At 69.8% G+C, this 56,922-nt stretch carries 52 protein-coding genes and 2 pseudogenes (1 of these 54 only partly in view); 24 read left to right on the top strand and 30 right to left on the bottom strand.

What is annotated here, in order from left to right:
* A protein-coding gene (locus tag QCN29_RS27355) for an ATP-binding cassette domain-containing protein (protein ID WP_279931479.1) crosses the window boundary here: on the top strand, positions 1-431 show its 3' portion. The gene continues 832 nt to the left of window position 1, outside the view; only the last 431 of its 1,263 coding nucleotides appear in the window; the start codon falls outside the window, past its left edge; the stop codon is at positions 429-431.
* Here the strand turns inward: QCN29_RS27355 and QCN29_RS27350 are convergent.
* The gene (locus QCN29_RS27350) at positions 400-591 is read right to left on the bottom strand and encodes a hypothetical protein (protein WP_279931478.1); all 192 of its coding nucleotides are present in this window, start codon (positions 589-591) and stop codon (positions 400-402) included. The two genes, QCN29_RS27355 and QCN29_RS27350, sit on opposite strands and share 32 nt — an antisense overlap.
* Positions 592-602: 11 nt before the next feature.
* Positions 603-1,454, bottom strand: a complete 852-nt coding sequence (locus tag QCN29_RS27345) for a helix-turn-helix domain-containing protein (protein ID WP_279931477.1) — start codon at positions 1,452-1,454, stop codon at positions 603-605.
* A 283-nt stretch (positions 1,455-1,737) separates the two neighbouring features.
* On the opposite strand from QCN29_RS27345, the gene QCN29_RS27340 reads away from it, so the two are divergent.
* Positions 1,738-2,250 carry an ATP-binding protein gene (locus QCN29_RS27340; RefSeq protein ID WP_279931476.1) on the top strand — a complete coding sequence of 171 codons (513 nt, stop codon included), beginning with the start codon at positions 1,738-1,740 and terminating at the stop codon, positions 2,248-2,250.
* 10 nt (positions 2,251-2,260) lie between these two features.
* On the opposite strand, the gene QCN29_RS27335 is transcribed toward QCN29_RS27340, so the two are convergent.
* Positions 2,261-2,617 carry a DUF192 domain-containing protein gene (locus QCN29_RS27335; RefSeq protein ID WP_279931475.1) on the bottom strand — a complete coding sequence of 119 codons (357 nt, stop codon included), beginning with the start codon at positions 2,615-2,617 and terminating at the stop codon, positions 2,261-2,263.
* Between the two features lie 32 nt (positions 2,618-2,649).
* On the opposite strand from QCN29_RS27335, the gene QCN29_RS27330 reads away from it, so the two are divergent.
* Positions 2,650-3,477, top strand: a complete 828-nt coding sequence (locus QCN29_RS27330; protein WP_279931474.1) for an A24 family peptidase — start codon at positions 2,650-2,652, stop codon at positions 3,475-3,477.
* 173 nt (positions 3,478-3,650) lie between these two features.
* Here the strand turns inward: QCN29_RS27330 and QCN29_RS27325 are convergent, their stop codons facing one another.
* Together QCN29_RS27325 and mgrA are read right to left on the bottom strand one after the other, a co-directional pair.
* Positions 3,651-3,995 carry a hypothetical protein gene (locus QCN29_RS27325; RefSeq protein WP_279931473.1) on the bottom strand — a complete coding sequence of 115 codons (345 nt, stop codon included), beginning with the start codon at positions 3,993-3,995 and terminating at the stop codon, positions 3,651-3,653.
* Positions 3,996-4,398: 403 nt separating this feature from the next.
* Positions 4,399-5,466: an L-glyceraldehyde 3-phosphate reductase gene (gene mgrA / locus QCN29_RS27320; protein WP_279931472.1), complete on the bottom strand. Its 1,068-nt coding sequence runs from the start codon at positions 5,464-5,466 to the stop codon at positions 4,399-4,401.
* Positions 5,467-5,645: 179 nt separating this feature from the next.
* Between mgrA and QCN29_RS27315 the strand changes: the two genes are divergently transcribed.
* From QCN29_RS27315 to QCN29_RS27295, 5 genes are all read left to right on the top strand, one after another.
* Positions 5,646-6,407: an isoprenyl transferase gene (locus QCN29_RS27315; protein WP_240139322.1), complete on the top strand. Its 762-nt coding sequence runs from the start codon at positions 5,646-5,648 to the stop codon at positions 6,405-6,407.
* Positions 6,408-6,815: 408 nt separating this feature from the next.
* Positions 6,816-8,138: a PhoH family protein gene (locus QCN29_RS27310; protein WP_279931471.1), complete on the top strand. Its 1,323-nt coding sequence runs from the start codon at positions 6,816-6,818 to the stop codon at positions 8,136-8,138.
* 444 nt (positions 8,139-8,582) lie between these two features.
* Positions 8,583-9,311 carry an aggregation-promoting factor C-terminal-like domain-containing protein gene (locus tag QCN29_RS27305; RefSeq protein WP_279931470.1) on the top strand — a complete coding sequence of 243 codons (729 nt, stop codon included), beginning with the start codon at positions 8,583-8,585 and terminating at the stop codon, positions 9,309-9,311.
* Positions 9,312-9,435: 124 nt separating this feature from the next.
* Positions 9,436-10,860, top strand: a complete 1,425-nt coding sequence (locus tag QCN29_RS27300; RefSeq protein ID WP_279931469.1) for an AI-2E family transporter — start codon at positions 9,436-9,438, stop codon at positions 10,858-10,860.
* Positions 10,857-11,606 carry a hypothetical protein gene (locus QCN29_RS27295; RefSeq protein ID WP_279931468.1) on the top strand — a complete coding sequence of 250 codons (750 nt, stop codon included), beginning with the start codon at positions 10,857-10,859 and terminating at the stop codon, positions 11,604-11,606. The genes QCN29_RS27300 and QCN29_RS27295 overlap by 4 nt, the downstream gene beginning before the upstream one ends.
* Positions 11,607-11,682: 76 nt before the next feature.
* Here QCN29_RS27295 and QCN29_RS27290 read toward each other — a convergent pair whose 3' ends face one another.
* Together QCN29_RS27290 and QCN29_RS27285 are read right to left on the bottom strand one after the other, a co-directional pair.
* Positions 11,683-12,216 (bottom strand): alkyl hydroperoxide reductase, encoded by a 534-nt coding sequence (locus QCN29_RS27290; protein WP_240139317.1) that lies wholly within the window; start codon positions 12,214-12,216, stop codon positions 11,683-11,685.
* Between the two features lie 2 nt (positions 12,217-12,218).
* On the bottom strand, positions 12,219-12,773 hold the full coding sequence (locus QCN29_RS27285) for a peroxiredoxin (RefSeq protein ID WP_240139316.1): 555 nt from the start codon (positions 12,771-12,773) through the stop codon (positions 12,219-12,221).
* Positions 12,774-12,908: 135 nt separating this feature from the next.
* Between QCN29_RS27285 and QCN29_RS27280 the strand changes: the two genes are divergently transcribed.
* Positions 12,909-13,898: a LysR substrate-binding domain-containing protein gene (locus QCN29_RS27280; protein WP_398860060.1), complete on the top strand. Its 990-nt coding sequence runs from the start codon at positions 12,909-12,911 to the stop codon at positions 13,896-13,898.
* Here the strand turns inward: QCN29_RS27280 and QCN29_RS27275 are convergent.
* From QCN29_RS27275 to QCN29_RS27255, 5 genes are all read right to left on the bottom strand, one after another.
* On the bottom strand, positions 13,843-16,143 hold the full coding sequence (locus QCN29_RS27275) for an ABC transporter permease (protein WP_279931486.1): 2,301 nt from the start codon (positions 16,141-16,143) through the stop codon (positions 13,843-13,845). The genes QCN29_RS27280 and QCN29_RS27275 overlap by 56 nt on opposite strands.
* 23 nt (positions 16,144-16,166) lie before the next feature.
* Complete coding sequence (locus tag QCN29_RS27270; protein ID WP_279931466.1) at positions 16,167-16,859, bottom strand: ABC transporter ATP-binding protein; 693 nt, start codon at positions 16,857-16,859, stop codon at positions 16,167-16,169.
* Entirely contained in the window at positions 16,856-17,380 is a 525-nt protein-coding gene (locus QCN29_RS27265; RefSeq protein WP_279931464.1) for a PadR family transcriptional regulator, read from the bottom strand. Before QCN29_RS27265 ends, QCN29_RS27270 begins: the two co-directional genes overlap by 4 nt.
* Positions 17,381-17,895: 515 nt before the next feature.
* Positions 17,896-18,108 (bottom strand): hypothetical protein, encoded by a 213-nt coding sequence (locus QCN29_RS27260; RefSeq protein WP_279931463.1) that lies wholly within the window; start codon positions 18,106-18,108, stop codon positions 17,896-17,898.
* The gene (locus tag QCN29_RS27255; RefSeq protein ID WP_279931484.1) at positions 18,105-18,998 is read right to left on the bottom strand and encodes an SPFH domain-containing protein; all 894 of its coding nucleotides are present in this window, start codon (positions 18,996-18,998) and stop codon (positions 18,105-18,107) included. Before QCN29_RS27255 ends, QCN29_RS27260 begins: the two co-directional genes overlap by 4 nt.
* 315 nt (positions 18,999-19,313) lie before the next feature.
* Between QCN29_RS27255 and QCN29_RS27250 the strand changes: the two genes are divergently transcribed.
* Positions 19,314-21,587, top strand: coding sequence for a transglycosylase domain-containing protein (locus QCN29_RS27250; protein WP_279931462.1), 2,274 nt, complete (start codon positions 19,314-19,316; stop codon positions 21,585-21,587).
* Positions 21,588-21,856: 269 nt separating this feature from the next.
* On the opposite strand, the gene QCN29_RS27245 is transcribed toward QCN29_RS27250, so the two are convergent.
* The 4 genes from QCN29_RS27245 to QCN29_RS27230 form a co-directional block, all read right to left on the bottom strand.
* Positions 21,857-23,320, bottom strand: a complete 1,464-nt coding sequence (locus QCN29_RS27245; protein WP_279931461.1) for a catalase — start codon at positions 23,318-23,320, stop codon at positions 21,857-21,859.
* Positions 23,321-23,467: 147 nt separating this feature from the next.
* Positions 23,468-25,327 (bottom strand): SpoIIE family protein phosphatase, encoded by a 1,860-nt coding sequence (locus tag QCN29_RS27240; protein ID WP_279931460.1) that lies wholly within the window; start codon positions 25,325-25,327, stop codon positions 23,468-23,470.
* 454 nt (positions 25,328-25,781) lie between these two features.
* Positions 25,782-26,483 carry a cytidylyl-2-hydroxypropylphosphonate hydrolase gene (fomD, locus tag QCN29_RS27235; RefSeq protein ID WP_240139309.1) on the bottom strand — a complete coding sequence of 234 codons (702 nt, stop codon included), beginning with the start codon at positions 26,481-26,483 and terminating at the stop codon, positions 25,782-25,784.
* Between the two features lie 68 nt (positions 26,484-26,551).
* Entirely contained in the window at positions 26,552-27,949 is a 1,398-nt protein-coding gene (locus tag QCN29_RS27230) for a class II fumarate hydratase (protein ID WP_279931458.1), read from the bottom strand.
* A 107-nt stretch (positions 27,950-28,056) separates the two neighbouring features.
* On the opposite strand from QCN29_RS27230, the gene QCN29_RS27225 reads away from it, so the two are divergent.
* Positions 28,057-29,595 carry a ricin-type beta-trefoil lectin domain protein gene (locus tag QCN29_RS27225; RefSeq protein WP_279931457.1) on the top strand — a complete coding sequence of 513 codons (1,539 nt, stop codon included), beginning with the start codon at positions 28,057-28,059 and terminating at the stop codon, positions 29,593-29,595.
* Between the two features lie 228 nt (positions 29,596-29,823).
* Here QCN29_RS27225 and QCN29_RS27220 read toward each other — a convergent pair whose 3' ends face one another.
* Positions 29,824-31,491 (bottom strand): fumarate hydratase, encoded by a 1,668-nt coding sequence (locus QCN29_RS27220; protein ID WP_279931456.1) that lies wholly within the window; start codon positions 31,489-31,491, stop codon positions 29,824-29,826.
* Between the two features lie 162 nt (positions 31,492-31,653).
* On the opposite strand from QCN29_RS27220, the gene QCN29_RS27215 reads away from it, so the two are divergent.
* Positions 31,654-32,319, top strand: a complete 666-nt coding sequence (locus QCN29_RS27215; RefSeq protein WP_279931455.1) for a DUF1707 SHOCT-like domain-containing protein — start codon at positions 31,654-31,656, stop codon at positions 32,317-32,319.
* Between the two features lie 164 nt (positions 32,320-32,483).
* Positions 32,484-32,834: a WhiB family transcriptional regulator gene (locus QCN29_RS27210; RefSeq protein WP_240139299.1), complete on the top strand. Its 351-nt coding sequence runs from the start codon at positions 32,484-32,486 to the stop codon at positions 32,832-32,834.
* Positions 32,835-32,952: 118 nt separating this feature from the next.
* Here the strand turns inward: QCN29_RS27210 and glpX are convergent, their stop codons facing one another.
* A complete protein-coding gene (gene glpX, locus QCN29_RS27205) occupies positions 32,953-33,984 on the bottom strand; it encodes a class II fructose-bisphosphatase (protein ID WP_279931454.1) in 1,032 nt (343 codons plus the stop codon).
* A gap of 145 nt (positions 33,985-34,129) precedes the next feature.
* Here glpX and QCN29_RS27200 point away from each other — a divergent pair, with 145 nt between their 5' ends.
* Complete coding sequence (locus QCN29_RS27200) at positions 34,130-34,648, top strand: DUF4245 domain-containing protein (protein WP_279931453.1); 519 nt, start codon at positions 34,130-34,132, stop codon at positions 34,646-34,648.
* A gap of 85 nt (positions 34,649-34,733) precedes the next feature.
* Here QCN29_RS27200 and QCN29_RS27195 read toward each other — a convergent pair whose 3' ends face one another.
* The 3 genes from QCN29_RS27195 to xseA form a co-directional block, all read right to left on the bottom strand.
* Complete coding sequence (locus tag QCN29_RS27195) at positions 34,734-35,321, bottom strand: malonic semialdehyde reductase (protein WP_279931452.1); 588 nt, start codon at positions 35,319-35,321, stop codon at positions 34,734-34,736.
* A gap of 123 nt (positions 35,322-35,444) precedes the next feature.
* A complete protein-coding gene (locus QCN29_RS27190) occupies positions 35,445-35,726 on the bottom strand; it encodes an exodeoxyribonuclease VII small subunit (RefSeq protein ID WP_279931451.1) in 282 nt (93 codons plus the stop codon).
* 54 nt (positions 35,727-35,780) lie between these two features.
* A complete protein-coding gene (gene xseA / locus QCN29_RS27185) occupies positions 35,781-36,989 on the bottom strand; it encodes an exodeoxyribonuclease VII large subunit (protein ID WP_240139294.1) in 1,209 nt (402 codons plus the stop codon).
* 384 nt (positions 36,990-37,373) lie between these two features.
* On the opposite strand from xseA, the gene QCN29_RS27180 reads away from it, so the two are divergent.
* Positions 37,374-38,360 (top strand): 4-hydroxy-3-methylbut-2-enyl diphosphate reductase, encoded by a 987-nt coding sequence (locus QCN29_RS27180; RefSeq protein ID WP_279931450.1) that lies wholly within the window; start codon positions 37,374-37,376, stop codon positions 38,358-38,360.
* Between the two features lie 30 nt (positions 38,361-38,390).
* Positions 38,391-39,137 (top strand): polyphosphate--glucose phosphotransferase, encoded by a 747-nt coding sequence (gene ppgK / locus QCN29_RS27175; protein WP_279931449.1) that lies wholly within the window; start codon positions 38,391-38,393, stop codon positions 39,135-39,137.
* 150 nt (positions 39,138-39,287) lie between these two features.
* Here the strand turns inward: ppgK and QCN29_RS27170 are convergent, their stop codons facing one another.
* Positions 39,288-39,845 carry a DUF6542 domain-containing protein gene (locus QCN29_RS27170; protein WP_279931448.1) on the bottom strand — a complete coding sequence of 186 codons (558 nt, stop codon included), beginning with the start codon at positions 39,843-39,845 and terminating at the stop codon, positions 39,288-39,290.
* Between the two features lie 206 nt (positions 39,846-40,051).
* On the opposite strand from QCN29_RS27170, the gene ychF reads away from it, so the two are divergent.
* Positions 40,052-41,140, top strand: a complete 1,089-nt coding sequence (gene ychF / locus QCN29_RS27165; RefSeq protein WP_279931447.1) for a redox-regulated ATPase YchF — start codon at positions 40,052-40,054, stop codon at positions 41,138-41,140.
* A gap of 631 nt (positions 41,141-41,771) precedes the next feature.
* A complete protein-coding gene (locus tag QCN29_RS27160) occupies positions 41,772-45,053 on the top strand; it encodes a type ISP restriction/modification enzyme (protein ID WP_279931446.1) in 3,282 nt (1,093 codons plus the stop codon).
* Positions 45,054-45,085: 32 nt separating this feature from the next.
* Here the strand turns inward: QCN29_RS27160 and QCN29_RS27155 are convergent, their stop codons facing one another.
* From QCN29_RS27155 to QCN29_RS27145, 3 genes are all read right to left on the bottom strand, one after another.
* Positions 45,086-45,487, bottom strand: a complete 402-nt coding sequence (locus QCN29_RS27155; protein ID WP_279931445.1) for a hypothetical protein — start codon at positions 45,485-45,487, stop codon at positions 45,086-45,088.
* 400 nt (positions 45,488-45,887) lie between these two features.
* Positions 45,888-46,205 (bottom strand): helix-turn-helix domain-containing protein, encoded by a 318-nt coding sequence (locus QCN29_RS27150; protein WP_279931444.1) that lies wholly within the window; start codon positions 46,203-46,205, stop codon positions 45,888-45,890.
* Entirely contained in the window at positions 46,202-46,570 is a 369-nt protein-coding gene (locus QCN29_RS27145; RefSeq protein ID WP_279931443.1) for a type II toxin-antitoxin system RelE/ParE family toxin, read from the bottom strand. The genes QCN29_RS27150 and QCN29_RS27145 overlap by 4 nt, the downstream gene beginning before the upstream one ends.
* Before the next feature lie 129 nt (positions 46,571-46,699).
* Here QCN29_RS27145 and QCN29_RS27140 point away from each other — a divergent pair, with 129 nt between their 5' ends.
* The 4 genes and pseudogenes from QCN29_RS27140 (at position 46,700) to QCN29_RS27125 (ending at position 49,922) form a co-directional block, all read left to right on the top strand.
* Positions 46,700-46,858, top strand: coding sequence for a hypothetical protein (locus QCN29_RS27140; protein ID WP_279931442.1), 159 nt, complete (start codon positions 46,700-46,702; stop codon positions 46,856-46,858).
* A gap of 914 nt (positions 46,859-47,772) precedes the next feature.
* A pseudogene (locus QCN29_RS27135) lies at positions 47,773-48,712 on the top strand (IS5 family transposase).
* An 8-nt stretch (positions 48,713-48,720) separates the two neighbouring features.
* Positions 48,721-49,509 (top strand): helix-turn-helix domain-containing protein, encoded by a 789-nt coding sequence (locus QCN29_RS27130; protein ID WP_279931483.1) that lies wholly within the window; start codon positions 48,721-48,723, stop codon positions 49,507-49,509.
* Between the two features lie 278 nt (positions 49,510-49,787).
* Positions 49,788-49,922, top strand: a complete 135-nt coding sequence (locus QCN29_RS27125) for a hypothetical protein (protein WP_279931441.1) — start codon at positions 49,788-49,790, stop codon at positions 49,920-49,922.
* A gap of 350 nt (positions 49,923-50,272) precedes the next feature.
* On the opposite strand, the gene QCN29_RS27120 is transcribed toward QCN29_RS27125, so the two are convergent.
* From QCN29_RS27120 to QCN29_RS27110, 3 genes and pseudogenes are all read right to left on the bottom strand, one after another.
* Positions 50,273-50,680, bottom strand: coding sequence for a type II toxin-antitoxin system VapC family toxin (locus QCN29_RS27120; RefSeq protein ID WP_279931440.1), 408 nt, complete (start codon positions 50,678-50,680; stop codon positions 50,273-50,275).
* Positions 50,677-50,952, bottom strand: a complete 276-nt coding sequence (locus tag QCN29_RS27115; RefSeq protein ID WP_279931439.1) for a hypothetical protein — start codon at positions 50,950-50,952, stop codon at positions 50,677-50,679. Before QCN29_RS27115 ends, QCN29_RS27120 begins: the two co-directional genes overlap by 4 nt.
* Positions 50,953-51,250: 298 nt before the next feature.
* Positions 51,251-51,523 (bottom strand): annotated as a pseudogene (locus tag QCN29_RS27110) (Uma2 family endonuclease); the annotation flags it as partial.
* On the opposite strand from QCN29_RS27110, the gene QCN29_RS27105 reads away from it, so the two are divergent.
* Entirely contained in the window at positions 51,524-52,114 is a 591-nt protein-coding gene (locus tag QCN29_RS27105; RefSeq protein WP_318036745.1) for a hypothetical protein, read from the top strand. It begins immediately after the preceding pseudogene.
* Here QCN29_RS27105 and QCN29_RS27100 read toward each other — a convergent pair.
* Together QCN29_RS27100 and QCN29_RS27095 are read right to left on the bottom strand one after the other, a co-directional pair.
* A complete protein-coding gene (locus QCN29_RS27100) occupies positions 52,072-52,281 on the bottom strand; it encodes a hypothetical protein (RefSeq protein ID WP_279931438.1) in 210 nt (69 codons plus the stop codon). The two genes, QCN29_RS27105 and QCN29_RS27100, sit on opposite strands and share 43 nt — an antisense overlap.
* Before the next feature lie 96 nt (positions 52,282-52,377).
* The gene (locus tag QCN29_RS27095; RefSeq protein ID WP_279931437.1) at positions 52,378-55,704 is read right to left on the bottom strand and encodes a right-handed parallel beta-helix repeat-containing protein; all 3,327 of its coding nucleotides are present in this window, start codon (positions 55,702-55,704) and stop codon (positions 52,378-52,380) included.
* A gap of 173 nt (positions 55,705-55,877) precedes the next feature.
* On the opposite strand from QCN29_RS27095, the gene QCN29_RS27090 reads away from it, so the two are divergent.
* The coding region (locus QCN29_RS27090; protein WP_279931436.1) for a S8 family serine peptidase at positions 55,878-56,922 on the top strand (1,045 nt) is incomplete at its 3' end.

The following is a 56,922-nucleotide window of genomic DNA, read 5'->3' as shown; positions in this document are numbered from 1 at the left end:
CGGAGGCGAACTACACGGGCAAGCCGACCGCCATCGCGTTCGGCACGGCCCCGGCCGCGTACGGCAACCGGAGCGGGGCCGTCGACCCCGCCGTCGGGGCGATGCGGTTCGCCGGCTGGTACTACGTGCGCGTCAGCCTCGACGACACCGTGCAGAGCGCGGTCCCGGTGACCCTGCACCTCACGGTCGCGGGCGACCCGCAGCCGGGCCCCGACTACGACGGCGACCCGCGGGCGTCGGGCCTCGGCGCACCGAGCGACGGCCGTGCCGCCGACGGGGCGGCAGGCTCGCCCCTCCTCATGCGCACGCTCGCCGTCGCCGGCATCGGCACGGGCACGGCGCTGCTGCTGTTCCTGGCGGCGTGGACGGCGCTCGCCCGTCGCCGGGGCGCGCGGCGGGTCAGAGCAGGTGGTCCGCCTTGCCGGCCTTGATGTCGCGTATCAGGTTCCGCAGGGCGTCGAGGCTGTCGGTGATGTATCTGTCCTCTGCGCCGAGCACGGCGATGTAGCCGTTGCCGCCGGCGTCCGTCCCCAGACGAAAGCAGGAGTTGCCCTCCCCGCACAGCGGGTCTTCCCAGATGATGTCCGGCATGGATCAGCCCTTCAGAGGTCGCGCGCAATGGTGCGGATGAAGTCGCGTGAATCGCCGGGGGAGAGTGCGATCCGCTCCATCCAGTCCAGGTGGGCACGGTACTTCGCCAACTGTGACTCCCTGTAGAGGAAATCAGGGCCGTGCGAGTTGTCGATCTGTACGGTGTCGAGGACCCGCGTCGGTCCGTCGGCGTAGACGACAGTCTGCCCGGCGCCGGGGAAGCCGCCCGCTGCGAACGGCAGAGCGAGCAGCGTGATGTTGTCCTGCTCGGACTTCTTCAGCAAGTGCTCAAGCTGGGCGCGTGCCACCCCGGGACCGCCGAACTGCATGCGCAGTGCAGCCTCGTGGATGATCGCCGTGTATGACGGAGCGGCCGGCCTCTCAAGGATCTCCTGTCGCTCGACGCGATGCGCGAGCCTCAGCGCGATGTCGGATTCGGGTAGCCGGGGGATCACGATGCGGAAGAGCGCAAGTGCGTGGTCCGAGGTCTGAAGTAGTCCAGGAACGTGTATCAGGTGCGCAGCTCGCATGCCGACCGCCGAGGCCTCGAGTTCGGCGATGTCCAAGAGGGCTTGGGGGAGCATGCCCCGGTACCGGCCCCACCAGCCACGCTTGTTGGGTCGGGCCATGTCCACAAGCGCATCGACGAAGCGCTCGTCTGCACATCCGCACGCGGTGGCAAGCGAGCGCAGCCGCTCTTCGCTGATCGCGCGGATGCCCTGCTCGATGTTGGAGATCTTGGACCGGTCGACGCCGAGGAGAGCTGCGGCGGCCTCGGCCGAGATGTTCGCCGCCATGCGCATCTTGCGCAGTTCGGCTCCCAGTCGCTTCTGACGCTCAGTGGGCGACGTCCTCGCTGCCATGCCGGTCCTCTCTGCACGCGGTCGATTGCAGTCTGCCGTGTGTGCGTGCGATGCACCCACGAAAGGGCTTAAGTTTCCCTGAGGAGGGGCAAATTTGGCCCGTGTGCCCCTACGGTAGGTAATGCGGCGCTCACCGACATGAGACGGAAGCGCATCACGCGGTCCTGCCCGCAGGCTCCTTCCCTGGGAGGGGTCGGCCCGCGTCAGGGAGACAGGCCACCGCTCATCCGCGCCGCGGCGATCGCAGTCGAACGAACCGTCCACCTCCTCCAGGGAGTTCGCCATGCCGCTGATCCGCCCCATCCGCTGCCCCGCCGCGCCCCTTGCCGCGCGGCCGCCCCAGGCGCCCCGGCCCGCCGGGCTGGCGTGCAGCATCACCGTTCCCGGGGAGCCGCACAGCGCCGCGATCGTGCGGAACACGGTCCGGTCGGCGCTCCACGCGCACGGGCTCGCCCCGCACGCGGACCTCGCGCAGCTTGCCGTGACCGAGCTGGTGGCGACCGCAGCGAAGCTCACGCCGGGGGAGGACCTGTACGTATCGGTCCGCTACCGGGCAGGGGCGTTGCGGATCGTGCTGTGGGACCAGCATCCACGGCATCGCGATCCCGACGCGGTGAGCGTCTGCGAGGAGCGGAGGCGCAGGTCGCTGTGGCTGCTGGACGCCATGGCCGAGGAGCACGGCGGCGACTGGGGGACGGAGGAGGCGCAACCGCCGCACCGGGGGACCAAGTCCTGGGCCCTGCTGCCGTGTGAGGGCTTTGCGGTACGCCGTACGAGGAGCAGGCTGTCGCGCTGAGGAGGACGCGTCACTGCTCGATCGAGACGCGTACCCCCACCCGCAGGCCCCACTCCGTCATCGTGCCCGCCTCCGACTCCAGGACGTGGCGGGCGCGCAGGCGGGGGCGGGTGAGGCGGCCCGGCGGCACGGTGTGCAGGGCTGCCACCCGCAACTCGCGGTCCAGATAGGCGACATCGACCGGGAAGCGCATCCGGAAGGTGTGGACGCTGTTGCACGGCGTCAGCAGCATCGCTCCCTCGATGCCGTCGCGGCCCAGCAGGCCTCTCCGCCGACGGGCGTATGTCGCCGCGATCTCCACCGGTATGGGGGAGACGGCGTCCGGGAACCTCAGCAGAGCGGGGGCGTTGTGCCATCTTCGGACCATGGGCATGGAACGTACCGGCTACGCTCACCGCCGTGTACGCCACGCTGATCGCCGTCGCCGCGTGCTGGGGCGCCCTCGCCGGTGCGCTGGTGCCCCGTGTCGCGTACCGGCTGTCCGTGGAGCCGGGAGAGGCATGGCGCGACGGATGCCCTCTCGGACACACGTACACCGGACCGGCCGGCGGCTGGATCGGCGGGTCCGGGTGCGGGAGTTGCGACACGGCCGCCGACACGGCCGACACGGCCGACACGGCCGACACGGCCGACACGGCAGACACGGCAGACACGGCAGACAGGGCAGACACGGCGGCACGGAGCCGATGGCTCGTGCCCTTCCTCACCGCCGCCGTCTGCACGGCCCTGACCGCCGCCACCGGGCCCCGTCCCGAGCTCGCCGTATGGCTGCTGCTCGTCCCGGTCGCCGTGCTGCTCGCCCTCGTCGACCTCGCCGTCCACCGGCTGCCCGATCTGCTGACGCTGCCCCTCGCCGCCGCCGTCGCACTGCTGCTCGGGGCCGCGGCGCTGCTGCCCGGGCACACGGGGACGTGGACCGGCGCGCTGCTGGGCGGGGCGGCTCTCGGGGGCGGCTATCTCGCGCTGTTCCTGCTCCATCCCCGGGGGCTCGGCTTCGGCGACGTCAAGCTCGCGGTCGCCGTGGGGACGGCGCTCGGCTGGTACGGCTGGGCGGTGCTGTTCGCCGGGGCCTTCGCGGGGTTTCTGCTCGGATCGCTCTACGGCCTCGCTCTGATCGCGCTGCGCCGCGCCACCCGCAAGAGCGCGATCCCCTTCGGGCCGTTCATGCTCCTGGGGGCCTTCGGGGGGCTGCTGCTGGGCGCGGTGCCCGCTGCGGCGGCGCCCTGACGGGCTTCCCGGCCGCCGGTCCCGCGCCCAACGGGGCCCGCCCCTCACGGGGGCCCGCGCCCCACGGGGGCCCGCGCCTCACCGGGCCCGCAGCTCACGGGGCCTGCGCCCCACGGGCCTGCACTTCACGGGCCCCGCAGCTCACGGGCCCCGCAGCTCACCGGCCCCGCAGCTCACGGGGTCGGCGCGTCGAAGGGCTCGTCGTGCCAGCGCCAGCCGGCCGTGCCGTCGCCGTGGATGTGCAGCATGAACTCGGCGACCGGGCGGCCGTCGGGGAACGTCATGGTCAGCGCGGCGCGGATCCGGGCGTAGCAGGCGTCGGCCCGCTCCCAGTCCTCCTCGTCCGCGGCCTGCTCCTGCTCGGCGAAGACAGGGCGGAACTCCTCGAAGCCTGGCAGGGTCTCGACGTCGGCATGGACCCACGGCATGTCGGTTCCGGTCACGGTCAGCCGTGCCGTCTCCCGGTCGCCGTGGTGGAGCCGCCAGACGCTGCCGGTGGTCAGGTGCGGATTGGCCATGGCTTCATGATGGCGGTCGCCGCTGACAATCGCGCCAGGTACCGGATCCTGACGGCTGGACACGGAGACGACGGAAACCGCAGCTTGACTGTGCGTCACGGCATCCGGTGGCGCTCCGTCAAGTTCGTGCGCCGTTGACAGGGTCCCCCGTGGGAGCGGCGCCGTGCATGCGGCCGTCTGGCTCCGCCAGTGGCTCAGTGGCTGCGGATTCCGTCGTACTGCGGGGCGAAAGGAGTGCAGGGACCGCTGAATGCCGCATTCGGAGCGTAATTGTGGCGCGCAGTGGCGTGCGTCGGCACTTACGAAGGGTTATGGTGGAAACCCCCCCTCGGGCCGGTCCGTATCCCCCCCACGGACCGGCCCGTTTTTCTTCGCCCGCAGCCGACGCCCGCGGTCTGCTTCCTCAGCCCCGCCGGGCCCAGATGTTCGTGCCCTCGGTGTCGATCGCGAAGACGTCGATCGCCTTGAGCTCCTCCGGGCTCAGCGGCGCCCCGCTCAGCGCCGCGACGTTCTCCTCGAGCTGCTGCACACTGGACGCGCCGATCAGCGCCGACGTCATCCGCGGGTCCCGCAGCACCCATGTCAGCGCCAGCTGCGCCAGGGACTGGCCGCGCGCGGCCGCGATGTCGTTGAGGCCGTGCAGTCGCCGCAGCACGTCCTCCGAGAGCAGGTTCGGGTCCAGGGACTTGCCCTGGGCGGCCCGCGAGCCCTCCGGGATGCCCTTCAGATACTTGCCGGTGAGCAGGCCCTGCGCCAGCGGGGCGAAGGCGATGCAGCCCATGCCCGCGCCCTCCAGCGCGTCGAGCAGCCCGTCGTCCTCGGTCCAGCGGTTGATCATCGAGTAGGAGGGCTGGTGGATCAGTGCGGGGACGCCCATCTCCTTCAGCAGTGCTGCCGCCTGCCCGGTCTGCTCGGCGTTGTACGAGGAGACGCCCGCGTACAGAGCCTTGCCCTGCTGGACGGCGGAGGCCAGCGCCCCCATCGTCTCCTCGAGCGGGGTGTCCGGGTCGAAGCGGTGCGAGTAGAAGATGTCGACGTAGTCCAGGCCCATCCGCTTCAGGGAGGCGTCGAGCGAGGAGAGCAGGTACTTGCGCGAGCCCCACTCCCCGTACGGGCCGGGATGCATGAGATATCCCGCTTTGGTGGAGATAATCAATTCATCACGGTACTGGGTGAAATCCTGAGCAAAGATCTTGCCGAAGTTCAGCTCCGCGGAGCCGGCCGGCGGACCGTAGTTGTTGGCCAGGTCGAAGTGGGTGACACCCAGGTCGAAAGCGCGCCGCAGTATCGCGCGCTGCGAGTCGAGTGCGCGGTCGTCGCCGAAGTTGTGCCACAGCCCGAGCGAGATCGCCGGGAGCCTGAGCCCGGAGCGGCCCGTACGCCGGTATTCCATCGCGTCGTAGCGGTGCTCTGCTCCCCGGTACTGGTGTGCGGGGAGTGAAGGGTGGGAAGAACGAAGAGAATCAGTCACGCATCTCTCCTTATCACGGACTTGTGACAGACCGAGTTGGGCCGCCGTGGGCCGCGCGCAGTACATTGGCGGCCTTGGGCCCCGGCCTCGGCGGGCCCCCGGCCCCGGCCCCGGCCTTGCGACCCCACCCCGTGTCCCGGGGGCGGCGGCCCCCGGACAGGAACCGAGAGGTGGACTCAGTGAACTTGCGCGACCTGGTGTACGGGCTCTACGCACGCCGGGTGGAGGGTCGCCTCGACCACGCCCAGGTGCCCAAGCACATCGGCGTCATCCTGGACGGCAACCGCCGCTGGGCGAAGGCGGCGGGCGGCTCGCCCGAGCAGGGTCACCAGGCCGGCGCCAGCAAGATTCAGGAGCTGCTCGGCTGGTGTGCCGAGACCGACGTCGAGGTCGTCACCCTCTGGATGCTGTCGACCGACAACCTCGACCGCCCCGACGACCAGCTCGTGCCGCTGCTCGGCATCATCGAGCAGGCGGTGCGCGACCTGGCCGCCGACGGCCGCTGGCGTGTGCACCACGTCGGAGGCCTCGATCTGCTGCCCGCCCGGACCCAGTCGGTGCTGAAGGAGGCCGAGCAGGTCACTCTGGGCAATACGGGCATACTCGTCAACGTCGCCGTGGGCTACGGCGGCCGCCAGGAGATCGCCGACGCGGTCCGCTCCCTGCTGCTGGAGCACGCGGCGAAGGGCACCAGCTTCGAGGAGCTCGCCGAGACCGTCGACATCGACCTCATCGCCGAGCACCTCTACACCCGAGGCCAGCCCGACCCCGACCTCGTCATCCGCACCAGCGGCGAGCAGCGGCTGTCCGGATTCATGCTCTGGCAGAGCGCCCACTCCGAGTACTACTTCTGCGAAGTCTTCTGGCCCGCGTTCCGCAAGGTCGACTTCCTGCGGGCCCTGCGCGACTACGCGGCCCGCCACCGCCGCTACGGCACCTGAGACGGCCTTCGGCCCCCGGGCACGTCACGCCTCTCGCCCCGCCTCGCCCCGCCGCACTTCGCTTCGCCCCGTCCGGACGAGTCCGGACCCGTTCGCACCCGTCCGGGTCCGCCTGGCCGAAGGTCATCGGCAGTTCATGCCCGCGTCGGCCTACGCCGGGGCATGCCAGCGCTTGTTCGAGGGAATATCCCTTCCAGGTCGACGTCCGATCCACGGACGTCGTATCTCAGTGAGCGGCCGAGACCGCTCACCCGGGAGGCCCTTTGCACACGAAGGACTGCACCCCATGTGCAGACTGCGCGGAGGGCCGGCGTTCGGCCCGCGCATCGCGGCCTGAGCCCGGCCCACTCGCCCGCGACGCGTCGCACCCCGACCTCATGCGCCTCTATAGAGGGGGTCTGTCCTTCCGTGGTGAACAGCACAAAGCGCCGCCTGCCCGACCGGCGCACCTACGTTCTCGACACCAGCGTCCTGCTGGCCGACCCGAGCGCCCTGACCCGCTTCGATGAGCACGAGGTCGTGCTCCCGATCGTGGTGATCACAGAGCTGGAGGCCAAGAGGCACCATCCCGAACTCGGCTACTTCGCCCGCCAGGCGCTGCGCCTGCTGGACGACTGCCGGGTGCGGTACGGCCGCCTGGACGCCCCCATCCCCATGGGCGACCTGGGCGGCACGCTGCGCGTCGAGCTCAACCACTCCGACCCCGGTGTGCTCCCGGCCGGCTTCAGGCTGGGGGACAACGACTCGCGGATTCTGGCGGTGGCCCGCAATCTGCAGGCCGAGGGGTATGACGTCACGGTCGTCTCGAAGGACCTGCCGCTGCGCATCAAGGCGTCGTCCGTCGGCCTGCTGGCCGAGGAGTACCGCGCGGAGCTGGCCATCACCGACTCCGGCTGGACGGGCATGGCGGAACTGCCCCTGAGCGGCGAGCAGGTCGACCTGCTGTACGCGGAGGAGTCGCTGTACGTCCCCGAGGCGGCGGATCTGCCGGTGCACACCGGTCTGGTCCTGCAGTCCGAGCGGGGCAAGGCCCTCGGGCGCGTCTCACCCGAGGGCAATGTGCGGCTTGTGCGCGGCGACCGCGAGGCCTTCGGCATCCACGGCCGCAGCGCCGAGCAGCGCATCGCCCTCGATCTGCTGCTGGACGACGAGGTGGGCATCGTCTCGCTGGGCGGCCGGGCCGGCACCGGCAAGTCGGCGCTCGCGCTCTGCGCCGGCCTGGAGGCGGTGCTGGAGCGCAGGCAGCACCAGAAGGTGATGGTCTTCCGCCCGCTCTACGCGGTCGGCGGCCAGGAGCTCGGCTATCTGCCGGGCACCGAGGCGGAGAAGATGAGCCCCTGGGCGCAGGCGGTCTTCGACACGCTCTCCGCGGTCGCGGGCCGTGAGGTGATCGAGGAGGTTCTGGGGCGCGGCATGCTCGAGGTCCTGCCGCTCACCCATATCCGGGGCCGCTCCCTCCATGACGCCTTCGTCATCGTCGACGAGGCCCAGTCCCTCGAGCGGAATGTGCTCCTGACCGTTCTGTCCCGTATCGGGGCCGATTCCCGGGTCGTTCTGACCCATGACGTCGCCCAGCGGGACAATCTGAGGGTCGGCAGGTATGACGGAGTCGTCGCCGTCGTCGAGAAGCTGAAGGGGCATCCGCTCTTCGCGCATGTCACCCTCACCCGCTCCGAGCGCTCGCAGATCGCCGCACTGGTGACCGAAATGCTCGAAGACGGAAAGATCTGACAGATCCGGCCCAGGGTCCCGTAGGGTCTGAAAGGGGCGTACGGGGCGCAATAGTTGAAGTCATCGCCAACGCCGCCCGGTAGAGCGCGAAAGCGTAGCCGGGCGGCGTTGAGCTGTCCGGCGTTTCCGCAAAACCCCAGCTGTAAACGGGGTGTGAGCTTTCACACGCAACGAAGAATTGCCTTGCGGTATCTGCTTCCGGCAGAGTCTTGCTTCCGTCAGGCCCCGCATGCGACACATCCGCACCCTCAGAGGTGTACGGCACCACACAACTCAAGAACCTGTTCCGTTGCATGCCGCCCGCGAGTACCATGCGGCACACTCCCATGCGGGAGTTGCCCGCCGGGCCCGTGCCTCCCGTGACCCAAGCAAGGGGAGGCCAGTGCCAGGGGCACGATTGCGCCCGCGAGGTCACTCATGTGGGCGATGCTGGAAGGAAACCGTGTGAGCCGGATCTCGGTTCGGGGATTCGCGGTGGCGTCGGCCACTGCGGTCACCACCGTCGGCGCCGTCGTGGGCGTCGCGTCGGGTAACAGCGCGGCCTCGAACAACGGTGACAACCTCGAGGCGACCGCGGCCGACACGACTCTGCTCGCAGACATCCCGATGGGCGAGCAGGCCCAGGTGCAGGTCTCGTCCCTGACGCAGCAGGCGCAGGCTCAGGCCGCCGCCGCGGAGGCCGCGGCGAAGAAGTCGGCAGAGGAAGCGGCCCGCCTCAAGGCCGCCGAGACCGCCAAGGCGAAGAAGGCCGAAGCCGTCGAAGCGGCGGAGCAGGCCGAACGCGAGCGCAAGGAGAAGGAGGAGGAAGAGGCTGCCGCCACCCAGCGCGCCAGCCGCAGCGCCACGCGTGACGCCTCCAGCTTCACGACGCAGTCCTCCTACACGGTCGCCGAGGTCCAGGCGATGGCGCGCCAGATGATCCCCGGCGACCAGTTCCAGTGCTTCAGCAACATAGTGAGCCGCGAGTCGAGCTGGAACTACACGGCGCAGAACCCCTCCTCGGGCGCGTACGGCCTCGTCCAGGCGCTCCCGGGCTCCAAGATGTCCTCGGCGGGCGCCGACTGGCGCACCAACCCCGCCACCCAGATCAAGTGGGGCCTCAACTACATGAACGAGCGCTACGGCAGCCCTTGCGGCGCCTGGTCGTTCTGGCAGGCCAACCACTGGTACTAGACCGCCGGGGCCAACCCGACGTCCGACCTCATCGAGCCCCCCGCCGCTCTCCGGTGGGGGGCTCGGTGCGTGTACGGTCGGTCCGGATGACCCGGGGGAGTGGTCGGGGGAATGAGGAAAGAGCATGTCGAGAGTGCCAGGCTGGCTCAGCCGGGTGGGCGCGGGGCTGACCCGGGCCGCGGAGCGCTTGGAAGAGCGCCGCAAGCAGGCGACGGGCGACGAACTCCCGGCCGCCCCCGGGGCTGACGCCACCGCCGGGCCCGCCGGCGGAACCCCCGAAGCCCCGGGTGCGGGAGCCGCCGGCGCGGCCGGTCTGCCCGCCGTCCCCGGGAGCGTTCCGCCGCCGCCCTTGTACGCGCCCGCCGTCGCCGCCCGGCGCGATCCGGTCGCGGCCATCCCGTGGGGCATGCGGGTCGCGGCCGAGGCCGGCTGGCGGCTGCTCGTCCTCGCCGGCACGGTCTGGGTGCTGATGCGGGTCATCAGCGCCGTGCAGCTTGTGGTGCTCGCCTTCGTCGCCGCACTCCTGGTGACCGCCCTCCTCCAGCCCACCGTGGCCCGGCTGAAGAAGCTGGGGCTGCCGCGCGGACTCGCCACCGCGGTCACCGCGATCTCCGGCTTCGTGATCATGGGTCTCGTCGGCTGGTTTGTGGTCTGGCAGGTCATGGACAACCTCGACAACCTCTCCGACCGGGTCAGGGACGGCATCGAGGAGCTCAAACGCTGGCTGCTGGACAGCCCTTTCCATGTCACCGAGCAGCAGATCAACGACATCGCGGAGAACCTGAGCCAGACCATCGGCACCAACACCGAGGAGATCACTTCCGCGGGTCTCCAGGGTGTGACCGTCATGGTGGAGATCCTCACCGGCATCCTGCTCGCGATGTTCTCCACGCTCTTCCTGCTCTACGACGGCAGGCGCATCTGGAACTGGACGCTGAAACTGGTGCCCGCACAGGCCAGGGAAGGCGTCGCCGGGGCCGGCCCGCGCGCCTGGCGCACCCTGACCGCCTATGTGCGCGGCACGGTGCTCGTGGCGCTGATCGACGCCATCTTCATCGGCCTCGGCATCTACTTCCTCGACGTCCCGATGGCGGTGCCGCTCGCCGTCTTCATCTTCCTCTTCGCCTTCATCCCGCTCGTCGGCGCAGTGATCTCCGGAGCGCTCGCGGTCGTCGTCGGCCTGGTCACCCAAGGCGTGTTCACCGCGCTGATGGTGCTGGTCGTGGTACTCGCCGTGCAGCAGATCGAAGGTCATGTGCTGCAGCCGTTCATCCTCGGCCGCGCGGTGCGGGTCCATCCGCTCGCCGTCGTCCTCGCCGTCGCCGTGGGCGGCCTCACCGCCGGCATCGGCGGCGCGGTGGTGGCGGTGCCCCTGGTCGCCGTCGCCAACACGGCCGTCGGCTATCTGCGGGCATACAGCAAGGAACAGGCGCTGCGCGTGATGCCGCCCCCGCATGGAGCGACCGCGCTGGCGATCGCTCCGGTCGCCCCGCCGGTGCCCGGCGGGAGAGACCAGGGGGAAGAGGGAGGAGAGGGGGAGCGGAAGTGATATCCGAACCGGAGCTGGTCAGCGAGGACGGGTACGGCCAGGCCGAGCTGCCGGGCGAGCATCGGGAGTCCGCCGGCGCGGACCGCGAGACGATGGACGCGGAACGGCCGGTGCGCCGCATGCCGCCGTGGGTGTGGGCGCTCGCCGGCGCGGTGGGCGCGTCCGCGCTGTGGGCGGGGGGACTGTACGCGTACGACCGGATGGGGCCCGATCTCGGCGGCTACCGGGCGACGGAGAACCTCTGCGAGGAGGCGGAGCTGTCGGCGCTGACCGGCGCGCTGGGGCAGATAGCGGGGGCGTCTCCCCAGTCGGCCGAGCACCGGGTCCTGGACCGTGCGATGTGCCACCTCGAGCTGCGACCTGCGGACTATGAGCCGATGGTGGACGAGGACGGCAACACCTACGACATGACGCCCTCGGCGAGTGTCACCTACGAGCTGCACAAGAAGGCAGATCCGGAAACCGAGTTCGAGGCGACCGTGGCCGCGCCGCTGGACCTGTTCATCGGGGAGAAACCGTCGGCGAAGAAGATCGAGGGGTTGGGCGAACGGGCGCATCTGCTGTCTGACGGAGCGGACGCACGGTCGCTGGTGGTGCTGGATGGTCAGGCCAGGCTCTCGCTCTCGGTCTCTCCCGGCTACGCCGAGAGCGGGGAGATGCGACCCGATCTCTCCACGATCGGGATCGAGAAGCTCCTGGTGGACGATATGAAGGCCCTGATGGAGCGCCTCAAGCGCCCCGCGTAGCCCATGCCGCACGACGGCCCCGCCGACCCGAAGTCGGCGGGGCCATCGTCGTACGCGTCGTGGGCCTACGCGGGTGTCACTCGGCCAGCGTCGCCTCGGCGTCCAGCGTCGTGCCGACCGCCTGGATCACCGCGGCGATCTTCACGGCCTCCTGGATCGTCTCGCGGTCCACGCCCGCCTTGCGCAGCACCTGCTCGTGCGAGTCCAGGCACTGGCCGCAGCCGTTGATCGCGGAGACGGCGAGCGACCACAGCTCGAAGTCGACCTTCTCCACGCCCGGGTTGCCGATGACGTTCATCCGCAGACCGGCGCGCAGGTTCGCGTACTCCGGGTCGGAGAGCAGATGGCGCGTCCGGTAGAAGACGTTGTTCATCGCCATGACCGCGGCGGCGGACTTGGCGGCGGTGTACGCCTCCGGCTTCAGGTTGGCCTTGGCCTCCGGCTCCAGCTCCCGCAGCACCTTCGGCGAGCGCGAGGCGATCGCGCAGGCCAGGACCGTGCCCCAGAGCTGCTGCTGCGGCAGCTCGCTGTTGCCGATCACCGAGCCGAGGTTCAGCTTCAGGTCCTTGGCGAAGTCCGGTATGGCGGCCTTCAGCTCATCGAGGGCCATGCTCACTCACCGGCCAGGAGCTTGACCGCGTCGAGGGTGTCCTCGCCCTTGCTCCAGTTGCAGGGGCACAGCTCGTCGGTCTGCAGGGCGTCGAGGACCCGCAGGACCTCCTTGGGGTTACGGCCGACGGAGCCCGCGGTCACCATGGTGAACTGGATCTCGTTGTTCGGGTCGACGATGAAGACGGCGCGCTGCGCGAAGCCGTCCTCGCCCTCGATGCCCAGGTCGCGCATCAGCTCGTGCTTGGAGTCGGCCATCATCGGGAAGGGCAGGTCACGCAGGTCGGCGTGGTCCTTGCGCCAGGCGTGGTGGACGAACTCGGAGTCGCCGGAGAAGCCGAGGATCTGGGCGTCGCGGTCGGCGAACTCGTCGTTCAGCTTGCCGAAGGCGGCGATCTCGGTCGGGCAGACGAAGGTGAAGTCCTTGGGCCATGCGAAGACGACCTTCCACTTGCCCTCGTAGGACTTGTGGGTGATCTGCTCGAACTCCTTGCCGCTCTCCAGCGAGACGCAGGCGGTCAGCTCGAACGTGGGGAACTGGTCACCGACAGTGAGCACGCGCTCTCCTTGCATACAGGAAGATTCCTTTTGGGGTCTTCCAGTGGGGTTGGACGGATCTTGATGGTGGCACAGAGTGCATTGATCGCGGAAATAGCTAGACTCGGTCATGGCGATCGGAGGTGCTTATCAGTGGTGGTGACAAACAGGGGCAAGCAGCCGAGCCTCGCACAGCTGCGCGCCTTCGCGGCGGTGGCGGAGCATCTGCACTTCCGGGACGCGGCCGCCGCGATCGGGATGAGCCAGCCCGCGCTGTCCGGGGCCGTGTCGGCGCTGGAGGAGGCGCTGGGCGTCCAGCTGCTGGAGCGTACGACGCGCAAGGTGCTGCTGTCCCCTGCGGGGGAGCGGCTCGCGGTGCGGGCCAAGGCCGTCCTCGACGCCGTCGGCGATCTGCTGGAGGAGGCCGAGGCCGTACGAGCCCCGTTCACCGGGGTCCTGCGGCTCGGAGTGATCCCCACCGTTGCCCCGTATCTGCTGCCCACGGTGCTGCGGCTCGTCCACGAGGCCTATCCGGAGCTGGACATCCAGGTCCACGAGGAGCAGACGGCGTCCCTGCTGGACGGCCTTGCGGGCGGACGGCTCGATCTGCTGCTGCTGGCCGTGCCGCTCGGTGTGCCGACCGTCACCGAACTTCCCCTCTTCGAAGAGGACTTCGTGCTGGTCACCGGGCAGGACCACTGGCTGGGCGGGCGCGCCGACATCCCGCGCGACGCCCTCAAGGAGCTGGACCTGCTGCTGCTCGACGAAGGCCACTGCCTGCGCGACCAGGCCCTCGACGTGTGCCGGGAGGCGGGCCGCACCGAAGGGGCGGCCGTCACCACCACGGCCGCCGGGCTGTCCACGCTGGTGCAGCTCGTCGCGGGCGGGCTCGGGGTGACGCTGCTGCCGCGCACCGCCGTCGAAGTGGAGACCGCCCGGTCCGGCCGGCTGCAGACGGGGTACTTCGCAGAGCCCGCCCCCGCACGGCGCATCGCCCTGGCGTGCCGCGCGGGAGCGGCACGCCAGGGCGAGTTCGAGGCGTTCGCCAGGGCGCTGCGGGAGGCGATGAGGGCCCTCCCGGTGCGCGTCCTCACTCCGTACGAAGCCCCTCCGGCCGCATCAGACGCAGCAGCGGCGGCAGACTGAGCGCCGTCACCGCCAGCACGACGGCGATGCCGATCCCGGCCATGGAGGCGACGGACACCCAGTCGATCACCACCGGGGCGTACGCCATCCGCAGCAGCATCGCGCCCAGGGCCAGCCCGACGGCGGTGGACAGGGCGAGGCCCAGCGCCACCGGAACCGCCGTCTGCCACAGCACCGACAGGCTGAGCGTGGAGCGCCGGGTGCCGAACGCCACCAGCGCGGACAGCAGCTTCTTGCGCTCGCGCAACTGCTCCAGCTGGGAGACCAGCAGACTCGCGCCGATCAGCAGCAGGACGCAGGCGGCCCCGACGTACAGGCCGGTGCGGATCGAGGCGAAGCGCTCCGACTCCTTCGTCGCCTGAAGCCCCAAGGGGCTCAGCAGCGGGTCCGCTTGGCGCACCGCCGTGCGGACGTGCTCCAGCGCGTCCGGCACCGAGCCGTCGAGCCGCACATAGAGGGTGGCGAGCTGCTCGTCGCCCAGGCCCTGCGGGGCGGCGGACGGGGTGACGGCGATGCCGTTGCGCTTGGTGCCGTCGGGGTCCTCACGGCTGACGGCCTCCTTCGCGGAGGCGGGCAACGTCCAGGCGACCGGCGGGGGTCCGTCCTCGGTGCCGTACACATTGCCCGAGTACAGCGTCCGGCCGGGCTTGGCGACCGCTTCGGTGTTCGTGTCGTCGAAGCCGCCGCGCAGGATGAAGGCGTCGCCGTCGGCGCAGGAGTCCAGCTGCGCCACCTGGCGCAGTGCCGCGCAGCTGCCGATGGTCAGGGAAGTCGTCTCCTCCAGGCTGTCGGGGGCGGGGGACAGGCCGGTGGTGGTGAGCTGGATGACCTCTGCCACCCCCTTGGCCTCGCGGATCCGCCGGTTGAGGGCGGCCACCTCCTCCGGCGAGCCGGTGCCGGTGTTGGCCCTCACGGACAGCGCCGCCCGTGAAGGGTCCTGGCCGGTCTGCTTGGTGTAGTCGCCCTCGACCCCGGCGAACAGCATCTGCAAGGCGATGGCCCCGGCGACCGCGACCGCGATGCCGTTCACCAGGCGGGCCGCCGTGCCGCTGCTGAGCTGGAGTCTGCGGACCGCGAGCTGCCAGGAGACCGGGCCGCCGCCCAGCCGCGCGACGGCCCGCTCGACCAGCCAGGGCAGCAGCCCGGTGACGCCGACCAGCAGCAGCACCACGCCCGCGCTGACCTGCCACTGGTTGAACTCGCCGCCGTCGTTGCCGCGGCCCGTCATGGGGTAGAGCAGGGCCAGTCCGGCGAGCGGCGGCAGCAGCCGCCACCAGACCCTGCGGCGGGCGGACTTGGCGGTGCGTACGACGCCGAGCGGTTCGATCACCACGCCGCGCAGGGTGAACAGGGTCACCGCGACCGCGGCGGCCGGCACGGCGAGGGCGACCAGCGCGGCGAGGGCGGGTGAGGGGTTGAGGTCGGCGGGGAAGACGCTGATGCGGAACAGGTCCACCGCGCCGGCCGCCTGGCGTGCCACCAGGAAGAAGCCCGTGCCGAGGACGAGCCCGACCAGCGAGCCGGCGAGCGCCTCGCCCGCGGCGATCCTGCGGGTCATCCGGCTGTCCGCGCCGACCAGGCGCAGCGCGGCGAGCCTGCGGTCGCGACGCTCGCCGCCGAAGCGGACGGCGGCGGCGATGAAGACCGCGACGGGCGTCAGCAGGGCTGTGAAGACCAACACGATCAGCAGTGCCAGCACCGGGTCCAGGGGCTCCGGCTCCGCCGAGTTGTCGAAGCCGGTGACCCGCGGGACCTTGCCCCCGATCTGCTTGAGCGTGTCGCTGCCCGCGTAGTAGGCGAGTTCGGCCGGGCCGATCAGCCCCTCGTCTCCGATGACCGCGGTCTGCCGGTACGGCAGCCGCTCACGCAGCAGTTCGCTCTCCGAGGAGGCCAGCAGTTCCTTCAGCGCAGGCGACACGGCCATCTCCCCGGGGCCGGGGAAGGCGGTGAGGCCGGGCGGGACGGGGGCGTCCGGGCCCTCCGGCTTGAGCAGCCTGCCGTGGACGTCGGCGCCGTGGAAGCGGGTGTCCGCCTCACCGATCAGCAGGGTGTCGCGGCCCGGCTGCGCGGCCTGGGGCGCGGTGTGCTCGCTGCGGGCGTCGGCGCGGGCGTCCCGGGCGGCGAGGGCGCTGGGGATGGCCGTGGTGACCAGCAACAGCGCCACGCCGAGACCGACGCCGACACCGGTGAGCAGGGTGCGCGTCCAGCCCTCACGGCCGCCGCCGAACGCGAACCTGACACCCATGCGCAGGTCCTGGATCCAGGCGTTCACGCGGGAAGCTCCTGCATCATGTCGCGGGACTTTCCGTCGCGTACGACGATCTCCCGGTCCGAGTAGGCGGCGACCCGCGCCTCGTGGGTGACCAGCACCACGGCGGCGTTGGCCGACCTGGCGGCCTCGGTGAAGAGTTGCATCACACGCTCGCCGTTGAGGGAGTCCAGCGCGCCGGTCGGCTCGTCGGCGAACAGCACACGGGGGCGGGTGACCAGGGAGCGGGCCACGGCGACCCGCTGGCCCTGGCCGCCGGAGACCTCGCCGGGGCGCTTGGCCCGCAGACCGTCGACCTCCAGGCGCTCCATCCAGCCCAGGGCGGCCCGCTCGGCCTCCCTGCGCTTGACGCCCGCCAGGCGGAGCGGGAGGGCGACGTTCTCCACGCAGGTCAGCTCGGGCACCAGCTGGCCGAACTGGAAGACGAAGCCGAAGTCCGTACGGCGCAGGGCGCTGCGCTCCGCGTCGCTCATGGCCGACAGGACGCGGCCGTCGTAGGTGATCGTGCCCGTGTCGGGCGTCACGATCCCGGCCAGACAGTGCAGCAGAGTCGACTTGCCCGAACCGGACGGGCCCATGACGGCGACGACCTCGCCGGGGTGTATGGAGAAGTCCGCCCCGTCCAGGGCGGTCGTCGGGCCGTACGCCTTGCACAGCCCGGATGCGATGAGAAGGGAGCCGGCGGGGGTCATGCGCGCACCTCGCCGGCCAACTGGGTGAGCCGTGCGCCGGTCAGCTCCAGCCAGCGCAGATCCGCCTCCAGGTGGAACAGCGCGTGGTCGCAGATGAGCTGGTCGGCGAGGTCGCCGCGGCGCTTGCGGTCGGTGAGGACGCGCATCAGGCGCAGATGCTCCGCGCGCTGCGAGTCCAGGAGGTCGGCCGCGCTGCGGCCGGTGAGCAGTGCGAGCACGACCTTGGTGTACAGCGTGGACTGGAGATACGGCTCCGGCTTCTCCGGCTGCGTCAGCCACCGCTCGACGTCGGTGACCCCGGCGTCGGTGATGGCGTACCGCTTCCGCTCCGGTCCGCCGCCGGTCTCTACCCCGTCGACCTCGACGAGGCCGTTCTTGAGCAGCCGGGACATCGTCGAGTAGACCTGCCCGTAGTGCAGCGGCCGGTCGTGGCCGAATTTCTCGTCGAAGGCCCGCTTGAGGTCGTAGCCGTGGCGGGGGCCGGACTCGAGGAGCCCGAGCAGTGTGTGACCAATGGACATACGAGCCACTGTACATGGTGTGTATACATGAGGTGTATACGTGCGGTGCATAGCAGCGCGGCGCGGTGCGCGGTGCGATGCCGGCGGCCGGGTCCGGGGTCCGCGCGGCCCGGTGGCCGGGTGCGCCCCGCCTGGCGGCGGGCCGCCGTTCCCCTTCCGCGGCCACCCGTACAACTCGGCGGCCGGGGGCGGGTTCTCCCGTGGCCGGTCGCCTGCCGTCGGCGGCTCCTCCGTGTGTACGGCCGGGTGTCACGGCAGACCGGCCGCCTGCTGGGTCGGGGACGGTTCTGCGGCGGGTTCCGGCTTGGTTCCGGGGCGGCCGAGGCTGCTTGGTGGGGCCGGGGACGGCCCTGCGACCGGTCACGGCCTCGTGCCGCGGCGCGAAGCCGCCGTGTGGGGCGTGCGGGGCGAAGTCCCCCACCAGCACAAACGACCGGACCCGCGCCTTCGGCGCGGGTCCGGAAAAGGGGGCGGCGCGAGCTCCGGTCCGGGGGCGGCGGGGGCGACGGCCCCCGTCATTCAGGGGGCCGCGGCTTGGGCGGGCGGCCGCGCCTCGGCAGCGGGCCCGCCGCATCCGGCAGACGGCCCGCCTCCGCCAGCGCCCTCCGCAGGAGGAACTCGATCTGCGCGTTCGCGCTGCGCAGCTCGTCCGACGCCCATCGCGCCAGCGCCTCGTGCACCGCCGGATCCAGCCGCAACAGCACCTGTTTCCGCTCGGCGCCGCTCACTGGTACAGCGTGCCCGTGTTCAGCACGGGCTGCGCGGACCGGTCCCCGCACAGCACCACCATCAGGTTCGACACCATCGCGGCCTTGCGCTCCGGGTCAAGCTCCACGATGTCCTCCTCCTGGATGCGGGCCAGCGCCTGCTCGACCATGCCGACCGCGCCGTCCACGATCTGCCGCCGCGCGGCGACCACCGCGCCCGCCTGCTGGCGCTGGAGCATCGCGGACGCGATCTCCGGTGCGTACGCGAGGTGTGTGAAGCGGGACTCGATGATGTGCACGCCGGCCGCCTCGACCCGCGCGTGCAGTTCCAGTGCGAGCTTCTCGGTGATCTCCTCGGCGTTGCCGCGCAGTGACAGGCCGTCCTCGTCATGGGCGTCGTAGGGGTACTCGATGGCGATGTGCCGGACCGCCGCCTCGGTCTGAGTGGAGACGAACTCCAGGAAGTCGTCCACCTCGAACATCGCCTGTGCGGTGTCCTCGACCTTCCATACGACCACCGCGGCCAGCTCGATCGGGTTTCCGTACGCGTCGTTGACCTTCAGCACCGCGGTCTCGTGGTTCCGCACCCGGGTTGAGATCTTCTCCCGTGTGGTGAGCGGGTTGACCCAGCGCAGGCCGTCCGTGCGGATCGTGCCCCGGTAGCGGCCGAAGAGCTGCACCACCCGCGCCTCGCCGGGCGCGACCATGTTCAGCCCGCTCATCGCGAGCAGCGCGGCGATGGCGATCACCACACCGCCGCAGATCAGGGCGGTTTTGACGCCGGCCGGGTCCGCGGTCGCACCCAGGGCGATCAGGCCCGCGGCCGCCAGCACTCCCACGAGTCCGAGCAGCAGCGCGAGACCGCCGCCGATGCTGCGTGCCGGGAACTCGCTCACCCGCGGCCGGGGCATCTCCGGTCCCTCACCCCTGACTTCCGCGCCTATGGCCCTGTCGGCCGTGTCGCCGGTGACAGCAGTCATGGTCACTCCCCGTGTCGGTGCTTCTGGTCCCATTTAGCGTTGTGAGATCTAACTGCTAGCAGATTAATCCATCTCGCAACCCTGCGCACCTCCCGGGAGTCGGATCTGTTGGGGGGCGCCTCAGTGGGGTGCTGAACCTCACGCACGGAAAAGACGGATCGATGAGCCTTTGTCCCAGGAAGCAGTGTTAGCTTGCCTAGCTGATTCCCGACAGAACGGCACAACAGAGAGCGGAGCGAACCACCGATGGGCCGAGCCGAAGCGCGACCAGCCGCCCGGAAGCGCTCGCCGCGCCGGGCCACGAAAGCCGAGCCCACCGGCATACGGCGCTTCTTCACCTGGCGGAAGGTGCTGGGCGCGTTCTTCACCCTGGCCCTGCTCGGGATGGGCGCGCTGTATGTGATCTACCTGCTGGTGCCGGTTCCGGAGGCGAACGCCCAGGCGGAGCTGCAGAGCAACACGTACAAATACGCCGACGGCACCGTCCTCGCCCGCGACGGCGAGGTCAACCGGGAGATCGTCGGTCTTGAGAAGGTGCCCAAGGACGTCCAGAACGCCTTCGTCGCCGCCGAGAACAAGACCTTCTGGAAGGACTCGGGAGTCGACTTCAAGGGCACGGCCCGCGGAGTGCTCAACACCCTCACCGGCAAGGGCAAGCAGGGCGGCTCCACCATCACCCAGCAGTACGTCAAGAACTACTACCTGAACCAGGACCAGACGGTCAGCCGCAAGCTCAAGGAACTGGTGATCTCGCTCAAGGTCGACCAGCGCAAGGAGAAGAGCGACATCCTGGCCGGGTATCTGAACACCAGTTACTTCGGCCGCAACGCCTACGGCATCCAGGCCGCGGCCCAGGCCTACTACGGGGTCGACGTCTCCGAGCTGAACGTCGAGCAGGGCGCGTACCTCGCCTCACTGCTCCAGGCCCCGAGCCAGTACGACTGGGCCGTCGCCGGCGAGACCGGCAAGAAGCTGGTCACCGAGCGCTGGAACTACACGCTGAACAACATGGTCGAGGAGGGCTGGCTCGACCAGTCCAAGCGAGCCGGGATGAAGTTCCCCACGCCCAAGGAGCCCAAGCCCGCCCCCGGCATGGAGGGCCAGACCGGCTATATCGTCGAGGCCGCCAACCGCGAACTGCGCGAGCAGGGCGTGAGCGACCAGGAGCTCAGGGCGGGCGGCTGGTCCATCACGCTGAACATCGACCCCAAGCGGCAGAAGGCGCTGGAGCAGGCGGTCGGCGACCAGTTGGAGAGCGAGCTGGACCGCAAGGGCAACAAGACCGACGCGACCGTGCAGGCCGGCGCCACCTCCGTCGACCCGAAGACCGGGAAGGTCGTCGCCCTGTACGGGGGCGTGGACGCCACCAAGCACTGGGTCTCCAACGCCACCCGCCAGGACTACACCCCGGCGTCCACCTTCAAGCCCCTGGTCTTCGCCGCGGCCCTGGAGCACGGCTCCAAGACGCAGGACGGCCGCCCGATCGGCCCCAAGACCATCTACGACGGCACCAGCAAGCGCCCGGTCGTCGGCAGCGACACCCCGTACGCGCCGCAGAACCAGGACGGCAGGAGCTACGGCCCGGTCACCGTGCAGAAGGCCACGGACAGCTCGATCAACTCCGCCTATGCGCAGATGGCCGTGGACGTCGGCCTCGACAAGGTGAAGGAGACGGCGCTCAAGCTCGGCGTCCCGGACAAGAACTACCCGGTGAGGCCGTCGACGGCGCTCGGCAGCATGAACGCCTCCACCTGGGACATGGCCGGGGTGTACGCCACCCTCGACAACCACGGCAAGAAGGTCACCCCGGCGATCGTCGCCTCCGCGGAGCGCAAGGACCGCACCGTCGAGTTCGACGATCCGATCGGCCGCCAGGTGATCAGCCGGGAGTCCGCGGACACCGTCACCTCCGTGCTCAAGGGCGTGGTGGACAACGGCTCCGGCTTCAACGCCAGGTCGAGCGCGTACCAGGCGGCCGGCAAGACCGGAACCTCGGAGAACAACAACGCCGCCTGGTTCGCGGGCTACACCCCGGAGCTGACGACCGTCGTCGCGCTGTTCGGCGAGAAGCCGACCGAGGGCGGCGGCCAGGTGACGCTCACCGGCACCGCCAACTCCGGGCGCGCAAGCGGCAGCGGCTTCCCCGCCAAGATCTGGGCCGACTACACGCGCAGCGCGCTGGGCGGAGACTCGAACGAGAAGTTCGATCTTGAACTCGCCGACATCGCGACCGCACTTCCGTCCCCGACCTGGACGCAGGAGGAGTCGCAGGAACCCGAGCCGGATGCCACGCCCAGCCGGACCGAGGAGGAGACGCAGGAGCCGGAGCCGGACCCGGATCCCAAGCCGACGCACACGCAGACCACCGAGCCGGGCCCGGACCCCTCGCCCACGGACACCGAGACGCAGAAGCCGGACCCGCGGCCGACGGGGCCCACCGAGCCGGCGCCGACGGAGTCCGGGACGGGCGATCCGGACGACGGCACCCTCCCCGACGGAGAGCGGCCCAGCAGGCCGTGACCGCCGCGGGATGTCACGGCGCGGGCGTGACTGCCGCGGGATGTCACGGCGGGGGCGTGACTGCCGCGGGATGTCACCGGCGGGGGCGTGACCCCCGCAGGCCGTGCCTGGCAGGCTGTCACCGGGCGGGCCGCGACCGCCGCAGACCGTGAGCCGTATGCGGTGAAGCCGCAGGCTGTCACCGCCGCCGGCCGTGATTCCATGCGTGTGCCCGCCGCCCTGTTCCCGGGCGGCGGGCACACGCGCGTGCATTGCGCGCCCCGGCGGCCTCAGCTGCCGTTGACCTCCTTGGCGATCCGGTCGCCGATCTCCTTGTCGATATTGCGCCAGTACTGCAGCGCACGGTCCAGCACCGGCCGGGAGACGCCCGCCTTCAGATGCCCGCTGACGTTCGACACCAGCCGGTCGCGGGCGGCGTCGTCCAGCACCTGGCGGACCATCGTGCCCGGCTGGCCCCAGTCGTCGTCCTCGCGGTGCGGCTTGTACGCCTCGCGCACCATCTCGCCCGCGGCGGCCCAGCCCGCCGGGTCGCCGAAGGCCGCTGTGTCCGCGTCCGGCCCGCCGTAGGAATTGGGCGCGTACGGCCGTGCGGCGTTGGCCGGCTCATAGCGCATCGGGCCGTCCTTGGCGTACGAGTTGATCTGCGAGCGCGCCCGGTTCGGCGGCAGCTGGGCGTAGTTCGGGCCGATCCGGTACCGGTGGGTGTCCGGGTACGAGAAGAGCCGGCCGAGCAGCATCTTGTCCGGTGACGGGCCGATGCCCGGCACCAGGTTCGAGGGCTCGAAGGCCGCCTGCTCGATATGGATGAAGTAGTCCTCCGGGTTCTTGTCGAGCGTCATCCGCCCGACCTCGATCAGCGGGTAGTCGCCGTGCGGCCACACCTTGGTCAGGTCGAACGGGTTGAAGCGGTAGTCCGGGGCGTCCTCGAACGCCATGACCTGCACATACATCGTCCAGCTCGGTGCGTTGCCGGACTCGATCGCCTGGTGCAGATCGCGGCGGTGGACGTCCGCGTCGCTCCCGGCCAGCTCATCGGCCTCGGCCTGGGTGAGGAAGCCGATGCCCTGGTCGGTCTTGATGTGGTACTTCACCCAGAACCTCTCGCCGCCGCCGTTGACCCACATATAGGTATGGGAGCTGTAGCCGTTCATATGGCGATAGGTCTTGGGGATGCCGCGGTCGCCCATCAGCCAGGTCACCATGTGCGCCGACTCCGGGGACAGCGTCCAGAAGTCCCACTGCATGTCGTTGTCGCGCAGCCCGCTGTCCGGGCGGCGCTTCTGCGAGCGGATGAAGTCCTGGAACTTGCTGGGGTCGCGGACGAAGAAGATGGGGGTGTTGTTGCCCACCAGGTCGTAGTTGCCGTGTTCGGTGTAGAACTTCAGCGCGAAGCCGCGCGGGTCGCGCCAGGTGTCGGGGGAGCCCTGCTCGCCGGCGACCGTCGAGAAGCGTGCCAGCATCTCGGTGCGTTTGCCGGGCTGGAGCAGATCCGCCTTGGTGAACTGACTGACGTCGTTCGTCACTTGGAAGACTCCGTATGCGCCCGCACCCTTGGCGTGCACCACCCGCTCCGGCACCCGTTCCCGGTTGAACTGGGCCATCTTCTCGATCAGATAGTGGTCCTGGAGCAGGATCGGGCCGTCGGAGCCGATGGTGAGCGAGTGCTCATCGCTCTCCACGGGGATGCCGGCGTTGTTCGTCGTGTACGGAGTCGTGGGGGCTGACTCGGTCACGAGCGTCCTCCCGTCGGTTGAGGGGCTTGGGGTGAGGCCTCCCGCGCCCCCCAGTGAACTCCTCAGACCTGACGGCGGCAACATTTGGACGGGGTCCAGTTCTGGCCCCCGTCCGCCGCTGGCCGACTCCTTTCGCGCCCCGCCCTTCTACCCGCGCGAAGTAAGTTCGAACCAGACGACCTTGCCGGTCGAAAGCCGGGTGGCTCCCCACCGTCTGGCCAGCCGGTTCACCAGGAACAGCCCCCGGCCGCCCTCGTCCGTGTCCCGCGCCCGGCGCTGCCGGGGCAGCTGCGGGGAGTCGTCGCCGACCTCGCAGCGCAGCACATCCGTACGCAGCAGCCGCAGCGTCACCGGCCGTGACGCATAGCGCACGGCGTTGGTGACCACCTCGCTGACCAGCAGCTCCACCGACTCCGACAGATCTTCCAGACCCCATCGGGCGAGCGCCCGGCGGGCCAGCCGGCGAGCCCGGCTCGGCGCCGCGTCCTCCGGCTCCAGAAACCAGTACGCCACATCACTCGGCGCGATCCCGTCGAAGCGGGCGGCCAGCAGCGCGATGTCGTCGTCCCGGTCGCCCGGCCCGAGCATGTCCAGCACGTCGTCGCAGAGCGCCTCCAGCGGCGGCGAGTGGTCCGGGCCGGTGAGCTGGGCGGTCGCCGCAAGCCGCTCCCGCAGCTGCTCGATGCCCGTCCACACGTCCCGCAGCCGCGACTCGACCAGGCCGTCCGTGTAGAGCAGGAGGGTCGCACCCGCCGGGGCGTCCAGCTCCACGGCCTCGAAGTCCACCCCGCCCACGCCGATCGGCGCGCCCGGCGGCACCCGCAGCACCTCGGCCCGCCCGCCCAGATGCAGCAGCACCGGCGGCGGATGCCCGGCATTGGCGATGGTGATGCGGTGCGAGACCGGGTCGTACACCGCGTACATACAGGTCGCCATCCGGTCCGTGCCCAGCCGCTGGGCCTGCTCGTCCAGGTGGTGGAGCACCTCCTGCGGCGGCAGGTCGAGCTGGGCGAGGGTCTGCGCGGTGGTGCGCAGCTGGCCCATGATCGCGGCGGAGGTCATGGAGTGGCCCATCACATCGCCCACGACCAGCGCTACCCGGCTGCCGGGCAGCGGGATCGCGTCGTACCAGTCCCCGCCGACCCGCGCGGTCTCGGCGGCCGGCAGATAGCGGGAGGCCAGCCGTACGCCCGTGGGCTGCGGCAGCCCCTCGGGGAGCATGGTGCGCTGCAGCTCGTCCGCGATGTACGCCTCGCGTCCGTACAGCACGGCCTTGTCGATGCCGAGAGCCGTGTGCGTGGCGAGCTGCGCGGCGACCAGCAGATCGTTGGGTTCAAAGGCCGGCCGGTCGGGCCTGCGCAGAAAGACGGCGGCGCCGATGACACGACGGCGGCCGCGCAGCGGGGCGAGTATGGCCCGGTGGCCGCCGGGCACGCTCCGGCCGTCGCCGAGGAGCTCCGGCAGCGCGGCGCGCGCCGCCGCGGAGTCGCCGAAGACCGGCCGCACCCCGCGCAGCACCTCCGAGAGGGCCCCGCCGGAGCGGACCTGGCACAGTTCGGCCGTCGGATTCAGGTCAATCTGGGGATCGGCGGAGGCCGCCGCCCCGGCGACGGTGAGATCGCCGTCCTCCTCCGCTAAACGCAGCCGGTCAGTGCGGCGCAGCCGCAGCACGAACGGCGACACCGGCCGTTCGTCGCCGACCGGCAGCGGGTCGCGGAGATAGACGAGGATCGCGTCGGAGAACGTCGGCACCGTGGCCCGGCACAGCCCCAGCACGATCTCGTCCAGATCGATCCCGCGCGCGATGCGGCGGGTCGCGGCTCCCACGAAACGCAGCCGGTCACCCTCGCGCCGCGCGGCCGTGGCCAGGTCCTGCGACGGCCCGGCGGGTCCGCCCGGCGCAGGCACGGCGGCGTGTCCGGCCGCCTGCGACCGGGGCCGGGCGCGTTCGTGCGGGCGGGCAGCCAGGGGCTGCCGGCCTTCGTGGGACGTGGGCTGCTCCGTCACGCGTGGGATTCCGTCCGTCTGGGCCGGGTGTGCGATGCCTTCGCCTCGTGAGACGCCTCGTGAGGCGGTATACCCGCTCTGTGGGGGGCGGCGACAGGGTGGTGGGCATCCGGCACGGCTCCACCCCCTGTGGTCGACGTGTTCAGTGACTCGAAATGACTTACGGTCAGCTTCGGTGCCGCGCTCAGCGGTTGATGCATGTCCTCAATGCGCGTATCGGTATCTGATGTGGTGTCTGATCCCCGTTCGATCGGTGTCGTGGGCGCCGTCGGCCAGCTGTCCAGCCTTGCGGACGACGATCCTACGTTTGCCCCCAGGGGGTGCATCAAGAGTCTCACGAGGCGGTATGCGCCGGAGCGCCTTCCGGCACCGGAATCAGTCACTTCAGCGAGACCCGCGCGAAACCGAGGACGCGCACACGCGCCGGCGCGCTGCCCGCATCGGGGCGTCCGCGCTATGAGGCCATCCGGGTCGTCGGCGGCACCCGGTCCCAGTCCTCGGGCAGTTCGGGCACCTGCCATCCGGGGTCGGGACGCCAGCGCTCCCAGCCGTCGCGGAACGGCGCGCCCCAGTCCCGGATCACCTCGACGGCCGACTGGCCCGCCTCCCGCACCCGGCGCGCCTTGGCCGCGTCCATCAGCCCGACGCGCTGCGCCTGGGCGAACTCGTCCTCGTCCCGCCAGATCCAGCTGCGGTCCGGGTACACCGAGATGTCGAGGAAATGGTCCTCCGAGTCGACGCCGCCCGCCCATCGGGTGTGCGGCTCCTCGAGGTTGACGTACCAGCTGCGGAACTGCCAGCCGCGCTCCCAGAACAGCCACACCGACCACGGCTGCCCGGGGCTGGCCAGCTTGAGCACGCCCGTGCCGAACCAGCGCGCCCGGGTGACGGTGCGCGGGGCGGTGTAGCGGGTGGCGAGCGGCTCCTCGTGCACGGGGGTGCCGTCGGCGAGCACCGGCTTGACGCACTCCGTCCCGGGGGCCATCCACACCGCGAGCAGCTCGTCGGTGTCCTGGACGACGGTCACCGGACGGCAGATGTGGACGCTGCGGCCCTGCGTGTCCGGGGCATGGCCGCGGTACCGCCAGAGGATCCTGTCCCCGCGGCTGAAGCGTACGGCGCGTCCCCGGCCCGCCGTGTCTGACCTGCCTGTCATGAGCAGATCTTAGGAGGGCATCGAGCGGCACGCTGCGATGCAGGTCACGGCCGTGTCATGGCCGAGGGTCAGGGCCGGGTCATCCGGAGCACGTCCAGCGCCTCGTCGAGCTGCTCCACGGTGAGCGCCCCGCGCTCCACATAGCCGGACTCCAGGACGACCTCGCGGATGGTCTTCCGCTCGGCGAGCGCCCTCTTGGCGACCTTCGCGGCCTCCTCGTATCCGATGTACCTGTTCAGCGGGGTGACCACGGACGGGGAGGACTCGGCGTACTCGCGGGCCCGTTCCGCATTGGCGGTGATGCCGTCGACCGTGCGGTCGGCGAGCAGCCGGGACGCGTTCGCGAGGAGCCGGACGGACTCCAGCAGGTTCTTGGCGAGGACCGGAAGCATCACGTTCAGCTCGAAGTTCCCCGACGCTCCTGCCGTCGCGACCGTGGTGTCGTTCCCCATGACCTGGGCGGCGACCATCAGCACCGCCTCCGGCACCACCGGGTTGACCTTGCCGGGCATGATCGAGGAGCCGGGCTGCAGATCCGGCAGATCGATCTCCGCGAGGCCGGTGCGGGGGCCGCTGGCCATCCAGCGCAGATCGTTGGCGATCTTGGTGAGGGAGACCGCGACGGTCCGGAGCTGCCCGGAGGTCTCCACCAGCCCGTCGCGTGCGCCCTGCGCCTCGAAGTGGTCGCGGGCCTCGGTCAGCGGCAGCCCGGTGGTGCGGGCGACCTCGGCGATGACGGCGGCGGAGAACCCGGGCGGGGTGTTGATGCCGGTGCCGACCGCCGTGCCGCCCAGAGGGAGTTCGGCCAGCCGGGGGAGGGAGGCGGTGAGCCGCTCGACGCCGTGGCGGATCTGCGCCGCATAGCCGGCGAACTCCTGGCCGAGCGTCACGGGTGTGGCGTCCATCAGATGCGTGCGGCCGGCCTTGACCACGTCGGAGAACTCATCGGACTTGCGGGTCAGGGAGGCCGCCAGATGCTCCAGCGCGGGGATCAGGTCGCGGGTCACCGCGGCGGTCGCCGCGATGTGGATGGAGGAGGGGAAGACGTCGTTCGACGACTGCGACGCGTTGACGTGGTCGTTGGGGTGGACGCTCCGGCCGCCGAGCCGCTCGGTGGCGAGCGTGGCGATGACCTCGTTGGCGTTCATGTTGGAGGACGTGCCGGAGCCGGTCTGGAAGACGTCGACCGGAAAGTGCTCGTCCCAGCGGCCCTCGGCGACCTCTCCGGCCGCGTCCGCGACGGCACGGGCCATCTCCTTGTCAAGGACTCCCAGCTCGGCGTTGACCAGAGCGGCCGCCGCCTTGATCCGGCCCAGCGCCTCGATATGGGCCCGCTCCAGCCGCTGCCCGGAGACGGGGAAGTTCTCCACGGCCCGCTGCGTCTGCGCACGCCATTTGGCATGGGCGGGGACGCGGACCTCCCCCATGGAGTCGTGCTCTGTCCGGTACTCGCTCGCATCGGTCATCAGGATCATCCCTCCTGAAAAAGATGAGCACTTGTCTTGTTCTATCTATTCCCAACTGCGCTACCCGCCAGTAAATACCGGTGGCAACCACAAACCGGGGAGGCGCAATGGCGCGCACCAGACACAGACTTCGGCGTACGGCGGCGACCGCCGCAGCGCTGGCGGCAGCCCTCGGGCTCGGCACACTGGCGGGAGCAGCCCCCGCCGCGGCCGCTCCCCCGTCCCCTGCCGCCGCGGCGACCGCCTCCGCACCGCTCCCACCCGAACTGGAGTCGATCCGGGCGGCAGAGGCCGTCGAGCTCTACGGCAGCCCCGAGGAACGCCCGCTCGCCGCACGCAAGACCGGACTGATCTCGCTCGGCGACAGCGAGATATCCGGTGAAGGCGTCGGCACCTACGAACCCGGCACCAACGGCCCCGACAACTGGTGCCACCGGTCACCCGAGGCCGCCATCCACCGCACCGGCATCGCCGCCGATGTGACGTACAACGTCTCCTGCTCCGGCGCGTACACCGGCAACATCCGCATCGGCGGCAGCAAGCAGTACGCCGACGAACTCATCCAGAGCGACAACCTCGCGATCAAGGCCCGCAACACCCGCATCAAGATGGTGCTGCTGGTCGCCGGGGCCAACGACGATCTGCGGTTCGGCCCGGTGATGACCGACTGCGTCACCCGCTACATCCTGTTCCAGGGCCCCTGTGAGCCGAAGTACGCCCCCGGCTGGCAGGCCCGCGTCGACGGCCTCGTCCCCAAGGTCGAGCAGACGGTGCGCGACCTGCGCACCGTGATGCGGGACGCCGGATACGCGGACGGCGACTACAAGCTGGTGGTGATGGGCTACCCGAGCCCCATCGGGCCCGACTTCCGCGACAACCCCCACTTCATCGGCAAGCTGTTCTGCGGCGGCATGGGATACGACTCCGACACCGTGTGGGGCCGCAACACGGCGGTACCGGCGTTCGAACGCGGCATGCGCAAGGTCGCGCAGTCGACCGGGGCGGTCTACCTGGACAACTCACGCCTCTTCCACGGGCATGAGGTGTGCTACCAGAACACCTGGGCGCGAGGGCTCTACATCGACCTCACCAACCCGTTCCCGCCGGACTCCAACTCCGTCCGCCAGTCCTTCCACCCCAACGCGCGCGGACACGCCGCCTTCGCCTCCTGCCTCACCCAGCTCTACGACTCCGGCCTGAGCGAGGCGAGCTGCGCGGACGTGGCATCGAGCGGGAAGCCCGCGCTGTACCCCTTCGCCTGGGACGACGCCTTCAAGCCCCTCAGGGCCGAGGCGAGCGGCGCCTGCCTGGACGTGGAGGGCGCGGTCAGCCGCAACGACACGCGCGTGCTGGGCTGGGGCTGCCACGGGGGCCGCAACCAGAACTGGTGGCACGATCCGAAGCGCGACTACCTGCACACCGAACTCAGCCAGGACCGCTGCCTCGACGTCCCCGGCGGCGACTACCGCGCGGGCGCCCGGCTGATCGTGTGGGACTGCCACGGCGGCGCGAACCAGCGCTTCGTACGCGACGCGGGCACCCTGCGTCCGACATCCGCGACCGGGCTGTGCGCGACGGTCGCCGGGGTGGGTGAGCCGGTGCGGCTCCAGCGCTGCGACGGCTCGGCGCGGCAGCGCCTCGTGTAGGGACGTGCCTTCTCCCATCCCCGCCCCCTTTCCGTGACCGGGGGCTCCGCCCCCAGACCCCCTGCGGGGCTGCGCCCCGCAGGGGGTCTGGCTCATTCCGGAACAATCCAGCCTCGCCGGCGTTCGGGGCGCGGGGGTCGGGGGCGGAGCCCCCTCGCATGGGGTTCGGGGCGGAGCCCCGGTTCGGGGGAGCGGGGCAGAACAGCCCCGCCCTCCCCGCCGCGCCCGTCAGGCCAGACCCGGCCCCCGCACCGGAATCGACGTGAACGTCGGCGCGGGCGCCGGGTTCTGGAAGAAGTCGTTGCCCTTGTCGTCGACGACGATGAACGCCGGGAAGTCCTCCACCTCGATCTTCCACACCGCCTCCATGCCGAGCTCCTCGTACTCGACGACCTCGACCTTCTTGATGCAGTCCTGCGCCAGCCGCGCCGCCGGCCCGCCGATGGACCCCAGGTAGAAGCCGCCGTGCGCACCGCACGCGTCGGTGACCTGCTTGCTCCGGTTGCCCTTCGCCAGCATCACCTTGGAGCCGCCCGCCGCCTGGAACTGCTCCACGTACGAGTCCATCCGCCCGGCGGTCGTCGGCCCGAAGGACCCGGACGCATAGCCTTCGGGCGTCTTGGCCGGGCCCGCGTAGTACACCGGGTGGTCCTTGAGGTACTGCGGCATCTCCTCGCCCGCGTCCAGCCGCTCCTTGATCTTGGCGTGCGCGATGTCGCGCGCCACGACCAGCGGCCCGGTCAGCGAGAGCCGGGTCTTGACCGGGTACCTGGTCAGCTCGGCGAGGATGTCGTCCATCGGCTGGTTCAGGTCGATCTTGACGACGTCCCCGGACTCGTCGAGGTGTTCGTCCGTCGTCTCCGGCAGGAACCGCGCCGGGTCCGTCTCCAGCTGCTCCAGGAACACGCCCTCCGCCGTGATCTTCGCGACGGCCTGCCGGTCGGCGGAGCAGGACACGGCGATGGCGACCGGGCAGGACGCGCCGTGCCGCGGCAGCCGCACCACGCGCACGTCGTGGCAGAAGTACTTGCCGCCGAACTGCGCGCCGATGCCGATCTTCTGCGTCAGTTCAAAGACCTTCTCCTCCAGCTCCTTGTCGCGGAAGCCGTGGCCGAGGGCGGAGCCCTCGTCGGGCAGCTCGTCGAGGTAGTGGGCGGAGGCGTACTTCGCGGTCTTGAGCGCGTACTCGGCGGAGGTGCCGCCCACGACGACCGCCAGGTGGTACGGCGGGCACGCGGCGGTGCCCAGCGACCGGATCTTCTCCTCCAGGAACTTCATCATGCTCGCCTCATTGAGCACGGCCTTCGTCTCCTGGTAGAGGAAGGACTTGTTGGCGGAGCCGCCGCCCTTGGCCATGAAGAGGAACTTGTACGCGCCGCCGTCGGTCGCGTACAGCTCGATCTGCGCGGGGAGGTTCGAGCCGGTGTTCTTCTCCTCCCACATGGTCAGCGGCGCCATCTGCGAGTAGCGCAGATTCAGCTTGGTGTAGGCGTCGTAGATGCCGCGCGAGAGGGCTTCCTCGTCCCGTCCCCCGGTCAGCACGTTCTGGCCGCGCTTGCCCATCACGATCGCCGTGCCGGTGTCCTGGCACATGGGCAGCACGCCCGCGGCCGCGATGTTCGCGTTCTTCAGCAGGTCCAGGGCGACGAACCTGTCGTTCGACGACGCCTCCGGGTCGTCGATGATGCGCCGGAGCTGGGCCAGGTGCGCAGGGCGCAGATAGTGCTGGATGTCGTGGATCGCCTCGGCGGCGAGCTTGCGCAGCGCCTCCGGCTCGACCTTGAGGAACGTACGGCCGTCGGCCTCGACGGTGGAGACACCCTCGGACGTCACCAGGCGGTAGGGCGTGGTGTCGTCTCCGACGGGGAGCAGATCGGTGTACGCAAACTCCGGCATTACGGCCATTCCTCACTCGGCAGACGGCGGCGCGGCCTCCTTTGGCGGCGCGTCCTCAAGCGTAGGGCGAGGGGCCAGGGGCGATTCTGTGAGGTAGGGCTCAGTTGCGGCAGGCCGTCGTGTGCCCTGTCGCGATCTATCGCGTTTCGCTACGCTGGGCCCGTGGACCTCGAGAAGCATGACGCCAAGTCCCGGACCGCGCCCGCCCTGCGCGCCTCGGACGCCGACCGGGACCGGACCGCCGACATCCTCCGGGAGGCGCTGGCCGAGGGCCGGCTGGACGCCGAGGAGCACGCGGAGCGCATCGACGCGGTCTACCGGGCCAAGACCGTCGGCGAGCTCGAACCCCTCGTACGGGACCTTCCCGCGCCGCCGCCGGGCCGGAAGGCCCCGGACCCGTACCGCTTCCCGGGCGAGGGGGCGGACGCCGGGGCCGACGCCCGCCCCGCGGAGAGCCTGGTCGCCGTCTTCTCCAGCAACACCCGAAAGGGGCGCTGGCGCGTCAACCGCAGACTGAAGGCCTTCTCCCTCTTCGGCAACATCGAGATCGACCTCACCGAGGCGCTCTTCGAGCAGCGCCTGACGGTGATCGACGCGGGGTCCGTCTTCGGGAACATCGAGGTCCGTGTCCCGGAGAACATCACGCTGCGCGGTACGGGCTCCGGCTTCTGCGGCAATTTCGAGGTCGTCAGCCTGGAGGCGCAGGACCCGGAAGCCCCGGTCGTCGCCGTCAACGGGTATGCGGTTTTCGGCAATGTGGAGGCGAAGCCCAAGCGTGGCCGCCGTATCGCCGACCTCCATGACCGCCTGCGCAAACACCTTCGCTGACACCCTGCCGACGGCCCCGCGCCGGAGTGCTTTTCAGCCTTGTGCGCCTGTATGCAATTCCGTACATCGGAACTCAGTGCCACTCAGTGCATAGGGCCGCGTACAGCGGGTAGGGACTGCTGCATCGTCTCTCTCGCTCGCGAAGCCGTCGTCAGGAGTAGACCGTGCTGCAACTGCCGCATCAGTCCCTGCAGGTAGCCGCCGTTCCGTCGCAGCGAATTCCGGCGCGGGAAGATCAGGCCGGTCCCTGGCACGCTGAGGCGGTGTGCCGCCGGGACGAGGCCGGACTGTTCTTCGCGCCGTCGAAGGAGCCGACCGCCGCACGGCTGTCCCGCGAGGAGGCTGCGAAACGTGTCTGCGCACGCTGTCCCGTGATGGTCGAGTGCAGGGAGCACGCGCTGCTCCAGCCGGAGCCGTACGGGGTGTGGGGCGGGCTCACCGCGGCCGAGCGCCGTGTGGTCCTGGCGCGGCGCAGGCGGCGCGAGGTGGAGTTGAAGAAGTCCGCCGCCGCCTGAGGGACGGGGCGCCCGCCGTAGACGGGGCGCCCCTTTCTTTGTGCCCTCGTGTCTTCTGCGCCTTGCGTCTTGTGCCCTGACGTCTCGCGCCTTGTGCCCCTGCGTCCGCTGCGTCTGACTACTGCGCGCGGTCGAAGTCGATGGCGCTGTATGCGCGCAGCTTCGACAGCCGGTGCGTCGAGTCGATCTGCCGGATCGTGCCCGACTTGGAGCGCATGACCAGGGACTGCGTGGTCGCCGTCTCCGCCCGGTAGCGCACGCCCCGCAGCAGCTCGCCGTCCGTGATGCCGGTCGCGACGAAGAACACGTTGTCGCCGCTGACCAGGTCGTCGGTGTGCAGCACGCGGTCCAGGTCATGACCCGCGTCGACCGCGCGCTGCCGCTCGTCGTCGTCCTTCGGCCACAACTTGCCCTGGATCGTGCCGCCGAGGCACTTGATCGCGCAGGCGGAGATGATGCCCTCCGGCGTGCCGCCGATGCCGAGGAGCAGGTCGACGCCTGTGCCCTCCTTGACCGCCATGATCGAACCGGCGACGTCGCCGTCCGAGATGAACTTGATCCGGGCCCCCGTCTCGCGGATCTCCTTGACGATGCCCTCGTGGCGGGGCCGGTCCAGGACCACCACGGTCACGTCCTCCGGCGCGGAGTGCTTCGCCTTGGCGACACGGCGGATGTTCACCGAAACCGGCGCGTTGATGTCGACAAAGTCCGCCGCCTCGGGACCGGTGACCAGCTTGTCCATGTAGAAGACCGCGGACGGGTCGAACATGGTGCCGCGGTCCGCGGCGGCCAGGACCGCGATGGCGTTGGGCATGCCCTTGGCCGTCAGGGTGGTGCCGTCGATCGGGTCGACGGCGATGTCGCACTCGGCTCCGGTGCCGTCGCCGATGCGCTCACCGTTGTAGAGCATCGGGGCCTCGTCCTTCTCACCCTCGCCGATGACGACTACGCCGTTCATCGATACGGTGTGGACGAGCGTCCGCATGGCTTTGACGGCTGCGCCGTCCGCACCGTTCTTCTCGCCGCGGCCGACCCAGCGGCCGGCGGCCATCGCGGCGGCCTCCGTCACCCGGACGAGTTCCAGGGCGAGGTTGCGGTCGGGGGCTTCGGGGGAGACCTCGAGCTGGGACGGCAAGTGGTGCTCGGTCATCGGAGCGCACCTTTCTGTACGACGACGGCCGGATGAGAGGGTGCTGTGACTCTATCGGTAGGTCGATAAATTGAGCAGAGGGCCCTACGTTTGAGCGGACCCCCTCGAGTCTGAGCGCCCCGGGCGTGATGCGACCATAGGGCGCGTGGCAGGCAAGCGAGGCATCAAGACGGTGCGGGACATGGTTCTCTCGATGGCGTTGATCAGCGCCTGCGCGGGCGGCATCTACCTGTTCATCCCGCACGACGACACGGCCGACCCCATCAAGCCGGTCGACTACCGCGTGGAGCTGGCCACGGCACGGCGTGCCGCCCCGTACCCGGTGGCCGCGCCGGAGGGCCTGGCACAGGAGTGGAAGCCGACCTCGGTGACGTACAAGGGGGCGGAGGGCAGCGCCTGGCACCTCGGCTTCCTGGATCCGGACAGGGAGTACGTCGCGGTCGAGCAGTCCACGGCGCCCGCCGAGAAGTACCTCGAGGAGATCACCCACGGCGCTGCGGACACCGGCAGGACGCAGCAGGTGGCCGGGCAGACCTGGAAGCAGTGGGAAGGTCCCAAGTACGACGCGCTGGTGCGCCTGGAGAACGGCACGACGACCGTGGTCACGGGCACCGCGCCGCTGGAGCGGCTGGCGGAGATGGCCGCCGCGCTCAAGACTTCCTGAGGAGGACCTCCCGGGAAGTCCTCCCGAGGCGGAGGCTCCCGGGGCTGGGTGGGCTCGGTGGGGCTCGATGCGTACGCGGCGGGGCTCAGACGGTCGTGATGACTTCGTCGTAGGCCAGACGCGGGGAGCGCGGGGAGGAGGCGCCCTCGGCGGGCCGGCCGATGTTGACGATCATCAGCGGGGAGTGGTCGCCGTCCAGGAACTCCTTCTGGACGCCCGCGAAGTCGAAGCCGGTCATCGGGCCGGCCGCGAGGCCCGCGGCGCGGACGCCCACGATGAAGTACGCGGCCTGCAGCGCGGCGTTGAAACCGGCGGCGCGCTCGCGCACGGGGCGTTCGGTGAAGAAGTCCTTGGCCTGCGGGAAGTGCGGGAAGAGGGCGGGCAGCTCCTCGTGGAACTCGTTGTCCGCGGCGAGGATCGCGACCAGCGGCGCGGCGGAGGTCTTCGCGCGGTTGCCCTCCGCCATCAGCGGGGCGAGCCGCTCGCGGGCCTCCTCGGAGCGGACGAGGACGATGCGCAGCGGGGTCTGGTTGAAGGCGGTCGGGCCGTACTTGATCAGGTCGTAGATCGCCTGCACCTGCTCCTCGGTCACCGGCTCCTCGGTGAAGGCGTTGGCGGTGCGGGCCTCGCGGAAGAGGAGGTCCTGGGCGGTGGGGTCAAGAACGAGGGACATTCAGGGGCCTTCCGGACGTAAACAAGTAAAGCGTCATCGGGTGACGGCCTCACCGTACGCCGAGTTAGGTGAACTTTCAACTAAACCCTGTGTCCGGTGATCCGCTTCACGCCGGCCGCCCGATCAGCCCTCTTCGTTCTGTGCGCCCTTCCCGCCCTTCCTGCCCTTGCCGCCCTCCTCGTCCCGCTCGCCCGGCTCCTCCCGGGCGAGAGCGGCGTCCAGCCGGGCGCGGGCGCCCTCCAGCCAGTGCCTGCAGACCTTGGCCAGCTCCTCGCCTCGCTCCCAGAGGGCGAGCGACTCCTCCAGCGTCGTGCCGCCCGCCTCCAGCCGGCGTACGACCTCGATCAGCTCGTCCCGCGCCTGCTCGTAGCCGAGAACGGCCGCGTCGTCGGTCTTGGCAGTCATGTGATCCACCCTATGTCCGTACGTCCCTGTGTTCCGTCGCCCTGTGTGCGCTGCTCACTCGGTGACCCGCACCGTGAACTCCCCCTCGCTGACGCGCGCCCGCAGCGCCTCGTCCGCCGAGACGTCGTCCGGGGAGCGCACGACGGCCCCGTCCGCACGCTGGAGCACCGCGTAGCCCCGCTGGAGCGTCGCGGCGGGCGACAGCGACACCACGCGTGCGCGGGTGTGCGACAGCTCGGACTCCGCCCGGTCCAGCAGATGCCCGAACACCCGGCGGCCGCGCGCCACGAGCGCCTCGACCTCCGCCGCCCGCTCGTCCGCCATCCGGTGCGGATGCTCCATCGACGGCCGGGCCAGGGCATGGGCGAGCCCACGCTCCTCCCGGTCGAGCAGCGCACGCACACAGCGCAGCGCACGGTCCCTGAGGGCCCCCACCCGGTCCAGCTCCTCGCCGACGTCCGGGACGACCTTCTTGGCGGCGTCCGTGGGGGTGGAGGCGCGCAGGTCGGCCACCAGGTCGAGCAGCGGGGAGTCGGGCTCGTGCCCGATCGCGGACACCACGGGCGTACGGCACGCGAAGACCGCGCGGACCAGCTGCTCGTCCGAGAACGGCAGCAGGTCCTCCACGCTGCCGCCGCCGCGCGCGACGACGATCACGTCGACGTCCGGGTGCTCGTCCAGTTCCTTGACCGCCTGGACGACCTGCGCGACCGCGTGCACGCCCTGCACGGCCACATTGCGCACCTCGAAGCGGACGTGCGGCCAGCGGTGCCGCGCGTTCTCCAGCACGTCGCGCTCCGCGGCCGAAGCCCGGCCGCAGACGAGCCCCACCCGGTGCGGCAGAAACGGCAGCGGCCGCTTTCGCTCGGCGGCGAACAGCCCCTCCGCCCCGAGCGCCCGCTTGAGCTGCTCCAGCCGGACGAGCAGCTCCCCGACGCCCACCGGCCTTATCTCGGCCGCCCGCAGCGAGAGCTGCCCCCGCGGCGCATACCACTCCGGCTTGGCGTACACGACGACACGCGCCCCCTCGGACACGACGTCCGCGACCGCGTCGAAGACCTGGCGATAGCAGGTGACGCTCACTGAGATGTCGTACGAGGGATCGCGCAGCGACAGAAACACCACCCCGGCCCCGGGCCGTCGCGACAGCTGGGTGATCTGCCCCTCGACCCATACGGCCCCGAGCCGGTCGATCCAGCCGCCGATGAGCCGCGACACCTCGCCGACGGGCAGCGGCGCTTCTGCGGTCGTCTTGAGAGCCATGCGTGCGAGCGTAACGGCCGCCGGTGACAGCCCCGCACGGCTTCCGGCGCCGGACCCCGCACACGGCGCGGCCCCTCGCCCGCGTACGCCGCCTGGACGTGCCGTCCCGGACTCGCCGTCCGGTCTCGCCCCCGCGTACACCGTCCGGACTCGCCGTCCGGTCTCGCCCCCGCGTACACCGTCCGGACTCGCCGTCCGGTCTCGCCCCCGCCTACACCGTCCGGACTCGCCCCCGGTCTCGCCGTGGTGCAGACACCAGCAGGACGGCGATCTCCCGGTCCTTCTCCGGTCTCTCTCTCTGGTCCCCCTTAGCACTCCCGCGGGCCCGGTCTCAGCCCGGTGGGCGATCTCGCGGGGCGGAGACGCGGCCTTACGATGGTGCGCATGACTGCTACGCCGACTCCTGCCCGTCGCGTCCTGCTCGCCGCCCCGCGCGGCTACTGCGCGGGCGTGGACCGTGCCGTAATCGCCGTCGAGAAGGCCCTGGAGCAGTACGGGGCCCCGATCTACGTCCGTCACGAGATCGTCCACAACAAGTACGTCGTCCAGACCCTGGAGAAGAAGGGCGCGATCTTCGTCGAGACGACGGCGGAGGTGCCCGAGGGCTCGATCGTGATGTTCTCGGCGCACGGCGTGGCGCCGACCGTCCACGAAGAGGCGGTGGAGCGGAAGCTCGCCACCATCGACGCGACCTGCCCCCTGGTGACGAAGGTCCACAAGGAGGCCGTGCGGTATGCGAACGAGGACTTCGACATCCTCCTGATCGGCCACGAGGGCCATGAGGAGGTCATCGGCACCACCGGCGAGGCCCCGGAGCACATCACCCTGGTCGACGGTCCGGACGACGTCGACCAGGTCGAGGTCCGCGACCCGTCGAAGGTCGTCTGGCTCTCCCAGACCACCCTTTCGGTCGACGAGACGATGGAGACCGTGGACCGTCTCAAGACCAAGTTCCCGCTGCTGGTCTCACCGCCCAGCGACGACATCTGCTACGCCACGCAGAACCGCCAGATCGCCGTCAAGCAGATGGGCGTCGAGTCCGACCTGGTCATCGTGGTCGGCTCGCAGAACTCCTCCAACTCCAAGCGCCTGGTGGAGGTCGCGCTCGGCGCGGGCGCGCGCGCCGCGCATCTGGTGGACTTCGCCGACGAGATCGACGAGGCCTGGCTGCAAGGCGTGGCCACGGTCGGCGTGACCTCTGGAGCATCCGTGCCGGAGGTGCTGGTCGAGGGCGTTCTGGAGTGGCTGTCCCAGCGCGGCTTCGACGATGTGGAGATCGTCAAGGCAGCCGAAGAGTCGATCACCTTCTCGCTGCCGAAGGAACTCCGCCGCGATCTGCGTTCCGAGGCGGCAGAGCTCGTCGAGGAGTGACCGTCGGCGCAGGCCCGTAACGTTGTGTCCATGAACGTCGTCTTCGGAGTGGACATCGGCGGGTCGGGGATCAAGGGCGCTCCCGTGGACCTGGTGCGCGGCGACCTGGCCCAGCCCCGGCACAAGGTGCTGACACCGCACCCGGCCGTGCCCGACGGCGTGGCCGACCGCGTCGCGGAGGTGGTGACGCACTTCGGCTGGTCCGGCCCCGTGGGAGTCACCTTCCCCGGGGTCGTCACGGCCGGCGTCACCCGCACCGCAGCCAACGTCGACGACAGCTGGATCGACGTCGACGCGGCGAAGCTGCTGGCCGAGCGGCTCGGCGGCCTGCCCGTGACGGTCCTGAACGACGCGGACGCGGCGGGCATCGCGGAGATGGCTTTCGGAGCGGGCCGCGGCCGCAACGGCACGGTGCTGATGCTGACCCTCGGCACCGGCATCGGCAGCGCCCTCTTCGTCGACGGCCGTCTCGTGCCGAACACGGAACTGGGCCATCTGGAGCTCCACGGACACGAGGCGGAGCGGCGCGCCTCCACGAAGGCGAAGGAGGACGCCGACCTGGGCTGGCACCACTGGGCGCGCCGGGTGCAGAAGTATCTGGCGCATCTGGAGATGCTGTTCTCGCCCGAGCTGTTCATCATCGGCGGCGGGGTGAGCCGCAAGGCGGAGAAGTTCCTTCCGCTGATCAAGGACATCAGGGCGGAGATCGTCCCGGCAGAGCTGCAGAACAACGCGGGCATCGTGGGCGCGGCGATGACGGCGGCGGGCCCACGCTGACCGGGGACTTCCCTCCTGACGGGCCCCCGACGGGCTTCTGACGCGGCCCCGACGGCGACGGGCTCCGACGGGCCTTCTGACGGGCCCCGACGGGCCCTCCCCTCTCAGGCCCCTCCTGCCTCTGGCCGCTCAGAGCCCTCTTCGCTCCGCTCAGCCGCGGCGGTCCCTGGCGCCGCTCGGACGGCCGGGCCGGGGCGCGCCGGTGCGGCGCGGGCGTCGGTTCATGGCGCGTACCTTCCGTACGCAGGTGATCAGGCCCGCGATCAGGGTGCCCCCGTACAGCCAGCCCGCGTGGACGGCCAGTGAGGTGACCACCCCCATGGTCTGGCCCCCGAAACCGCCGGTCCCGCCGGAGATCGGGACGATGCCGACGGCGAAGGCGATGGGCGCGCAGATGGGTGCCGTGACCAGGTCGGCCTCCCGTACCCAGAGCGCGATCAGCGCGCTGACCGGCAGAAACAGCACTCCGAACAGCACCGCGGAGCCATCGAGCAGCAGCCGGTCCAAAAAGCCGAGCGCGAGCATCGACGTAGCGCCGAAGAGCCCGGCGCCGAGCCCGGTGAGCCTGGGGTTCGGGAGCCTGCGCAAGGCGAGGACGACGGGCGGCGTCGGGCGGGCGGGCCGGGCCGGCACCTGGTAGACGACGGGGCCGTCGGCGAGCGCGGGCCGCTTCGGACGCCGGGGTGTGCTGGTTCTGGGCTGCTCCACGGAACCAACGTAGGACGCCGGAGGGCCCAAATCAGGAACGAAACACCCCCTTTGGACGAGGCTTGGCCCTCAGTTCGACCGGCCCGGGCTCTCCCTGCGTCCGCGACGCCCGTCGCCGCCGCTTCCGGCCCGCCCGTAGACTGGGGGATCGGCCCCTCGGGGCCGGGCCCGCCTTCACTCCCACCCCACTTCAGGAAGTCGCCAACGTGTCGCTCACGATCGGAATCGTCGGTCTGCCGAATGTCGGCAAGTCGACCCTGTTCAACGCCCTGACCAAGAACGACGTGCTGGCGGCCAACTACCCGTTCGCCACGATCGAGCCCAACGTCGGCGTCGTCGGCGTCCCGGACACCCGCCTCGCCACGCTCGCCGAGATCTTCGGCTCGCAGCGCATCCTCCCGGCGACCGTCGACTTCGTGGACATCGCCGGCATCGTGCGCGGTGCGAGCGAGGGAGAGGGCCTGGGCAACAAGTTCCTCGCGAACATCCGCGAGTCCGATGCGATCTGCCAGGTCATCCGGGCCTTCAAGGACGAGAACGTCGTCCATGTCGACGGCGAGGTCTCGCCCAAGAACGACATCGAGACGATCAACACCGAGCTGATCCTCGCCGACCTCCAGACGATCGAGAAGGTCCTGCCCCGCCTCCAGAAGGAGTCGCGGATCAAGAAGGACATCGCCCCCAAGGTGGCGGCGGTCGAGGCGGCCAAGGAGATCCTGGAGCGCGGCGAGACCCTCTTCTCCCAGGGCATCGTCCAGGGCAGCGACAAGGCCGAGCTGCTGCACGATCTGCATCTGCTCACCACCAAGCCCTTCCTCTACGTCTTCAACGTCGACGAGGAGGAGCTGACCGACGACTCCTTCAAGGACGAACAGCGCGCCCTGGTCGCCCCGGCGGAGGCCATCTTCCTCAACGCCAAGCTGGAGGCGGACCTCGCCGAACTCGACGACGACGAGGCCCTGGAACTCCTCCAGTCCGTCGGCCAGGACGAACCGGGCCTCGCCACCCTGGCCCGCGTCGGCTTCACCACCCTCGGCCTCCAGACCTACCTGACGGCTGGCCCCAAGGAGTCCCGCGCCTGGACCATCAAGAAGGGCGCGACCGCCCCGGAGGCCGCCGGCGTGATCCACACGGACTTCCAGAAGGGCTTCATCAAGGCCGAGGTCATCTCCTTCGAAGCCCTGGTCGAAACCGGCTCCGTCGCGGATGCCCGCTCGGCCGGCAAGGCGCGCATGGAGGGCAAGGAGTACGTGATGCAGGACGGCGACGTCGTCGAGTTCCGCTTCAATGTGTAGCGGGTGACTTAGCGCCACGTCGCCGATCTGGCAAACATGCAGGTCAGAAGGGGTTCGATTCTTCGGAGTCGGGCCCCTAGCTTTTTCCCGTGCTGGGATGGCGCTGGGAAATCTGCCCCCTCGTCACCCGCCATCACCCCTGCTCACCCCTACCGTGCTGGGATCGTGCTGGGATGTGGGTGGGCTGCTCGTGCTGGGACTGAACCCGGCGTACAGCTCGACTCGTCTGCTTCCAGGGCCCTGAGCGGGGATTCCACTGGGACGGGGCCCATTGGTGTGGAGAGGGTGTGCCCGTTTGGGGTGCCGTCCAGCGTGACGTCGATGCGTGGCAAGCGCCCTGGATGAACCTGCTGAAGTCGCACCTCGGCTTCGCGGCGCTGTGGCCCGGGGAGGATCGACGGCGGGTATCTCGACCGAAGGTGAGGCTGTTGGCCAAGGCCGTGAAGAACGCAGCCGTCTTCGAGGGCGACGTGGGTGACGATCCCGATCGAGGGCTGGAGGTGCTACGCGAAGATCCGTGCACCTTTCATGATCGACGGCTCCCTGACATACTCTCAGCTAGATCGTAAGTCGGAAGCCGTGGGGGGCGTGCGACGTGGTGGAGACCCAGCGTAGGTGGTTAACGAGGGCCGTGTCGGACTTCGGTGCTTCGTGCAAGGCGATGCTCGCCGGACCTGGGTGGCCCGAATTCGCCATCCGTGCACCACTGGAGAAGCTGCTGCAGACTGCCGGCGCCCAATACGCCCTGCAGGATGTCCTGTGGCACACCGAGACGCCGCTCCCGGATCTCGGGGTACGCCCCGACTACGCGGTCGAGGTCCACGGCGCCATCATCGGATACGTCGAGATCAAGAGGCCCGGGCAGAGCGTTGACCCGAGCAAGTTCACTGGCAGAAACAAGGAGCAGTGGGAGCGCCTGCGCGACCTGCCGAACCTGCTCTACACGAACGGCACCGAATGGCGCCTGTTCCGGCATGGAGCGCCGGTTGGCGACCCTGTCACCTTCGAGGGTGATCTGGAGCAAGCCGGCGTCGCCCTGAAGGTTGTTTCGCCGGACGCGTTCCACTCCTTGTTGCAGACTTTCCTCCATTGGTATCCCGAAGAAATCCGCCAAGTCTCCGTGCTGGTGCGGCGGATAGCTCCGCTGTGTCGCCTCCTGCGGGCCGCGGTGCTGGAGCAGTTGGAGGCCGAACGGCGCGCGGCAGCCGATGGGGCGCGTCCGAGAGATCTTCGGTTCACCGGTCTGATGGGTGATTGGCGCAAGCTTCTCTTCCCGACGGCAGACGACGCCACCTTCGCGGACGGGTACGCGCAGGCAGTCACCTTCGCCCTGCTGCTGGCCCGCACGGAGGATCTCCGTCTGACGGACACCGGGCTGCACGAGATCGGCCGACGACTCGATGCCGGGCATGCCCTGATGGGCAAGGCGCTCCAGCTACTCACCGACAACGTCACCGAAAGCTTCGAGGTGACGCTGGACTTGCTCGTGCGCGTGATCGACGCAGTGCGCTGGGAGTCCATCCGCAAGGGCCGTCGTGATGCCTATCTGCATCTGTATGAGTCGTTCCTTGAGGTCTATGACGAGCAGCTGCGGCAGAAGAGCGGCTCGTACTACACGCCACGCGAGGTCGTGGAGGAGATGGTCCGGCTGACCGAGGACGTGTTGCGTACGCGCCTTGAGCGGCCGCAGGGCTATGCCAGCCAGGACGTGCGCATCGTCGATCCGGCCATGGGAACGGGCACCTACCTCCACGCGATCATCGAGCATGTGGCTGAGTGGGCCGAGCAGCACACCGGTCCTGGGGCGGTTCCGGAAGCCATCAGCAGCCTCGCACGTCGCTTGGTCGGATTCGAACTGCAGATGGGTCCCTTCGCGGTGGCTGAGCTGCGTACTTCTGACTTGTTGAAGCGTCATCGTGCGGCGCAGCCGAGGGAGGGTCTGCAGCTCTACGTCACAGACACGCTGGACAACCCGTATGTGGCCGAGGAGTCTCTGGCTTCGACATACGGGGTGATATCGGAATCGCGGAAGCGCGCGAATCAGGTGAAGGCCACCGCACCGGTGACCGTGGTCATCGGCAACCCGCCGTACGACGACAAGGCCAAGGGGCGCGGAGGGTGGATCGAGAGCGGTGCCGCGGGGCGCGGTGCGCCGCCGATCAACGAGTTCAAGTGGCCGGGCAACGGGCGCTACGAACACATCCTGAAGAACCTGTACATCTACTTCTGGCGCTGGGCGACGTGGAAAGTCTTCGACGCACACGACGAGGACCAGCACGGCGTAATCTGCTTCATCACGCCCTCCGGTTTCGCCAGTGGGCCGGGCGGGCGCGGTATGAGGGACTACCTTCGGCGCACTTGCGATGAGGGCTGGATCATCGACGTCTCCCCGGAAGGGCACCGTCCGGACGTTGCCACCCGGATCTTCCCGGGTGTGGCACAGCCGCTAGCGATCTGCATCTTCGTACGGCGTACTGACCACGATCTGGAGCGACCCGCCCGCATCCACTACCGCAGGGTCGAGGGCAAGCGGGGGGCCAAGTACCGTCAGTTGAAAGACATCGGTCTTGACGATGACGGTTGGCACGATACGCACTCCGAAGAGACACGGCCGTTTCGTCCGACCACGGAGACCAGTTGGGATGAGTATCCCGAACTGAGCGATCTCCTCCCTTGGGGAAGCCCAGGCAGCAAGGCCAACCGTTCGTGGGTGAACGGCCCGGATCAGGACATTCTCCGGCGGCGCTGGGCTCACCTGGTCTCAGAAAGAGATCAGTCCAGGAAATCCGAACTGTTCAAGGAGACGCCCGACCGTACGCTGGGTAAGAAGATGAACCCCTTGCCCGGCCACACCGGACATGCTGCGGCGATCGGCCAAGAGACCGCGGCGGAGCCCGAGCTGATCAGGACCGGGATGCGCAGCTTCGACCGACAGTGGCTCATCGCCGACAATCGAGTCATCGACCGTCCGCGCCCAGAACTTTGGGAGTCGCTCCAGCCGAGTCAACTGTTCCTCAACCAGCAGTCCTCGCACGAGATCGACTCGGGGCCGGCGGTCGTCGCCACGGCGCTGCTGCCGGACACCCACCACTTCAATGGGCGGGGCGGCAAGGTCATGCCCATCCTGCACCCCGACGGAACGCCTAATGTCCCACCCGGGCTACTCTCCCACCTCGCCACCGAGCTGGGGATTCCTCGGATAACAGTGCACGACTTGGCGGCTTACGTGGCGGCGGTGACGGGGCACTCCGGGTTCACCAAGCAGTTCACGGAGGAACTGCTCACGCCTGGTGTGCGGTTGCCGCTCACCCGCGACCCGCAGTTGTGGGACGAAGCTGTCCGGCTGGGCTCCGAGGTGCTCTGGGCGTCGACGTACGGCGAGCGCTACGTCGCCCCCGAGAGCGGTCGGCCTAAAGCAGACGTGAGTTATCCCCAAGGGGATCCGCGCCGCGTCCGCTATCAACAGGCTGTGGGGCACGAGCTTCCGGCCGAGATCAAGTACGCCGAGATGACGGAGACCCTGCACCTGGGCTCCGGCCAGTTCGGACCCGTCCCGCCCGAGGTCTGGGCGTACGACGTCGGCGGCATGCAGATCGTCAAGAAGTGGTTCGGCTACCGCAAGGCCAAGCCCAACAGCAGGAAGACCAGTCCACTGGACGACATCCATGCCGAGTCGTGGCCCGCGGAGTGGTCGGCGGAGCTGATGGAACTCCTCTCAGTGCTGCGTCGGCTGGTGGAACTCGAGCCTGCTCAGCAGGCCCTCCTGGAACGCGTTGTCGCCGGTTCGCTGATCACCGAGCCAAATCTCACCAAGGCCGGAGTTCTGCCTGTCAGCGCGAATACGCGAAAGCCTCGACGACGGCTCCTCACGCTCGGCAACGGCGACGAAGGCGCCCCCAACACGCTTCTTTGATGTAAACAGAACAAGCTGTGGAGCGTGTGCTGTCAATCCGCGTCTGTACCGTCTTTGTCCGAGACGTAGCGCCTGGCTTCCTCCAACGACCATGCTCCTGCAGTTACTTGGCGCACGGCGTGCATCTCACGGGCAAGAGACGGAGCGAGACGCTCAAGTCTGTCCGCCAGGGCACTCACATCAACCAGACGCGCCGACAGCAGCTCCACCTCGGCTGCGTAGTGCGCCGCCGCGCCGAGTGGGGTGAGGGAAAGGTTGCTCCCGTCGGCTGCCACCATCCCTCTCCATGCGAGTGATCGGACATCGTCCTGCATCTTCTCGTCGTCGAGACCTCGCACAGCTGCGGGAGTTGTTTCTTCGTCGGAGTACGGCATATCGGCCAAGGCGAGATGGCGCAGCAACCGGAATTCTGAGGCAGAAAGGGACAGATCCACGTGGCAGTTGTAGCAGATGGTGGGATGCGCTCTGCGTGAGGGGAGGCTCCGGCTTCTGTGCGGTCGTCCGGCTCGGCGACGACGCCAGCAGTGCATCCCGCTGTAGGGCAACAATGGCGCACCTTGCGCATCACGATGGCATCCGAGAATTGGTTGCCGAGTGATGGGTGCCAAGGAGCGACATGACGAGGGTCGCCACCGCGACATGCAGAGCGCCGGCATCGCCGAGGGCCGTGCAGGTTCAGGGTCGGCATGAGAGAAAAGACTGCGACCGAGGCCCTACAGCGCAGCTGACTCGGGCAGCCATCAAGCGGGGATTGGCGTGGAGGTCGCCGCGGTGTCGCTGGTGTTACGTGGGCGGGCGCGTCATCACCGAAACGAGCCGGATGGCAGAGAGTAGTCAGGCGATTGCCGAGATGTCGCCGTTATCGAAGTAGATCGCCTGGTGCAGTTGACCGCCGAGGGCGGCGGCGTAGCGGGTGAGGACTTCCTGGCCGGAGATGTGCCCCTGCTCGATCTGGGATACGCGGCCCTTAGTGACGCCCATCCGTTCGGCCACCTGATCCTGGGTGAGGTTGCGGGACTTGCGGATCTCCGCGAGGCGGTGGCCGAGCACCTCGGCGAGGAGTTCCCTCTTGCCCTCGGCTACGGCTTCCTCGCCGCCAGCTCGGGCGACATGCTTGGCGCGGATGTCCTGCCAGCGGGTGTATCCGGTCATCGTGTGTCCTCCTTCTCCTCTTGGGCGCGGGACTTCAGGTAGGCGGTGTAGCGCTGTTCGGCGAGCGGGATGGCATCGTCATACCACTCGCTCCAGCGGTCGCGCTTGTCTCCGGCTACCAGTAGGATGCTCGACCGCCACGGATCGAACGCAAAGAGAACCCGCACTGTTCCCGGGCGCAGTTCCTTGAGGTTCTGGATGGCGGAACCCGAGATGGTGTCCACCAGGGGCCGTCCCAGTCCCGGACCACCCTCGGCGAGGGCGTCGAGGGCCTGTACCACGCGGGTGTGCGTCGCGGGATCGAGGCCGTCGATCCACTCCAGGACCTCGGCGGTGACGAAGATGTCCCACTCGTTCCGTGTCACGCTTCCAGTATAGCGATAGCTATACATCTTTGCGCTCCGCACTTGGGGAAACACTTCTGGTGAAGCTGAGGGTGCGGAACCTGGGTGCCCGTTCCGGGAAGCTGGCTCGGGTGAGGTGTGGTGGCTGGCGTGGGTAACAGCGTCTTGGCCGAGATCGCGCGCGGAGATCCGCCGAATTCTGGCGATCAACAAATATTCCGCCGGACCAGGCCCCTCGAGGCTGTTGAACTTGTCATCAAGCAGATGGAACACTTCGCCGACGAGTGGTCGGTGAAGACAACCACCTGACCCGCACCCTCTGAAGGGGCGGGGCCGTAGCTCAGGGCGGGCGGCCCCCTGATCCTGGAGGAGTGCGGGGCTTTTGAGGCTGTCGTAGCTGGTGATCGTCTGGTGCCTCATGGGTCTTGTTCCCGTGCTGGGATGGTGCTGGGACGCGCCCGCATTTCCGCAGGTAGAAGGCTTGTGGTGGAGTTCCGCTTCAACGTCTGACGGGCTGACACCATAATCGGCTGAGGTGCTGGCCAGGCAGTAAAACCCCAGTTCAGGGGCCAGATCTTAGGGTCTGGCCCCTCTGTTTTCTCCGGCTGGATCAGCCTGTTTCCTGGCCGTGTGCTGACTTGGTGCTGACCCTCGGCGCGGGCCTGAATGCGCTTTGACCTGGGGGTTCCGGGGCGCCGCGTGAGGCCGGACAGAACGAGCGGCGCACGTGCGGAGGGGCACGGGAAACCCGGTACGCATGGGGAAGGGGCACCGGGCAGGATGGGGGAGTGGCTGCTGACCTGCTGTGGGATGACGTCAGAGGGTTCTTCGACCCTGATCTGATATGCGACAACGCGAATATTCGCGCCACCGCATGGACGGCAACGGGGCCCCCTCCGTACGGTCGTGATGCCGCCCCACGAGGGGGCGTGGGACAGGGGGCTTCACCATGGCTCGTGAGGAACTGACCCGGCTGACCGGCAACGGGAACGGCGAGTGCGGCAAGGACGACTTGCCCGAACGTCTACCGGACAGCGTCCGGCTCGTTCGTCGTCCAAGGTGACGTCTCCCACGCGTTCACCGCTCCTGACGGGGAAGGGCTCGTGGGGCCTTGACTTTTGAGCCAGAGGCCCTAGGTCAATCCAGGTCAGACCTAGGCCGTTTCTGATGGCTCTTGGTGGGCTGGGTGGATCTCGCTGTCGGTCGGGCAGGACGCCCGTATGGTGCGGCGACACGAGCTCACGGATGCGCAGTGGCGGAAGATCGAGCCCCTCTTGCCCGGCAACGGCAAGCCGGGCGGGCAGTGGGCGGATCACCGCAGGGTGATCAACGGGGTGCTGTTCCGGGCTCGAACCGGGGTGCCCTGGCCCGACCTGCCGGAGCGGTACGGTCCCTGGCAGACCGTCTACGAGCGTCATCGCCGCTGGTCGGCCGACGGCACCTGGAAGGCCGTTCTCGGGGAGTTACAGATCGAGGCGGACGCCGGCAACCCCGATGGCGCGCTCGCCCGCCAGGTGTCCCGGCAGGAGTGGGCCGTGAACATCGACTCGACGTCCTGCCGGGCTCATCAGCACGCGGCCGGGGCGCGCCGCAAGCCGCCGGCCGACCACCCGCAAAAGGGGGCGGGGCACGTGAGGAAGCGGATGGGCGCGAGGCGTTGGGGCGCTCGCGGGGCGGGCTGACCAGCAAGGTCCATCTGCTCTCCGATGACCGGGCCCGCCCGCTGCACTGGCTGACCTCGCCCGGTCAGCGGGGTGACAGCCCGATGTTCGCTCCGGTGCTGGACGGCTTACGGATCCGGCGCCGCGGCACGGGCCGCCCGCGCAGCCGGCCGGACCGGGTGCGCGGTGACAAGGCGTACTCCAGCCGCGACAACCGCGCCTACCTGCGGCGGCGTGGAATCAAGGCCACCATCGCTCAGCCCGATGACCAGCGGGCCATCGCAAGCGCCGGGGACGAGCCGGTGGCCGGCCCCCGGCATTCGACAAGGCGCAGTACCGTCGTCGCAACGCGGTCGAGCGGTGTGTGAACAAGTGGAAGCAGTTCCGCGCGGTGGCCACCCGTTACGACAAGCGCGACTACGTCTTCAACGGCACCCTGACCGTCACTGCGATCCTCATCTGGCTTCGCGACACAGTCCAAGAGCCATCAGAAACGGCCTAGCTGCGGTCCTGAAGAACGAGCGCAAGCGGGCCGGATGGACTCAAGTCCGGCTCGCGAAGCGCTGCAATATGAGCCAGACAAAGATCAGCAATATTGAGAGCGGGAAGCTCACCCCTGCCATAGTCGACGTAGAGTTGATCCTTGATGCCCTCGATGCAGAGGGGCCGCTGGCTGCCGAGATCCTCGCCCTCGCCCGCTCCGCGAACACCGAGTGGCAGGACCACTGGAGCTCGCGCCGCAGGGGGCTGGACAAGAAACAGAACGAACTGGCCAGGCTTGAGGCGGTCTCCACGGAGTTCCGCTACTTCCTGCTCTCCATGATTACCGGCCTGCTCGCCACACCTGAGTACGTGCGTGCGAGCATCGCTGACGTTCCTGGAGACCAGTCCAAAACCATCGCGAAGAAGCTGGAGCGGCAAAGCGTCCTGGTCAATCCGGAGAAACGGTTCACGTTCCTGCTGACGGAACAGGCCGTCAGGTGGCCGCTGCTTCCGCCCCTGGAAATGGCCATGCAGATGGACCGGCTCGCATCTGTGTCCCGTATCCCGAACGTGCGTTTGGGTGTGATTCCCCTGGGCGGACACATTCCAGAGCGCCCCCTCAACACGTTCACCGTCTATGACCGTTGCCTGGCCACTGTGGAGACAGGAACGGGGGCCCTGATGCTCCGGGACCACCGGGACGTGAACGTGTACCGGGAGGACTTCGAACGGTACGAGGGATACGCCGTGTGGGGTGACGACTGCCGTTCGCTCCTGAACGACTGGGCCATGATCTTTACCCGACAACGCCAATAAACGTGGGCCCAGCCGACTCGCCCGATGAAACCGGTTGCTCGCTCGGGACATTCGGTCGGGGAGGCGGCAAGCGTGAGTAATCCGAGAACGACGATGAGCGGCCCGGTGCATTTGTCTCTGCCCCGGACTCCGCCTGTCCCTGCGCCCGGCTGTGGGGTGTGCGCGGCGTTGGTCTCGCAGCGCCAGGCGGCGCGCGACAGGGGCGACCTGTCGGCGGCGACGGACGCGGACGTGGAGATCCGCAACCACCCGCACCGGACACGCGGCCGGGGGCGGTCGTGAGCCGCTCTGTCCTGCGCTATGTAGAGCACCGGATCACTCAGCACCCGGGCACGGACGTGACGTTCGAGGCGGAGTGCCTGGCCTACGAGTGCGGGTGGTCGGCGCAGCGTCGGCGGATGGCGCGGCCGTAGACGTGGAGTGCATGAGCCATACCGGTCGGACAGGGCACGGGAGCTTCCGGCGCGTGTGTACGTCGTTCGCCTTGGTGATGCGGACCGAGCAAAGACGGCCCCCGGCGCATCGTGGACACGACGGCGTAGAGCAAGGAGGGCGAAGGGGTGGGGTATGACCCCTTGGGCTCGGTGGCGATGACCGCCCTGTCTTAGCAGCGCCGCAGACAACCAGGACGCCCACAACACGATGGCCGACTACTTCTTCACCGACGGGCCGGCCATCAACGCGATCATCGTCGCCCTCGCGGATGCCTTCTACGAAGCGGCAGTCGATCAGCAGGTGGATTCAACCTGAGTAGACGCCGAGGTCAGACATCCTTGATCTGTACGCGGTCGCCGCAAAGTTTCGACCAGTCGTCGCGGTCCGAGGTCAGTACGAGGGCGGGTGCCGGGGAGCGGAGCGCCATCGCGGCGACGAGGGCGTCGATGGCGTACTTGTGACCGTGCAGGCCACTGGCGTCGCTCAGCAGCTGCACCGCGGTGAGGCTGTCCGCCTGGGTGACGTCCTGGACCTGAAGGCGGGAGAGCACCCAGTGCAGCCGGGCGGTGTCCGTTTTCCCGTGGACAGCCTCCACCACTGTGAGGGCAGATACGAGAACGGGTACGCCCACGCGCCGAGCGGCCGCGATCCGGGTGATCATCTGGCGGTCGTTGCGCAGCAGCAGCGACAGCGCCTGGGAGTCGAGCACCAGGGACCTCGCCGCGGGCTCCTTCATGCGGCGCTGTCGTCCGACGCGTAGGGAGCCGGTGCGTCACCGAACAATTCCCTCTGCGCGGCCTGGACTTCGGCCTCGCTCAGCGGCTCGTGCTCGGCTTCGTAGGCGGCCACGATCTCGGCGAGGCCGTCCATGGCGAGCTGATGCCTGACCGCCGCCGTCACATACGCGGACACCCCGCGCTTGCCGGTACGTGTGCGCAGAGCGCCGAGGAGTTCCGAGGGCATCGAGACGGAGATGTTCTCCGTGCCTCCGGGGCGGGGTGACTTCATGAGGTCAGTCTAGTACAGAAACTATTACAGCGCCGAGGTTATGTGAGGCCTGCGTTCTTGGCGCATAATCTTGGCGTCCTGGATCTTCTTGTGCTTTGTCGAGCGTCCCGTGCTGGGATGGTGCTGGGATGCGCCCGCATAACGTCAGGTCGGACCGGTTGTGGTGGAGTTTCACTTCAATGTGTAGCCGTGTCACTGCTTTGCGTTAGTGACCTTGCCGAATGGGCAGGTTGGAAGGGGGTGGGCTCGTCAGAGCCCGCCCCCTTCCGTATTCCCGTCAATGACCTGGTGCCGACTCTTAGGTGCGTCGGGGCGGCGTGAGGTTGTCCAGGTCGAGGTTGATCCGGAAGGGTACCGGGCGCTGGAGCGAGCCTCGGAAGATGCCGGCGGGTGCGTACGCGCGGGTCGGCTCATCCAGTTCGTGGACGTGGACGACAGGTGCGCCGTCCTCGTCCTCGAGGCACCAGTAGTGCGGGATGCCGGCCTCCGCGTACTTGCGGAGCTTGACCGTGCGGTCCCGGTGGGCGGACTCGGGGGAGACGACCTCGATGACGAGCTGGACGTCGTCCGGATGCTTGAAGCCGTCTCTCTGCTGGTGCCCGAAGACGTCGCCACCGACAACGACATCACCGTGTCCGATGTCTGGGACTACCTCGCACACGATGAGTGGGAAGTGGCGCTCGACCTGCTTCAGGAGCTCGGTGACGGATGGACCGCGCCGACGGGCTTCTGGGAGGAGCTGGGGCGGGCGGCCGGGATGCTGGGGCTCGAACGGAGCCGGGAGTGGTGCTGGTGGCGGGGCACCGAGGCGCGAGTGGGTGTTATCAGGGCTGATCTCGCGCTTCGCCCGGCAAGTGAGACGTTCCGGTGTACGCCGATACACGGAGCCGGGGTGCTACGGCCGATGTGGGACATCGGCAACCGGAAGGACGACGGAGCGCGTGAACTGGACATCGCTCGGCTGTGGGTCGAGTTCGCTGGTGAACTCGCGCCCGGCGCCCAGGCTCCGGTGCGGCTCCTGCCCCTGACCGCGGCGCGATGGAGGCACCTCGCCCCGGGCGACCGGATCACGCTGTACGAGACCTCGGTGGCCGGCGGAACCGCGACGATCCTGGAGGTTCAGCCTCCGTCGGCGTACGAGGACCACGTGCTCCGGTGCTGATTCTGTGCTGACCTGGATCTGCTCGACGGTGCGCTGGCGGGGGCTTCGAAGGCTTCCAGCAGGGGCCAGGTGCGGAACTCTTCGACCAGGTGCTCCCAGGGCGCGGTCCAGTCGAGTTCCCAGTCCAGGCCGGTGCCGGAGATGCCGTACGTGCGATCGGCGTCCACCCGTCAGAACTGAGCCCGCAGACACTCCGCCGCAATGTGTGAGCGGTGCGTTGCCGCGGTGGGCCGGTCCGCCCGCCGGCCCCGTTGCGGTCCGGCTCAGTGCTGTAGTCCGGCCCCGGCTGTGCTGTCCGTCGGCAGGTCCTCGGGCAGGAGCAGCCGGAGGTCGTCCAGGCCGGGCGCCGACAGTGTGCCGATTCGCCGGGCCTGCCGCGTCATCATCGTCTCCACCAGCTGCCGGCCGGTCCGGGCGTTGCCGAAGGAACGGTCGCGGGGGATCGTGGCCACGTACCGGCCGAGCGCCTCGACCGTCTGCGGCGGGCAGTCGTAACCGGAGTCCGCGGCCTGCGCCGTGATGATGCCGACGAGTTCCTCGGTGGTGTAGTTCTCGAACTCCACGGTGCGGGTGAACCGGGACGTCAGGCCGGGGTTGGAGTCCAGGAACCGGCGCATCTCGTCGGTGTAGCCGGCCGCGATGACGACGATCTCGTCCCGGTGGTCCTCCATCAGCTTCAGCAGCGTCTCCACCGCTTCCCGGCCGAAGTCGGAGGTCGCCCCCTCGGGGGTGAGGGTGTAGGCCTCGTCGATGAACAGCACACCGCCCAGGGCGCGTTCGAAGACCTCCTTGGTGAGCTGCGCGGTGTGTCCGACGTACCGCCCGACGAGGTCGGCCCGGGCCACCTCCACGAGCTGGCCCTTGGGCAGCACCCCGAGGGAGCGCAGCAGTTCGGAGTACAGGCGCGCGACGGTGGTCTTGCCGGTGCCGGGCGGGCCGGAGAAGATCAGGTGCTGGCTGATGTGCGGCGTGGGCAGGCCGGCCGCGCGCCGCTGCCGGGTCGTGGCCAGCAGGTTGACCAGATCCGTCACCTCACGCTTGACGGCTCCGAGACCGACCATGGCCTCCAGCCGGGCGAGCAGCTCCTCGGAGCTGGCCGCGTCCTGGCCGGCGGTGTCCGGGCCGGTGCCGACGTCCTCGGGGAGCAGCAGCGACAGATCGGCCTCGGCCGGGTCCGCCATCGAGCCGAGCCGGAAAGCCTGCCGGTCCACCATCTCCTCGAAGACCCGGCGCGCTTCGCGGCCGTTGCCGAACGTGGCGCCCCGCTCCATCCGGCCGTAGTGCCCGGCGAGGGCGTCCAGAGTGCGCGGGTCCAGCTGGTAGTGATGGGCCGCGCACATCCGCTCGGTGATGGTGACGAGTTCCTCCACAGAGTAGTTGGCGAACTCGATGGTGCGGGTGAAACGCGAGGCCAGGCCCGGGTTGGAGCCGAGGAACTCGGTCATCTCGTCGGTGTAGCCGGCGGCGATCACCACCACCTCGTCGCGATGGTCCTCCATCAGCTTCAGCAAGGTGTCGATCGCCTCGCGGCCGAAGTCGGCTCCGCCGCCCTTGCCGTCGGACAGCAGCGTGTACGCCTCGTCGAGGAACAGCACTCCGCCGAGAGCCTCGTTGAACGCCTCCGTCGTCTTGATCGCCGTACCGCCGATGACCTGGGCGACCAGGTCGGCCCGGGACACCTCGACCAGGTGCCCCGAGCGCAGTACGCCCAGTTCGGTGAGGATCCCGCCGTAGAGCCGGGCGACGGTGGTCTTGCCGGTGCCGGGCGGGCCGGAGAAGACCAGGTGGCGGCTCATCGGAGGGACCGGCATGCCGAGCCGGGCACGGCGCTGCGCCAGCTGGTTGAGGTTGACCAGGGTGCGGACCTGGTGTTTGACGTCGGCCAGGCCGGTCAGCGACTCCAGTTCCTCCAGCGGTCCGGCCGCGGCCGCCTTCGCGGCGCCGCCCTGGCCGCCCTCGCCCTTCGCCTTGGCGTCGGCGACGTCGGCCCCCCACACGTCGGGGGCCCCGTTGCCCGTACTGGTCAGGTCCTCCACGGTGCACCGGTCGCCCGCCCGGATCTGCTTCAGGCCGGCGCCCCGGTTCTCGCGTACGCTGCAGCCGGCCACGGTGACCGGCTCCGCGCTGTCGATCCGGACGCCGTCGCCGACGCTGCCCGTGATCACACAGGCGTTCAGGGACAGGCGGGCTCCGTCCAGGGCCATCACCCCGTGCGCCCCGGCCTCGGCGATCTCGGTGCGCAGCACGGATGCTTCACCGCCCTTGTCCACGGCGACGCCGGAGGCGCCCGCGCTGTGGATACGGCAGTCGCGGATCGTTCCGCGGCCCTCCGCGCCGACCCGGATGCCGGCGTCGGCGGCACCGCTCACCACGGTGTCCCGCACCTGCGGACGGCCGCCGCCCAGGAGCCGGATGCCGTCCGCCCCGGCGCCCTCGATCGCACAGTGCTCGAGTCGGCCGCGGCCCTCGTCGACGACCTCCACGCCGTGCCCGCCGGGCGCGGTGATCCGGGCGCGGCGGAGCAGCGGACTGCCGCCGCCGCGGATCAGGATCGCGGTTCCGGCCGCGTCGGATATCTCCAGCCGGTCGAACTCGGCCGCCGAATCCTCCTCCAGCACCACGGCGCCCGCCCGGTCCGCACAGTCGCGCACCGTGATGTCGGTCAGGTTCGGCGTGCTGGAGCCGATCACACGGATCGCGGGGCCGCCCGCGGTGTCGAACTCGCACTCCCGGAAGCTGCCGCGGGACCGCTCGGAGACGGCCAGCCCGTTGCCCTTGGTGCGCGACGTACGGCAGCGCAGAACCTCGGGATCGGCGCCGGAGGCCACCACGATGCCCGGACCGGCCGTGTCCGTGACCGTCACCTGCTCCAGCACCGGGCGCGACTTGCTGGTCACATACACGCCGACCGCCGCATCGTGCACCCGGACACGCTGCACCCGGGTGCTGCTGCTGCCCTCCAGGGCGACGGCGGGCTTCTCCGTGCCGGAGATGTCGCAGTCCTCGACGACTCCCTGCGCCTCGCCGTTGGTGAGCACGCCGTTGCCGCGGGCGTCGCGGATGCGGCAGTCGCGCACGGTCGTGCGGGCGTTGTCGCTGATCACGACGGCGGTGGTGCCCAGGTTCTCGATCACGCAGTCGGCGATCACGCTGCCGGTGTCCGTGGTGTCCACGATGCCGGCGCCGACCGGGTTGCCGACCCGGCAGCCCCGCATCGCCAGCGAGCCCGACTCCCGGGCGAGCAGGGCGGTCCAGCCCGAACCGGAGACGGTGCAGCCGTCCATGGCGACCTGCCCGCGTGCCGCGTCGACCACCGGCACGTCCTCGGAACCGCCGCGCAGCGTGAGGTCGGTGAGCATGACCGCGTCGGCCGCGAGCACGATCGCGCTGCCCCGGCGCGGGCAGATCTCCACGCTGCCGGGCTCGCCGTCGGCGACGATGGTCACCCGCGTCCGGACGGTCAGGTTCTCCGGGTAGCGTCCGGGCCGGACCTGTATGACCGCTCCGCTGCGTGCTTGGGCCAGGGCTTCACCGATGGTCCGGAAACTGTCCGGCCGCTCCGGGCAGACGGTGAGCAACTGCCGTGACAAGCTTGTTCCTCCTCGCTCAGGCGCCACTGTCGGCCCTGTGGCACGGCGGGACGCGCCTGATGCAGGCTACGTGAGGTGCGGTTCATCTTCCAGGCGGGCCAAAGGAGTTCACCCAGGCGTTCCGAACCGGTGTCCGAACGGGTGCTTCCCGGGGGCAGCATAGGATGCGCGCCATGCGATGCGACCCCACTTCCGCTCGCGCGGCCGTTGCCGCCCTGCTGGCCGCCGGCCTCCTGCTCGTCGCGGGCGCCGCACCCGCCTCGGCGGCCTCCGATCCGGTGGAACTCCCTCTTCTGCGCACGGAACTGGCCGCCGACGAGCCGTGCGCCGAGGCGTCCGGGCAGACCGCGAAGAGCGAGCCGTGGACGACGAGCGCCCTCGGCCTGCCGCGCGCATGGCAGCAGTCCCGGGGTGCGGGCGTGACCGTGGCGGTCGTGGACACCGGCGTCGGCACCTCCATACCGGCCCTGTCCGGCCGGGTCGAGGCGGCCGGGGATGCCGGGGACGACTGCGTCGGACACGGGAGTTTCGCCGCCGGAGTGATCGCCGCGGCGCCTGCCGAGGGTGTGGGCGTCGCGGGAGTGGCCCCGGCGGCGCGCATCCTCGCGGTGCGGGGCGCCGAGGAGCGCGGCGCCACCTCGCCGACGCTGCTGGCCGACGGCATCAGGAAGGCCGCCGAGGCCGGCGCACAGGTGATCTACGTGGCGCGGGCGCTGCCCGCAGGCAAGAAGGAGCTGACCGCCGCGGTGGCGTACGCCACCGACCGCGACGCCCTGGTGGTCGCCCCGTTCGCCCCGGACACCGCGCCTGAGGGGAAGGAGGGCGAGAAGGCCCCGCTGTGGTACTGGCCCGCCGCGGCGCCCGACGTGCTCGCGGTCATGGACTACGGCCCCGGGGGCGGCCGTCCCAAAGGAGCGCCGACCGCCGTGTCGGCGGACCTCGCGGCCCCCGGTGACGCCGTGGTCGGCAGCGGACCCGAGGGGCCCGGCCACTACCTCGGCTCCGGCTCCTCCCTGGCGGCGGCGCATGTGGCCGGCGCCGCGGCCCTCGTCCGCGCGCGCCATCCCGACCTGAGCGCCGCCGAGGCGGCCCGCCGGCTGACGGCGACGGCGTATCCGGCGTCGCCGCCGCGCCTGGACGCCTACGCCGCCCTCGGCGCGGTGCTGACCGACGCGGTCGGCGCGGTGCCGGAGCCGCCCCCCGCCGAGCTGCCCGCGG

Origin of the sequence: Streptomyces chengmaiensis, assembly GCF_029846775.1 — a bacterium.
In the GTDB taxonomy this organism is placed as follows: Bacteria; Actinomycetota; Actinomycetes; order Streptomycetales; family Streptomycetaceae; genus Streptomyces; species Streptomyces chengmaiensis.
The sequence above is the reverse complement of the archived record's forward strand: the minus strand, read 5'-3'. Positions and strand labels throughout refer to the sequence as shown.

What these genes read in the sequence shown, in the direction of transcription:
- QCN29_RS27250 (WP_279931462.1), top strand. Translation starts at nt 19,314, where the DNA reads ATGGGCCGAGCCGAAGCGCGACCAGCCGCCCGGAAGCGCTCGCCGCGC.
- QCN29_RS27340 (WP_279931476.1), top strand. Translation starts at nt 1,738, where the DNA reads ATGCCGCTGATCCGCCCCATCCGCTGCCCCGCCGCGCCCCTTGCCGCG.
- QCN29_RS27120 (WP_279931440.1), bottom strand. Translation starts at nt 50,680, where the DNA reads ATGAAGGAGCCCGCGGCGAGGTCCCTGGTGCTCGACTCCCAGGCGCTG.
- QCN29_RS27345 (WP_279931477.1), bottom strand. Translation starts at nt 1,454, where the DNA reads ATGGCAGCGAGGACGTCGCCCACTGAGCGTCAGAAGCGACTGGGAGCC.
- ppgK (WP_279931449.1), top strand. Translation starts at nt 38,391, where the DNA reads ATGAACGTCGTCTTCGGAGTGGACATCGGCGGGTCGGGGATCAAGGGC.
- glpX (WP_279931454.1), bottom strand. Translation starts at nt 33,984, where the DNA reads ATGACCGAGCACCACTTGCCGTCCCAGCTCGAGGTCTCCCCCGAAGCC.
- QCN29_RS27290 (WP_240139317.1), bottom strand. Translation starts at nt 12,216, where the DNA reads ATGGCCCTCGATGAGCTGAAGGCCGCCATACCGGACTTCGCCAAGGAC.
- QCN29_RS27265 (WP_279931464.1), bottom strand. Translation starts at nt 17,380, where the DNA reads ATGTCCATTGGTCACACACTGCTCGGGCTCCTCGAGTCCGGCCCCCGC.
- QCN29_RS27150 (WP_279931444.1), bottom strand. Translation starts at nt 46,205, where the DNA reads ATGACCGGATACACCCGCTGGCAGGACATCCGCGCCAAGCATGTCGCC.
- QCN29_RS27325 (WP_279931473.1), bottom strand. Translation starts at nt 3,995, where the DNA reads ATGGCCAATCCGCACCTGACCACCGGCAGCGTCTGGCGGCTCCACCAC.
- fomD (WP_240139309.1), bottom strand. Translation starts at nt 26,483, where the DNA reads ATGACAGGCAGGTCAGACACGGCGGGCCGGGGACGCGCCGTACGCTTC.
- QCN29_RS27270 (WP_279931466.1), bottom strand. Translation starts at nt 16,859, where the DNA reads ATGACCCCCGCCGGCTCCCTTCTCATCGCATCCGGGCTGTGCAAGGCG.
- QCN29_RS27225 (WP_279931457.1), top strand. Translation starts at nt 28,057, where the DNA reads ATGGCGCGCACCAGACACAGACTTCGGCGTACGGCGGCGACCGCCGCA.
- QCN29_RS27180 (WP_279931450.1), top strand. Translation starts at nt 37,374, where the DNA reads ATGACTGCTACGCCGACTCCTGCCCGTCGCGTCCTGCTCGCCGCCCCG.
- QCN29_RS27190 (WP_279931451.1), bottom strand. Translation starts at nt 35,726, where the DNA reads ATGACTGCCAAGACCGACGACGCGGCCGTTCTCGGCTACGAGCAGGCG.
- QCN29_RS27230 (WP_279931458.1), bottom strand. Translation starts at nt 27,949, where the DNA reads ATGACCGATGCGAGCGAGTACCGGACAGAGCACGACTCCATGGGGGAG.
- QCN29_RS27195 (WP_279931452.1), bottom strand. Translation starts at nt 35,321, where the DNA reads ATGTCCCTCGTTCTTGACCCCACCGCCCAGGACCTCCTCTTCCGCGAG.
- QCN29_RS27350 (WP_279931478.1), bottom strand. Translation starts at nt 591, where the DNA reads ATGCCGGACATCATCTGGGAAGACCCGCTGTGCGGGGAGGGCAACTCC.
- QCN29_RS27255 (WP_279931484.1), bottom strand. Translation starts at nt 18,998, where the DNA reads ATGCCCCGGCCGCGGGTGAGCGAGTTCCCGGCACGCAGCATCGGCGGC.
- QCN29_RS27275 (WP_279931486.1), bottom strand. Translation starts at nt 16,143, where the DNA reads ATGGGTGTCAGGTTCGCGTTCGGCGGCGGCCGTGAGGGCTGGACGCGC.
- QCN29_RS27335 (WP_279931475.1), bottom strand. Translation starts at nt 2,617, where the DNA reads ATGGTCCGAAGATGGCACAACGCCCCCGCTCTGCTGAGGTTCCCGGAC.
- QCN29_RS27220 (WP_279931456.1), bottom strand. Translation starts at nt 31,491, where the DNA reads ATGCCGGAGTTTGCGTACACCGATCTGCTCCCCGTCGGAGACGACACC.
- xseA (WP_240139294.1), bottom strand. Translation starts at nt 36,989, where the DNA reads ATGGCTCTCAAGACGACCGCAGAAGCGCCGCTGCCCGTCGGCGAGGTG.
- QCN29_RS27300 (WP_279931469.1), top strand. Translation starts at nt 9,436, where the DNA reads ATGTCGAGAGTGCCAGGCTGGCTCAGCCGGGTGGGCGCGGGGCTGACC.
- QCN29_RS27115 (WP_279931439.1), bottom strand. Translation starts at nt 50,952, where the DNA reads ATGAAGTCACCCCGCCCCGGAGGCACGGAGAACATCTCCGTCTCGATG.
- QCN29_RS27105 (WP_318036745.1), top strand. Translation starts at nt 51,524, where the DNA reads ATGCTTGAAGCCGTCTCTCTGCTGGTGCCCGAAGACGTCGCCACCGAC.